The organism is Cupriavidus oxalaticus, assembly GCF_038900635.1.
Taxonomy (GTDB): Bacteria; Pseudomonadota; Gammaproteobacteria; order Burkholderiales; family Burkholderiaceae; genus Cupriavidus; species Cupriavidus oxalaticus_B.
This window is the reverse complement of sequence record NZ_JAYMRX010000006.1, coordinates 230,687-283,342: the sequence shown is the minus strand read 5'-3', so window position 1 is coordinate 283,342 and position 52,656 is coordinate 230,687. Positions and strand designations below refer to the sequence as shown.

Below are 52,656 nucleotides of genomic sequence, written 5' to 3'. Positions count from 1 at the left end.
AGATTCCGGGCGTGCCCGGCAAGTCGTCGCTTGGGCTGGCAGTCATGGAAGGCGATACGTGGCTGGACAGCTACACGGGCGAGCCGCTGAAGGGCCAGCCCACCCACTTCTGCCGTATCCCTCCCCTCCCCCTGTAAGAGCGCCTGGCCGCGCTACTGCGGCCACGCCTCGACTGTCTTCCGGTGCCGCGCCGCGCAGTCTCCCAGCGCGCCGAGCACCGACACCATCCAGTCCTGCCACACGTCATAGTCAGCCACGGCCGGCGCATCCGGGACCGTGCACGCTGCCGCCAGCGCGCTATCGAGCGGAGGCGGCTTGCTTGGCTGCGTCGACGGCTTCGGACAGGTTGCGCACGCGCTGAGCGTCAGGGCGGCAGTCAGCAGGCAAAGGCTTCGCATTCTTCAGGTCCTTGCGCAGAGCATCCATCTTGACGCCCAGCATCGACTGGATGGCGAGGTAATCGTCCGCGCTCTGGCGGATCTTGGCGCCGGCTTCCTTCATGTCGGTGAGCGCCAGGTTGGCGCTGGTCAGATCGGCCTGCGCGCGCGCCGCAGTGAGCTCGGCAATCTCGGCATCCTTGCGCCAGCCGTTGGCAGACCAGCCGGCGGCAAAGAGACAGCCGCCGAGGGCCGCGGCGCCGATGGCACGCCACGGGATTGCAGCAAGTGCCATACGGTAGTCGATCATTTCTGGCGGAATTTGCGCTTGAACCACACCTCGATGTACTGCGCACCGACGATGCCGAGGCCGCAGCCAATGCCATAGAGCGCCAGCGGGTTCAGGGTCGGGAACTGGATCAGTCCCACACCGGCGATCATCGAGGTAGCGGCTCCGAGGATCGCTCGGCCGAGGATCAGGCGAAAGGTCAATTGTTCGTCGCTCACGAGTAGTTTCCCTAGTGCGATCATGACCCCCATGATGGCCAACATGGCCAGGCTCTTTTCGTGGTCTTGCATCATTCCCCCGTCATGGATAAGCCTTGCGGTCCAGCTCAAAGTGCGGGCCGTCCTTGAACGTCCGCCAGTCGCCACCCCAAACGATGGCGACACCCGTTTCCGTCGCTGCCTGCTTCATGGCGGCAGCGATCTTGTAATAGAGGGGCCAGTCCCACCGGACTTCCCCGTCGACCACGGCGGCGAGGTCTACCGCGTGCCCGGTGATGTGCCGGCTGTTCAGCGTCTGGCTGGCGCCCTTGGCGAGCAGCTGTGCCTGGCGCTCGCGGGTGCGCCGACCCTCGGTGACGATGAAAACCACCGCGCTGATCTCGGCCGCGCGGCGCACGACCTTCACGAGATCGGCATGCACACCGACGAGGCGGTCCAACGATCGTTGGTTCAGTTCCATGTGGGGTCACTCGTAGAAGCGGACTGTGGAGAAGCCAAGCTCCGTGAGCGTCGTCGGGCAGTCGAGCACCGGGCCGTAGTAGAGCTTGTTGTAGGCGCCGGCCTGGCCGGAGATATAGGGGCCGTTGGCGCCCATGTTCGCCCCGGACGGGCCGCCCATCGGGAACAAGGTGAACATCACAGTCAGGTTCAGCGGCAGTAGCGGTGCAGTGCGGTTGATCTGCGTGACCTTGTTGTGCCGGCCGAGGATGTTCTTGCCCTCGGCAATGCTCATCGCGCGCGGCAGCGTGACGTTGTCGAAGTCCTCGTTCGTCGCCGACATCGCGGTGTAGGCGGTGCTCACATAGGCGCTGCCCTTCATCGAGCAATCGAAGGCCTGCACACCGTCCTCGAAGTAGGTGTAGACGCTGTCCACGTCCATGCTGTCGGCGCCGGTCGTCATGGTGGTCGTCTGCTGCAGCCGCATGTGCTGCCCGGTCACGAAAGTGTCGGTAGCCGCCGGGATCGTGGTGACGTCACCGTCCACCATCAGGTAGGGAGCCGCGCGCTCGGTCTCGCCGCCATGCACGGACCCGAACCATTTGCCTTGATTGACCGAGAAGAAGGCGTAGTCGGACGCGCCGTTGCCCTCCACGTAGTCGCGGTCGTAGTCGCCGTAGGCGATGCTGTCGATGGTGCGCTTGCCAGCGTAGTTCTCGAGCGTGGCGAACTCGGCGCCGATTGCGTTCAGGGTGCCCCCGCTCACCTTCTTCAGCTTGACCTCATTGGAGCCGGCGCGGGTGGCCTCATAGCGGACCGGCAGCAGGTACTGAGTGCCCACCAGCACAGCGCTAAAAGTCTTCTGGAGGGTGCCGTTCACGTACAGCTCCACGCTGGCCGCGCTGCCTCCGGTGCAGTAGACGCCCACATATCCAACCTGCCCCACTGCGGTCGCATCGACGTTCCATGCGATCTCGGCGTTCAGCGTTGAGGTGGAGCGGTACTTTACCTGGCGCGCGGTCACGGTACCCGTCGGAAAGGACTGGCTCACCAGCACGTTTGCCGATGCCCCCCAGGCGGCAGCAGTCTCGAAGTCGGCGGCGTGCTTGTAGACGTAGACCTCGGACAGGAAGCGCGTCACGCACGCGCGGTAGTTCTGGCTGGCACCGCCGGTATCGGTCGGGTTGCTGGTGAACGAGTTGTACCAGTGCTCGCACTTGACGTAGCCCTTCCCCCGGCGCTTGATCAGGACGGCCAGCACGGTGCTGCTCTCGCGCAGCATGATCTTCTGGTGCACGCCGCCCGTAGCGTGTCCGTGGATGAAGTCGACGTCGGTCGGGTACCCGCGCACGGTGCAGCCCCGCAGCGGGCCGACGTTGCGCAGGTTCGTCGTGTTCTGCAGCTCAGTCTGGTTGCCGATGATCCCCAAGCCCTTCATGTCGACCGGGTTCGGGAAGCCGATGGTTGCGGACCGGACGTGCAGATAGCCCAGCCCGAGCGACACCGCAGCGTCCACGGCGGCCTGCCAAGACGTGTATTCCTCGCGGTAGATCTCCGACCGCAGCCGGGTATGCAGGTTCGGCCCGACCGACCCGGGCGACGGCAGGTTCAGGCCGATACGCGCGGCGCCGTTGGTGGGGCTGGTGGTGTCAGCCAGAAGCTGCATCACGGCCTGGCCGGTGCCGTCTGTCGAGAACTCGGCGATCTTCTGCAGCAGGGTCTGCAGGTTCACTGCGTCCTGGCCGGCGATCGGGTTAGCCAGATCCTGAATCCGGTTCTGCATGGAGCGGTATGCGCCAGCGCCATTCACGTCGCCCGGCCCGAGCATCAGCACGCGCGAGAACTGGCCGGGGTTCAGCCCCATGAAGTAGGCGACCCGCTGCAGCACCATCCAGAGGCGATCATAGTCGTTATTGACGTCGGGCGAACGGAAGTCGCCGAGGATCTGGTACTGCGTGTCGCGCTTGATGGCAACGTCGCGCTCGATGCGCACGACAGTCAGCGCGATAGGGTTCGTGCTGAAGACGACGTCGCCGCCCGAGACGTTGCCGACGCCGGTGACGGTATAGCCGCCAGCCTGCTTGACATCATCGAGGTAGACGGCCAAATCGCCGGCTTCGATGACGTAGCATTCGTAGGCGAAATTGCTAGTCGAGCCGTTGGCGACGTAGCTAAAAACGGTATTCTGGATTGGGACGGACACGGCGGCCTCTCTGTGGCGCGCCGCATCGGCGGCGCTAGTTCTCGAACGTCACTTCGTGGACGCCCGCGGATTGCCGCCAATCTTTGTCGTTTCCGGCTGTCGGTTTCCCGACAAGGTAGTTAATGCGCACAGGCGCGGCCAGGATGGCGCCCGAGCCGGAATCGAGGTAGCCGTCCGGCTGTTCTTTGACCGCCGGGTTCCAGTCCTTCATTTCGTCCCACATCGGGCCGTTCAGGACGTCGACGTGCGCCCACAGCACGCCCGACTTCATGGGTGGCTCCAGGCCGGCAAGGATCCGCTCGTTCTTGTTGGTCCGGGCAATGTGTTCCTTGACGCCGCAGCGCAGCCCTTCCTGCTTGAGGGCGCGCAGCAGCAACTGAGGCATGAAGTTGCCCAGGCCGTTCGTCTCAACCTCGATGTGCACGATGTTGAAGCGCCGCACGAGCTCAGCAATCTGCATCACCTGGCCGCCGGTGATTCGGGTGTTCTTGCTGTCGTCGAACTCGGCCATCTCTCCGACCAGCCCCTGCGCCACATGCCAGTAGTGGTTGCCGTACCCGTCATCGAGGATCAGCGAGAATGCCGAAGTGTCGCCGCCGACCTTGCCCTTTGCCGGATCCCAGTAGGCCCGGCCGCTGAAGATCTGCACGCTGCCGAGCATCATGCGCACGGCGCGGTTCGCAGTCTCCAGCCGCGGGTGCATGTCGTATGCCTTGATGTGCTCGGGGTCCAAACGGCTCTCTGTGATGGGCTTGGCTTCCAGCATGTACTGGCTGTCCCAATAGTTCAGCGTCCGCGTCTTCTTGCGGCGCTTCTCGATGTCGGCGCGCGTGAAGCGCTCGGGCCAGGCGCATCGGGCGTAGATGTCGAGCACCGCGCCGGGAGGCTGCTGGAATACGATCGAGCCGTAGCCTTCTGGCAGGATGGCGCTCTTCTCGATCGTGTAGTCGTCTCCTTCCTTCAGCAGCCGGGCCGCCTTGTGGATGCCGACGATCACGTAGATGCCGTCCTCGCCCGGCTCGAAGGGGAAGGCGTACCGCGTGCGCTTCGAGGTGTCCTCGTAGCGGATGCTGCTCTCGAAGAGCGGGATCTTCAGCAGCGCGGCCCCGGCGGCCACCTGTTCGGGGTAGATCGAGTCGTGAGTGTGCGGCGTACCGATGTAGGTCTCGCGCCCGCCCGGCACCAGAATGAAGGTGGATTCCTGGATCTTCGCCCGCAGGTTCTCGCGCGCCTCTGCGGTGCGGATGTTCTTCGGCACCTCCACGTCGTCGTAGTCGATGTCGCGCGCGCGGGCGGAGGTCACGTTTTGATTCACGCCCACGGCGGTCATGCTGGCGTTACGCGCGTCGTTCGCGCCGGTCACCCAGAACATCTGCGCGCCGGGCTTCGTGGGCAGCATGCCGCCGCACAGAGGGTGCCGGCGTAGCACGTTGATGGTGTCCCGGGTCAGTTTCTTCGACAGCGGACCGTCAGCGGCCCAGATCAGCGACACCCACGTCGGATCGTTATAGAGCTGCCACGCCTTGTAGACGGCGTAAATGGTCGACTTGGCCGCGCCCCGGAAGACCATCAGCACGCGCACCGGGTCGTCACAGAACTCCAGCCACTGGCAGATGCGCACGTGCAACGTTGGCACCTTCCAGTTCATGACCTTCGCCCACAGCAGGAAGAAGGCCAGAAAGCTGATGCGCTTACTTGCCATGGACACGCTTGTCAAAGGCGACCTTGCCGGACTCGCGCTGCGCCTTATCAATTAGCCGCGCAGCCTCCTTCTCGGCGGCACGAATCTCACCGTCAAGCCCGTCCGAGTCCTTGCCGTCGGACTCGACCTCCGCTCCACCGCTGCCGCCCGCGCTGTTGCTCTGAATCACCCCGATCAGGCTGGTGGTCTTCATGATGACGGTCAGCGTGGCCGCGGCGTTCTTCTTGCACCAGTAGCGGTCGCCGCGCGTCTTCGCCTCCATGGTGTTGGCAGCGATGCCATGGCCAGGCCACTTCGCCGGGTCCGCCTCGTCGAGGAACACGTCCGTCAGCTTCTCGGTCAGCGCCTGGAGGCGCTCGTATTGGTCCTGCCGCATGTCAGCCTCCCACAGCTGCGCCGAGGTCCGGCGCTCGTTCTGGCGCGCCGGTGCCCGGCTTCCACCAGTAGTCCTGATTCCAATCGCGCTGCGCTCGCGTTCGCATGCGCGAAAGATAGCCGGGAGACAGCAGCTCCTGCAAGGCATGCATGCCGGCGTGATCGAGGGCTGCCTTGCCGTACCAGATGTTGATGTATGGCAGGTGCCCACGCCCGAAGCGTAGCGCCTCGGCACCGACGTGCGTGTCCTTCCCTGCGGCGGCTTCGTAGACGTTCTCCACGCCTAGCTTACCGACCAGGTCGAATGCGCTGCCGATGCTCGGCCCGGCCACGTTCTTGATGGCGTTGGCCGTCGAGTCGCCCGGGTTCTCGGTCGGGTCGGTCAGCAGAAAGTCACCGAGGATGCCGAGGCCACCGCCTTGCGCCAGAGCGCGCAGCCAGAACTTGCCCTGTGTCATGTCGATGGGGTCTTTGCCCTGGACGATCTGCTTATTCTGGTAGGCGATCGCGCCCAGCCCTGTCAGCGCCACCAGCATCGCCCCGCCATACATCACGCGGTTGGCCATGGCCGGCGCCCCCTGCAGGTTGCCCGGCGCCTCCAGCATCCGGCTCCAGTGCCGCGAGATCATGGCGATGGGGAACGACTTGAACTGCATGACCGAGCGCGCGAACTCTCCCAGCGGCGTGCCACGCTGCTGGCCGCCCCACGACTGCGCCGCCTTGGTGGTCAGATCGGGATTCAGCACCGCATATTCCGACTCGTCGGTAATCAGGCCCAGCACCTTGGCCACCACCTCGTCGGCGCGTGGATCGCCGCCGGCGCGGATGGATTCCGGCGTCAGGAAGTCCATGCCGTTGTAGGGCGTGAGCTGCGCCTGGCGGATGACATCCCAGTCCGCTTCGGTGATGCCCTTGCTGGTCATGCGCCAGCGATCGTACTCGGCCAGCGCCTTCCAATCGGTCTTCGCCAGCTTGGCCATGCCGTTCATCATGGTCATGCTGTAGGCGCGTCGCAGGCTGTCCGTCCAGAAGTTCATGAGCGACAGCTTCATGGTGCTGTTGGCCAGTCGGCCCGACCACGTCTGCCGGATGTTGTCGCCACTCCAGCGGTTCAGGTCCGAGATCATCGATTCGGCGATGATGCCGTGCATGCTCAGGAAGTCGCGGGTGTCGCCGTCTAACTGCTTGCCGATGTTCTTCAGCGCGTCCCAGTAGCTGAGCCGGTTATAGCCGGTGGTCACGAAGTAGGTGCCGAGGTCTGTCAGGCTCGACAGCACCGCGCCGCCCAGCTTGCCGAAGGTCTGGATGTTGCGCATGTGGGTGCCGATCTCGGCAATGCGCCCGCTCACCGGCGCGCCCGTGGTGCCGTTCAACACGTCCCAGTAGCTCGGCGGCAGCATGCCGAAGGTGCGGTCCATGCCGTTGTCGGCGCGGGTGGCAAGGTCGAACTGCAGCCGCATCTGCTGGTTGGGGTTCGGCCCGTAGCGCTCCACCAGGCTGATATCGCGCGCGAGGCGGCCGACGTGCCCGAGCATGGCGTCGTACATGCTGCCGGCGCCGTATTTCCCCATGTATTCGAGGTAGGCATTACCGTCGCGGTAGTGGATCTGGCGTGTCTGGCTGCCGGCATTGGCGCGCGCGGCGCTGCCCGGCGCTGGCCGGCTACCCGGGGTGGTCTTGTTCAGGCCGTCCGTGGCGATGGTTTCCCAGGCCTCGCGGAGGAAGTCCAGCACCTCGGCGTCGTTCATGCGGGTGCCGTCCTCGCGCACGTACTGGCTGCGGTCCAGCATCGGCAGCGTGTCCTGCGCCCAGGCGTCGCGGGCCTGCGCAGATCCATCGCCGCGCACGCGCACGGTGTCGTGCGGCTGCGGCAGGTAGCCGTAGTCGAGCTGGCCCACGTCGCCGCCGGCGGCATTGAAGCGCTGACGCATGCGCGCGATGGTGTCCAGCCATGCCCGGGCCCCTTTCGCGGCGAGGCTGTTGCCGGTGGCGCCATTGGCGTTGGCGATGATCTCGACGGCAAGGTCGCGGGTCATACCCGGGTTATCGGCGTCGAACAGGAACATCAGGCCGCGCCGCAGGCCGCTGGTGCCCTCCCGGCTCTCGGCGGCATCGAGCAGGTCCATCAGCTGGGCCATGTTCTCGCGCTTGACGCCCTCGACATAGGCGGCGGTCTGGTCCATCTCGCGCACCAGCGCCTTGCTGCGGCTGTCCGAGAACTGCGTCATCAGGTCAGTGACACGGGTGTCCATAGCCGCTGTCTTGACGACCTGCAGGTTCGCGCGCGCCACCTTCAGCGCGGCCTCCTGCTGGATGTCGGCCATGGCCTGTCGAGAGGCATCCAGCACGCGCTGGTCGCGCGGCATGGCCTGCCAGGCAGCGGGGTCGCGGCGCGCCATATTGCGCATGGTGGCGGCCAGCCGGTCGTCGATCTTGCGGACCTCGGCGTCGGTCAACGCGCGCCCAGCGGCGGCCTGAACGGCTTGTCGGCACTGCGGTGTCATATACTCGCTCCCATGTCATTCGTTCGATTCATCGTCCATTCCGCCGGCATCTGGTGGATCCTGCTCGGCGTGCCCGCGCTGGGGTGGATGGCGCGCGTCCTGCCGCCGCAGCATCCAGCGGCGTATGTCGCCGCCTTCGTGTGGGTCTGCGGCGTCGTGCCGGCGTGCGTGCTGTCAGGGACCAGCTCCAAGAACCTGCCGGCGGACTTCCGCGCGGCATGGCGCGCCTTCCGCACCTGGTTCTCGATCGTCGGCAGCATCGCGCTGGTCGGCGTCATTCTCTCCCTGATCATCCGCTAAGCGCTGCGCAGGAAGCACTGCGCGGCGACCTCCAGCAGGGGCGCATCAGCGGCGTCTCGCGCGGCCTCCGCCTTCACCGCCTCAAGCGCGTCAGCCAGCCGAACCGGGGCGTCCATCCCTTCCAGTTGCACCATCATGTCGGGCGACAGCTTGGCGATCGCGGCTGCCTGGGCGTCGACCGATGCCATAGCAGCATCCGATGCAGAATTCGGTGCTGTTGTTGCATCGGCAGCCGGTTTTGTACCGCTCGCGGGCGATTCTGATGCAGGTTTCGCGGCAGATGGTTCAGCGGCGGCGGCCGATGGACCACCCTGCTTACCAGTGCGCGCAGCCTCCCCGGCGGCCAGCGCCGTCGCCTTGACCGGGCTCGGCGGTGCGTCCAGCGCGGCACGCTGCGACCGGATGCCGGCAATCTGCTGGTCGACCTGCTGCAGCGCCTGGCGCGCCTGCTCGGCGCCGCGGTTCGCCTCCATCTGCTGTTCCAGCCGGTCGATCCGGACAGCGTGCTCATGGGCCAGCGCGGTGATTTCCTTGCGTGCGGCCGACTGCGCCTGCTTGTAGCTGACGCGCCCTTCCCCCTCGGCCTGCAGTTCCTTGGCTCGCGCGCGGATCGCCTCGTCGCTGGTATCCGGCAGGGAGCGGCGCAGCTGGTCGACCTCGGTGCGTAGGTTGCGGATGGCGCCCGGCTCGGCGGCCTGGCCAACCTCGGGCAGCAGGTCAGCGCGGGCGGATTCCAGCCGGCTGACCATGTCGTCGAGCATGCGAGTCTGCTGCAGGGTGCCCCAATGGATGGTGTCACTCACGTCCACCCGGTTGCCGGCGCCGAGCTGGTCGGACGCCTTGACGATGGCTGCCAGGTGATCCTGCGCGGCGGTAATGTCGGTGGGGTCCTTCAGGTTCCAGCTGTCGACGGTGTCGCGGATCAGTTGGGTGCGGGCAGCGGCCTGGGCGTCGGGATCGTTGGCAGAGGCGCGGCCGGCAGTCTCGCCGGCGTGCTGGGCCATGTAGGCATCGGTGCGCTGCAGGTATTTGATGGTCTCGTCTGAGATCGGGCGCCCGGTCTTCAGGACTGCCTCGGCGTTCTTGCCGCCGCCGTTGTAGTGCGCGATCGCCGCGCGCACGTCGCCGCCATACTGCTGAATCAGCGCCTTCATGTACCGGGCTGCGCCGTCGATGTTGGCCACCGGGTCGCGGACATCGCCCTTGCCGTACGCCGCCCAGGTCTTGTCCATGAACTGCATGATGCCCTTGGCACCGACCGGCGACGTGGCCGCGCTGCTCTTGGAGCGCTCGCCGGCGTTCTTGATGGCAAGCAGCGCCTCGGGCGGGATGCCCTCGCGCTGGGCCGCCGTCACGGCATAGGCGTCCAGCCGGGGATCGTTGTAGGCCAGCGCCTTGCGCTCGTTACCGCCCATGTCTACCAGCGCACGCGCCGCGGCGGCATCACCGGCAGGCGCAGGCTTGGCACCGCGCATGCCCCGCGCAGCCCATGCGCCGAAGCCGGCGGGCACCAGCGTCGAGACAGCCAGGCCGACAGGGTCGAACGGGTCGTATTGCTCGGCCACCTTGCTGTAGTCGGCGTTTTCGAGGATCGCCTTGCTGGCCGCCTGCTGGGCAATGTAGGCACCCGGGCCGCCGGCCACCACCAGCGCGGCAGTGCGCGCAATGGTCGTGCCGGCCACCGGCAGCGCCACGCCCAGGCCTGCGGCTGCGCCAGCGATGGCGCCGACCTGCGTCCTGGTACCGATGTCGACGCCCTGTGCCTTCAGCCTGTCAGCCTCGGCCATGCCCTCGTCGCCAGCCAGGATTGCAGCGCCAGCGAACGGCCCGGCCGCCGCGGCATACCCGACAGCCTTGCCGCCGAAGCGGCCCAGTTGGAACAGCGTCTGCTCGACAACATTGGACGTGGCCGGGTCCGGCATCATCTCGCGCGCGGTGGTGCGCAGGCCGGTGCCGAGTTCAGTGCTGAATGCCTCGCCGCTGGCGACCTGCTGGCGCGCTTGCTCGCCGGCGTCGCGGCGCTTCTGCATCTCGTCGGGAGACAGCAGCAGCGAGGGATCGGCCATGGCGCCGTACCCGGCCTGCACCTGACCGAAGGCGCCGAGCACGTCAGCACCGAAGCCGCCCGCCTCCACCCCGCCCGCGGCAGCACCGACGACCGGCGCCTTGATGGTGTTCCAGACCGAGAATCCGGACTGCTGGCGGGGTTCGGCCACCGGCCGCTGCTGGCGGTCGTCTAGCGTCTGGTCGATGCTGTCCTGCATCAGGCTGTCGAGCATCAGCGGCCTCCCTTGGGCATGCCCTGCTGGCCGTTGGGCGGCGATGCCACCGGACGGCGCGGGTTCAGATCGATGGTGATGCGCTGGCCGGCGCTGTTGGTCACGAAGCCTTGGCCGGCGCGCACGGCGTAGCGTCCCTGCCCGGCATGCACCAGCGAAGCCTGCGGCAACTGCTGGATGAACTGATCGAGCGGAATGGCCGTCTTGCCGCTGAACACCTGGCCGCCGGGCGCCTGCTGCGACAGGTCAGCCGGCGCCAGCGTGCCCAGGCGCTGCGTGAAGGTGTCGTCGGACATGCCATAGGGGCGCGGCACCTTGCTGCCGTCGCGCTGCTCGCGCAGGCCGCCGGTGGCGAGATCCACAGCGCGCCGGATGTCCGTGCCGCCGCCGTCCGCTGCAATGGATGCCTGGATCAGGTAAGCAGCGTCGATCCACTGCTGGCGCACGTCCTGGTTGAGCGTGGCGTCACCGATGCGGCCGGCAATCTCCGCGCGCCAGCCCGTTTCCTTGGCGCTGTCGACCTTGACCGAGCCGTCTTTCAGCGCGCGCTCCCCACGCAATACCAGTTCGGAGGTGTAGCGGCCGGCAGAGGTGCGGGAATTGGCGTAGGCCATGGCCATACCGATGGTCTTGTCCTTCTCGCTCATCTGGCGCGCTAGGTCGGATACCCGGTCGGCGTCGCCCAGCAGCCCACCGAAGGCGGCAAGCGCGCTGGCCTGCTGCTCGGGCGGCAGCGCGCGCACGAGGCGGCCGATGGTCTGCGCTTCCTCGGGCTGCAGCGGGCTGACTTTGCGGCCGGCGGCCACCTCCACCTGGCCGATCTGCTGCATGCGCTGGCCGATCACGTTCTGCGCGTCCTGCACATTGTTTAATGTGATCGTCGGCGCGTCCCGGATCACGCCGCGCTCCTGCGCCGCCTGCCACGGGTTGTCCTTGTAGGCGCGCACCCCGGCCGTGTAGATGCTGTCCATCTGCTTGTAGACCTGCTGCTCGACCGGGCTGACACCGATTTTCGGGTCGGAGCCCGCGGCGCGCTGGCGCTCCAGCACCGCCTGCTGCTGCGGCAGCGACATGCTGGCGAAGCCGGCCACCTTCGACTGGGACTTCACCAGTTCCTGCGCCGGCCCGGCCATGGCGGTGCCCGCGGTGGCGATCGCCAGGTCGTTGATGGCCTCCTGCGACAGGTAGCGGCCCTGCGCCGACAGGTCGAAGACCTTGTTGTAGGCGTCGACCGCTTGATTCTCGCGCGCCAGCTGCTCGCGCTCGGCCTTCTCGGTCGCGCGCACGTTTGCCGCCTCGATGCCGTTCAGGTAGCCGTAGCCCTTGGTCATCAGCGCGGTGCGCTTGGCCGGGTCGATGGCCTCACCTTCCGGGCCGCTGATCTTGCCCATGGCCCCACGGATCAGTTCGGCATTGCCGCTTGCCGCGGTGCCTTCCAACGTGGCGTTGGCGAAATTGAAGGTCGCACCCTCGGTGAAGGCGTTCTTCGCCTTGGTGATCTGTTCAGGCGTCCAGCCGGCCTGCGGGCCCATGGTGTCGACAGCGCCGTGATATTGCGCAATCGCGCCCGGCAGGTCGCGCATGGCATTGCGCTGGAACTGCTCGCCCAGGGTGTTGAGGCTGCCTCCAATTTCCGACTGCTGGCGCTTGACCACCACACCCTGCAGGTTGCGTTCCATGGCGCCGGTGGTGCGGATGACGTTGGCCTCGATCAGTTGGCGGGTGTCTGCATCCATCTGCCCGAGGCGCTGGCCCTGCAGGTCTTGGACGCGCTGGCGATAGGTCGGAATGGCATCGGACGCCTTGATCGTGCCGGCCTCGACCTCCCGCCCGATGTTGTCGTGCAGGTCGCGCACGTCGTTGTCCAGCTGCGCCAGCGACACCGCGGCGTTCGCGCGGCGCTGGGCGTCGTCGTTCGCCTGGATCGCGCGGCCGAGATCGCCGACACCATCCGCCAGCCGGCCCGCTGCCTGCGAGATGCCGACGCCGAAGGCGCTGGCCGGAGCTTCCACCGCAGGACCGGGCCGCGCGATGGTGTTGCCAAAGTTGCCGAGGCTGATCTTCATTGGACGCTCCCCGTGCTGGTGGTCGGCGTCTTCTTGGCCCAGCCGGCCTTATAGGCCGATGCCGCGCCACCGAGCAGCGAGCTACCCGCGTTGAGGTACCCGGCCGTCGCCGCGTTCTGGCCGGTGGTGTCGAGCATGCCGGCCTGAATATCCCCCGCCCGCTGGGCCCGCGTGCCGCTCAGGATCGTCTGGTAAGCGTCCTGCTCAGATGTGCGGTAGATCTCGTTGCTGATGCGCAGCGGCGTGCCGGCGCCGATGGAGACGCCCGACGCGGCCAGATTGGCCGTGGCTTCTGCCTGCTGCTGGCGGGCCGCCTTGCGGATCTTCTCGGCCTGCGCGACCGCGGCGTCCTTGTCCTGATCGGCCTGCCGGCGCGCGAGCTCGGCATTCGTCTCGGCCGTGTCCTTCGCCTGCTGGCCCGACATGATGGCGGCGCCCGCCCCGACGACCGCCGACGCGACAGCCGCATAGGCGGCGATTACCCCTGCCTCAATTCCCATAGTGATACTCCAGTCCGATTGCACAGCGATCGAAGCCCAGCCGCTCGTACAGCTTTGCCGTCATCTCGGCATCCAGCCCCGTGGACGTCCCGGCATGCAGCCAGGCGGCGCCCTTGATCCTTCCCCACGCCACAAGCGAGCAGATCAGCCGGCACGCTGCCATGCCGCCGCGGTACTCCGGATCGATCACGAAGCTCATTTCGTGGGCGATGCTCGCGTCGCAGGCCCAGTGCGGCTGCAGCAGGCCGGCGATCCCGCCCACCACTATCCCGTCGACCTCGTAGAGGAACACCACCCCGCTGGGGTTCAGGATCAGGCTTGTCATGGTCTCGGCGGCGCGCGACCGGTTGAATGGGATGCGCGACCAGCGCGGCGACTCGGCGTGCAGCGCGGCACCCAGATCGACGATGCGCGGCACGTCAGCAGTGGTAGCAGTTCGGATGCTCATGAGTTGAAGGTGATCTCGCGGACCACTGCCAGAAGGTGGAAGGGATACGGCCTGTCCTGAATCAGCGTCAGCGGCGAATCACTTTGGTGCCAGCCCAGCGTGCCGACCGACTCATAGCCCGAGTGGATCTCTGGCGGCCGGTCGAGCAGCTCGTCGCCGAAGGTGCGGAAGGCGATGTCCTGCGGGAAGCCGTCGCCGGTGTCCACGCGACAGCCGGTGGTGTCCCGGATCAGCGGGAGCACGCGGCTGGTGCTGATCATCGAGGACTGTGCGGTGCCGTCGCCCATCTGCACCTCCGGACGCAGCAGCTTCACCTGGCTGACCAGCGGCAGGCCGATCTCGACGGCAAAGGCATTGCGCGGGATGGTGATCGAGCCGCCGGATACAACGAAGTCCCCCACGAAGATGCCGTCAGCTAGGCACCAGACCGTATTGCCGTTCAGGTGCGACAGGCCGCCCCAAGTGGCCGATCCCCCGCCGCTGGTGCCACGGATGGCGCTGTCCATCATGTAGCCGTCCTCGAACCGCTCCACGTAGCGTTGCAGCGTGCCGTTGGCGCTGCGCTGGACGATCACCCATGTCTCGTCGCCGCCGTCCGGGCGCGGCACGCATGCCACCGATTCAAACATCCCGGGCGTGCTCTGCGGCGCCCAGGCAATCACGCCCTCGTCGCGGTCCAGCGTCAGGGTCGCTATCTTGCCGTCGGCACGCACACACCACAGCAGCGAAGCCGGCTCCTGCAGTTCGTTCTGCTGGGACGCCGGCTCCTGCTGGTAGGCCATTGAGACGATGCCGGACTTCGTGATGTGGTCGGCCAGCACCGTCAGGTCGGGAGCGTTGTACTGCAGCGTGTCGGCGTCATACGACAGCGCGCGGATCTTCCGGTTGGCGCGCTGCACGAACAGGATCTCGCCGCCCACGCGGACCGGCTTAACTGTGTTGCAGCCGAACACCGACCGGCCCTTCATCTGCACATTGGTCGGGGTCAGCGGCTTCTCGACGCCGCCGTGCATCGTGAATTCGCCCCCGAAAGTCAGCGGCAGCAGCACGGTGGCGCCCACGAGGCGCTGGATGGGGTTGATCTGGCCCGTGGACGGCAGTTCGAAGGTGAAGCCCTCGTCGTCGTCCGTGCCCTGCGTGAAGTCGTAGTAAAGGCCGTTCCGGCTGCCCCACGTGGCCTGCGGGAAGCGGCGCGAGCCAGCCGTCACCAGCCGCTGCTCGTAGAAAGCGCCGGTGCGCGGGTAGCCGTCGAAGGATGACCAGACCGACGCCTGCAGAATCCAGCCGTTCGCCGGCGCGGCGACGTCGGAGGTCAGTTCCTTCTTGATGACGCCGTTGGCGATCGTGTCGCTGGTGATGCCGGTGACCAGCACCAAGCCGCCATTGATCTCGACGAACTTGCCGACGTCCTGCGCGCGCCAGCCCGCAGCGGTCAGGGTCATTGTGATAGCTGCGCCGACCGGGTCCTTTGCCGATGGGTCGTTATCGGCCTGCGGCGAGTCCTGCAGGATCCAGTCGTTCGCGGCCAGCAAGGTGCTGCCGAACGTTTCAGTGATGTCGGCGGTCACCACCGTGCCGCTGGTGTAGCCGGTGATCGTGGCCTGGCCGGAGCCGGGCCCGGTGATGCGCCGGCCCACGTCCGCCGGCATGAAGGCCGACGCGCCCACGGTGAAGGTGCGGCCGGCACCCACGGTGGCAGCCGAGAGCGTCAGTGTGGTGTTGAATCGGTCGCCTACCTCGTCGAAGGGCTGCACCGTCCACGGCGCTGGCTGCAGCACCCAGTTGTCCGACGCCAGCCGCTTGAGGGTCTGCGTGGGCACGTCCGGATGGAAGAGGAACATCGTGTCGGCGCCCTGCGTGTAGTCCAGGCTCGGCAGCATCGCCTCAGTCCATGGCGTCGCGATCTCGAACGGCACGCCCGCGACCAGCACCTGGCCCCCGCTGGCGACATAGACGCGCAGGTAGTTGTGGCCCAACTCCAGCATGTAGGCCTGCGTGGTGCTGAAAACGAATGGCACCAGAATGCTGCGCCGCGTGCTGTCCTTCGTCGCGGCGATGAACTTCGTGCCGCTGCGGCGGTTGGCGCCGCCTTGGATATCCACGATGCAGTTCTCGAGCGACTCGGCGCCGTTCTGGTACCGATTCACGTCGACACGACCGTAGCACTTCGGGGAGATCTCGCCCGCGGTGAAGTTGGTCTGGATGGTCTTGATCTTTGGCATGGCCTACCTCAGAAGCGAGATTCGAGCAGCGAGCCGGCGTCGAACTCTTCCGGCGGGTTGTCCTGCCCGTCGACTGCTCTGGCCATCTTCAGGTGCATCAGCGCCTCCTGCAGCTTGCTGTCGCGCACGGTGGTGGACTTCGTGACGGCGTAGGCCAGGCGCGCGGCCATCTCGATCTCCATCTGGCGGATCAGGTTGCGCGTCCACGAGGCTTCATCCTCATTGCGGAAGACGTACTTGATCTTGCAGGTCTGCACGCCCATCAGCAGATTCAGCCCTTCCTGCTCGAACTCGTCGGGGCAGCCGTTCTCACCGATTTGGATAGTCCGGATCCAGTCGCCGGGCAGCTTGAACTGATAGGACCAGCCCCACGCCGGCGCGGCCTGTAGCGGCGAGAGGACCAGCCGCTTGGTGGCGCACTTCCAGTAATGGGCGCGCAGCACGTCGTCGCGCGTGCTGGGGTACAGGTTGGCGCACAGGCGCGCCATCTTCGTGCCCTCGGTCAGGCTGTTGATGGGATCGCCGCCGAGTTCCAGCAGCGCATTCGAACAGATGGTGACGGCGGTGGTCATCGGGCCTCACAAGAAAAAACCGGGGCGCGCGGCCCCGGGTTGGAAACCCCGCTCGCGCGGGTGGAGGAGACAAGCGTTGCTCGGCTCAGTCGGCGGTCACGACCTCGACTTCGATGCGGAACTGCGCGTTGTCGGTCGGGTTGGCGCCGCCGAAAGTCGCGTAGACGTAGCACGGCACCGTGGTCACGTACTCGGCGCCAGCGGCCACCAGTGCACCGTTGTTCAGGGCGCTGCGTCCAGCGGCTGCCACGTCGACGGCTGCGGCAATGCCGTCCGCATCGATCGCCACACCATTGGCGTCGCGGATGCCAACGTCGAGGGTGACACCCGCGCCCATCGCCGCACAGGACACGAACGAGTTGCAGGTGAAGCGCGTGCCCACCGGCAGCAGCACCGGGCTGGCGACGGTGTCGTTCTGCGCCAGCGCGTGGGCGGCAGGCGAGGTGATGACGACCACGCGCTTGCGGCCGTACGCCTCGTTCGGGCTCATCTTGGTGCCAGCCGCTACCTTGGCGGCCTGGCGGGAAACGATTTCTGCCATGGTTGGCTCCTATCTCGAATGGGTTGGGGTCGCGGCTTAGACGAAGTCGATCTGGACGACCTTCTCTTCCTCGACGCGCACGGCGCCGTAGGAGCCGGCCATGGACACCTGCATCGTGTCCTGCTTGTCGCCGCGGCGCTGCGACTTGCCTTCCACGAAACCGGTGCCGCGTTGCAGTGCCGACTTCGCGAACATCACGGTGCTGTAGGTGCCGCCCGACAGCTGGATGCCCTCGTACGGCACCCAGATGCAGCCCATCCACTTACGGGCCACGTCGCCGTCCTGCAGCATCTGGCCGGCCAGGTAGTCGGCGGAGGTCAGCGTGGTATCGGCGAGGATGTCTTCCAGCATCTCGCTGTTGTAGGGGATGTACAGCTCTTCGCCGTTGTGGCTGTCCGCTTCGTTCTTGCGGAACAGCTTGCGGGCCGCCAGCACCTTTGCCTTCGTGAAAGCCGTGCCGCCGGCTACGATCTTCTGGCCCGCCGGCAGCGCGACCTGTGCGCCTTCCTTGGTCTGCGAGTTGCCGAGCAGAGCGGCGAAGATGATGCGGTCCTTGCGGCGATTCCAGGCGGCGATCAGCGATTCCATGTAGCTGCCGGTCGGGTTGGCCAGTACCTTCGGCTCATCGTTCCGATCCACCGGCAGCGCCTGGTAGAAGTCCTTCATCAGCGCCACGCGGGTGCTGTGGTTGGGGTCCGACCAGACGGTGTCACCGTGGCGGACAGTCTTCTCGGGGGTGTCGTCGAGCGGCGCCAGGCGGTTGGCCGTGAACGACTCGCCGGTGATGTTGCCCTTGTCGGAGACGCACGCTTCGAGGCGCGATTCCTTCTGCTGGGCTTGCAGCCGGATCGTGTTATCCCACTGGATAACGAATGCTTGGGTGATGGTGTTGGACATGGTCCAGTTCTCCAAAAGGTGAGGATGTCGATGTCGCCTTTCGGGTTGCCCGTTTCCGGACCCGTCCTACATTCGCCCCGCTCGACCGGCTCACGTCGCAGCAGGGAGGGCCATTTCTGGTTGTCCGCACGCCACGCGGGCCAGTTGATGGACGTGATGCTCGCGCTGCGGGGGTGTCGGTTTCCCGACAGAAATGAAAAAGCCCGCTTTCGCGGGCCCCTCGGGTGGTTGGAAAACTGGTGTCAGAGTGCGTCGCCGGGGTACTTCTTCTGGAAGTAGGCCTGCACCTGCTTGCTGACCTTGGCGTGCTCCGGGTGCTTGGCGTTGGTGTACGCCTCGGACGTCATGAGCTTGTCGACCTCTTCCTGGCTGGTCGGCATGTCGATGCCACCACCGCCCGGGCTCGTGTCCTCGGCGAATTCGGGCGCAATGGCCGCCATCAGTCGCAGGAAGTCGGTGTTATTGCCCAGGCGATCGGGGCGCATCAGGTCGTCGATGTTCAACCCGGCCTTGCTGGCGATGGCCGCTGCGCCCTTGTACGACAGCTTGACCTGGTCATCGAACGCCTTGCCGGTGCCCCAGGTCTTTTCGAGGTCCGCGCGCGCCGACTGCTCATCGAGGGCTGCAGCGCCACCGACCAGCTTGGGCGCCATCTCGAAGTAGGACTCCATCACAGCGTCCATCTGCTTCTGGCTCAGGCCCAGGCCGTGCATCTTGCCGGCGAAGGACTTGAAGCCCTCGTCGGTCTTCGGGTCGAACGCATCCTTCAGCGTGTCCGGCACCGTCACGGCGTATTCCTCGGCCGACTTGGGCGGCGCGTCGGCGGTACCGAGCCGGCGCTCCAGCTGCCCATAGGTCTCGGCCATCTTGCGGCTGGACGATTCGAGATCCAGCGTGCCGTCGTCCTTGGTGACGCGGAACTTCTCGGGGATGAACTCGGTGGGCTGGCCGCCCGCTGCACCACCAGCCAGCAGGCTGCCGGCAGGTTGGCCGCCGCTGGGCTGGCCACCTTCACCACCGGCCGGGGCGCCGCCCGCGGGGGCACCACCACCGCCTGCGCCACCATCGCCGCCGGCGGCATCCATCAGCACGTAATGCAGGAACTTGCGCTTCATCAGTTTTCCTCCGTTTTGACTTCGAATTGCTCGCCCTCGACGCCGTTGGCGCGATTGATCTGACTGACGATGAACTCCAGCACGCGGCGCTGGCCGTCGCGGTGGTAGGTCTGCAGGACAGCGTCGATGCCACCGGCCGTGACAGCCGGCCTGGCAAAGAGGCGGGTAAGGTGGTCGAGGATGGCCGCGCCGCGGCGGTCGTCCTCGAAGAGTTGCTTGTACAGATCGGGGGTCGGATCGGTCATGCTGCCGCCATGTTCTTGCCCATCTGTTGAGCCGCGGGTTGCATCATTTCCTGCTGCTGCGCCTGCTGGGCCGCCTGCTGCTGTGCCTGCGCGCGCTGCTCGCGCATGGCGATCACCTCGTCGCGCGGCCGGATGATGCTGGCCGGCGCGGCGCGACCTTCGCTGACCACACGCACGGCCTCGTCGGTGTCGATGTTGTCCCACACGCTGGGGTCCTGCTTGGCGTCGGCCATCTGCCCGACCGCGGCGACCGTCAGTTCCACGGCCGATACCTCTTCCAGCTTCTGAGCCTTGGCCTGCGGGCTGATGAACACCACGCGGAATTCGCGGTTGTCCAGGCTCTGCGGCGGCGGGGTCAGGATGCCGCCGCGATAGGCCAAGCCAAAGCAGCGCTGAATCATGCCCTGCAGCCATTCCGCCTGCAGCCGGCCATAGATCGGCCCGAGTTGCTGGCGGATCAGCTGCACGCGCACGTGCACCTCGGTCGCGGTCATGGCCGGACCGTCCTGCGGCTGCAGCTGGTCGGCCATCAGGGTGCGGCGGATTTGGGCGCGCAGCTGGTCCCGCTTCGTGAAGGACAGTTCGAAGTTCCCGCCCGATTGCAGCGGCTTCATGCTGTCGACCGAGTTGGCGACGATGATCTTGCGCGGGCCGATCTTGACCGTGCGCGGGTTCAGCACGCCATCGTCTTCGGCGATCCACATGCCGACGATGTTCATCTCGGCGTTGCTGTCCTCGAGGTACACCAGGCGGTTCAGCTGCTTGATGTCCGGCAGCGCATCGAAGATCGGGCCCATGGCATAGGGCGTGTCCGGCACGACCACCCAGCGCGGCGCGACGAACGGGCATTCGTGATACCCCGACTCGCGCACCACCACCTTGCCCTCGACCTCGATGTCGCACGATGCGAACGGCATGTTCTGCGCGCGCACGGCGCCGACGGCGTGGATCTTGCGGGGGTAGATGGCGCGTAGCAGCTTGACCTTCTCGTCGTACTTCTGCTCGCGGTACATGTCGCGCGTCTTCGCGCTGACGTTGTCGATGCCGAACTTGTTGACCGTCTGCTCGACCGTCATCTCGTAGCAGCGCATCAGCGTGTCGGGCGCACCGCCAGCCTTGGAGCACGTGATGTAGCAGGACTGGACCGGCCACTGCTCGAAGGTGTAGCCGCCCTCTTCCCGGTCCACGTCGATGTACAGGACAAACCATCCCACCGCGACCAGGTCAAGGCAGCACTCGAAGCCGACGGCGTCGTAGTTGCTGGCGTGGATGTTCTCCCAGATGGTGTCGGCGCAGGCCTCGAACCAACGCTTCTCGGCGTCCGTGTCACGCCCGGCTGACAGGCCGAACCACCGGGAATTGCTCGGCGTGCCACCGTCCTTCAGGGCAGCTGCCAGCGTGCGGCCGGCGTCCGTCGAGGTGGCGTCCAAAAGGCGCGCGCGCTTGCTCTGCGCCGTGGTGATGTCGTCCTTGGCTCCGGAGAAGCCGGTACCGCGCATCGGGAAGCTGTAGTCGTAGCAGTCCTGCCAGACCGTTTCGAGGGTCTGCCGGGTGCCTCGCATTGCCCCGAGGCGCCGCAGCAGTTCGTCCGCGCGCGCTGTTTCGCTCATGATCCGAGTTTGTCCTTGCCGTAGGCCATCACGCTGGTGGTTGCCGGCGCGCCGCCGGTTGCCCCGCCGGAGCCTGCCGCCAGCAGCGACTGGCGCTGGCGCTGGCGGCGAAGCTCTGCGGTCTTGGCGTTGGCAGCCGATGCGGCGTCCGCGTCAGCCTGCTCGCGCTCGACCTTCGGGTCGGTTGCCGGTGGGAGGTCTGGTTTGCCGCCGCACATGGTGCTCTCCTGTTCCTGGGGGATCAGCGGCGGGCCGGGCGGTCCGACATGTCGGGCGCGAGCCAGCCATCCTTGCATTGCACCGGCGCCAGCAGCTTCTTGGCGTCGACCTCGGACGAATGCATGGTCAGGTACTTCGCGCGGTCGGCGCGCGTGATCATGCGATCGGCTTCGGCCATGGCCTTCTCGTCGGCCTTCAGGCGCTCGGCGGCCTCGTCTTCCTTCGACTTGACCTGGCCTTCCAGCTGGGCGATGCGGGCGCGCAGAGCGGCAAGCTCGTCGGCTTGACCGGCCGGCGCGTCGCCGGTGGCGGCACCTTCCCCAACGGTCTGCGCTGCGATGGCGGCCTTGATTTCCTCGTCGGTGCTGCGCGAGGCGTAGCCCTGCGGCGGGTAGTTCTCGGCGCGATAGCCTGCGGTCACGTATTCGGCCACGGTCGGACCGTCGGTGCGCAATTCGGGGGCTTCGCCCTGGTCGGTGGTGGCCGGCGCGTCGCCGGGGGTCTGCACGTTGAGCTTGCGGGTGGACATGGGTGGGATCTCCTGTGGAGGTTGGTGGCGAGTATCGGCGGCGCCGCTTGTCGGTTTCCCGACAGGTGGTCACCGCCCGATCTTGGCGGCCGAGAACTCGGCCTGCTTCATGGGGAGCGCATCGCGCGCGAGGCTGGTGGCCTGGGCCCAGAAGGCGATCATGCGTTCGCCCTCGGGGTGGCGCGGCTGGGCGCCGGAGTTCTTCCAGCCCATGAACGTGCCGCGCGGGATGCCGGTGAAGTGCTCGATGTCGGGCGTGCTGTACCCCTCCCGCTGCAGTTGCAGGAACAGGGCATTCCAGTCGACGACGAGGTCAGCAGCCGGCGCAAGCACCATAGGCGGTCAGTCCTGGTACTGGCGCACGCGCTCGGGCTGGATCTCGGGCAGCGGGTCTTCGCCGATCCGGCCAGCGGCCACCAGGCACGTGGCGAACATGCCGACGGCTCCGCCGATGATCGCCCCGATGGCGAGGCAGAGGATGTGCGAGGTGGTCATAGGCCCCTCCAAGTTTTCAGCCCACACATGGCCATCGCGATATCCAAGGCGATGTATGGCGCGAGCAGCGGTAGCAGCAGAAGCACGATCAGGTCTCCGAAAGTCCAACGAGCCAGTCGAGGGTGCAGCCCAGCGTCTGGGCCATTGCGATGGCGATGTCGAGCCGTGGCAGGACGCCGCGGTTCTCGTAGCCGGTGAGTTGGGATACGGCGATGCCCACGCGCTGCGCGAAAGTCTCCAGCCCCATCCCGCGCGCCTTCCGCGTCTGCTTGACGCGCTCGCCGAATGGAGTGCTGCCGTGGGCGTGCATGGCGTCAGACCTGGTGCGTGCCTTCGACACCGCGGCGCATGCGCGCAATCGTGCGCTGCTGCAGCCAGTGCTGGGCTTCCTCGATCTTCGTCAGGGCAAGCGCGTTCTCGCGGCAGGCGAACGGCCCAGCCTGGAACGAGCGCAGGCGGTCGGCCACGATGGCCAGCAGCACTTCCTGCGTAATGCCGTTGACGCCCACCTCGTTGATCGGGCCGTTCTGGAACAGAACCGTCAGGCCGTTCTCGGTGCCGTCGGCCGACACGTTGGTCGACGCGTCGAAACCCTGCACGGCATAGCGATGGTTCGCGCCGCCGGCGCCGGGCGTGTCGGTGACGGTGATGGTCAGCTTGTCGTTGGCCGGGTTGATGACGTGGTCGTTGATGGTTCGCATGGTTTCTCCTGTGGTTACTTCGATTGCGCGTCAGCCTTGTCGCGCTTGATGATGTCCGTGCAGCTTTGATGGCCGTGCGCGCACTCGGCCGGCATCCCTTCCGGGAATGACATGCAGCAGTCAGCGCAGATCCACGAGCACTCGCCCCGGGCCGCCCGCATCGTCCATTCCTGCGTGAGCTTGTCCATCGAGGCGACGGCCTCCGAGAAGTCCCCGCCGCGGCCCTTGAACACGAATACGCCGCTCATCACGCCTCCTGCTTCACGCCGTACGCCAGGACCGCCAGAGCATCCGCGTGGTTGTCGTCGATGACCTTCACGCCGCGGCGCTCGGCCTCGGCGATCATGTCCGGCTTCTTCGCCCGGCCGTTGCCCGTCCAGGCCTTCTTTGCGGTCGCCACAGCCACGCCGTGCATCGGGATGTTGTTGGCCGCGCACCAGGCTTCGAGCATCGCCAGATAGCCGCCGTAGACGTGCGCCGCCGTCGTGCCGGTGTGGCTGCAGACGCGCTCGTAGTAGACCGCCTGCACACCGCCAGCCTCACGCGCCGTGGCCGTCAGGAACTCGCGGAAGGCGATCCAGCGCCGGCCATTACCGCCCAGCTTCTTCGGGTCAAGGCGCAGGCTGCCGGACTTCTGGCGCCCGTCTCGCGTGGCCACAGCCCATCCGGTGGTGGTGCCAAGGTCGAGGGCGAGGACGTTGAGGTTGGCCGTGGGAAATGCGCGCGCGCGCGATGGCGTACCCGTTGCTGCGTGTCCATCCCCTTGCAAATCAAGCCCTTGCTGCGGGGCGTCGTCGCGTGTCACGGTGGCGAAAAAGTCGGTCATGCGAACTCCGGCAGCAGCGACGCGGCAGTCTGCGGGCCGGCGGCCTGTGCCTGCGTCGTGGGTTGTTGGGCCTGGGGAATGCCGATCGAGCATTCGCGGAACAGCGTGCTGCGCATGCGCGTGGCCCACAGCGACAGGTGCTTCGACTCGTCGCGCTCGACGCTGCGCTCGACCATCTCGCCGGTGTGGCGGTCCTTGAACGGATGGGCGAGCGTGACCTTCATCGGCACCAGGTCGGGCCGGCCGATCTTGGGCATGTACATCGCCGCGGCGTGCGACCAGCCCTTGAACGGGTCGGTGTTCATCGCGCGGTGGGTGGCGCGCACGAGCTTCAGGCGCTGGTTCAGCCTGGCGGTCACCTCCTGCCACTGCGTGATGTCGGCGAAGGCGTGGCAGTCGCACACCCAGTCGTTGCCGACCTTGATGCCGGCCCACATCGGGCAGCCCCACGCGGAGCACTGGCCGGGCTTTGTGGCGTGCACCGGGGTATCGGGTGCGTTCGGTGGCGTGCGGTCGTGCGTCATGCGGCTACCCTCCCTTGGGCGATGGCCTGTGCGGTCTGGATGCGGCCGATGAAGGCGTGCCGTTCCTCACCGGGGCGCGCTTCGAGACCGTGCTTGCGGCCCTCGGCGTTGAGGGCGTTGTCGTCCATGGAGTGCAGCGGCGCGGCCTTTGGCGGCTTGGTGGCGCGGGCTTGGGCGTTGATGAGGACCTGGTTCACGTACGCCGGCAGGTACATGATCGGCTCGTCGGTGTCGGCCTTCGCCTTGGCGACCGCGGCGCGCATCTTGCCGATGGACAGGCCCGCGTCGATCCAGCCTTGGGCCAACGGCCAGAACTTTTCCCGGCCCTTGACCGTGTAGGTGTCGGTCTGGACCCCGTGCTCGGCATCGAAGAACTTTGCCCATTCGACCGCCGTCGTCGGGACATGGGCGTCATCGAGAGCACCCTCGCGGGATGTACCACTAACCTTTGACGAAGAGAGGGTTTTAACTTCTCCCTTACCTGTCCCTTCCCTTACCTGTCCCTTAAGAGCTTTTTCTGGCGGATTTCCACCGGAATCATCTTCGAATCCAGCGGAAGGCTTCGGCGTTCCACCGGAAACCTGTTTCTTTTCCACCGGAACGAGCTTCGATTCCAGCGGACGCCCCATGGTTTTCCACTCATCGAAGGTCGGCCAGACGATGGAAGGCAGGCCGGTTTCCTCGCGCTTCTTGTTCAGTTTCCGGAGGCGATCCACCAGCTTGTCGTAGGCGTGCTGGAGCTTGGAGTCCCACGACTCGCGGGCCTTCTCACACACCACGGCGTGGTAGAGACGGCCGTCGGAGCATTCAGCCCAGCCGCGCAGTGCGCCGTCCTTGACCTTAAGCCATTCGCCCACGGCGCGGCCATAGCCAGCCAGCGAGGCCAGTGATCGGTCGTCGTTCGGGAGGGAGCCGGCGGGCACCTGGTGCCAGGCAGCGCACCACAGCATCACAGCGCTGCGGAATTCCTCGCCGGTGACCATCACAGCAATGTCGCTGTCGCGCAGGCGCACCACGTCCAGCGGCATGAACTGGAAATCGCGCAGGTCGCAGTCGGCCGGCGTAAGCGGCTCTGGTAGGTCGACCATTCTGTTACTCCCCCGTCCCAATCTGTCCCAGCTTGGCCCGCGCACCAAACGCGATGACCTCGGGGTGCAGTTCTCCATACGCGCTCTTGAGGATCAGATACCCCAGCATCTCGGGCGTGGAGACGCCCAGCTTTGCCGCGCGCGTGACCAAATCCCTGGCTTCGTCTGCTGGAAGCAAGGCCATCACTTCAATCCTGCTGCAACTCATGCGGCAACTCGCGTCCCGGTTTGTCCCAAGTCGTCACTGACGCCAGCGATGACCGCGGGCAAAGTACCCACAGCGCCAAACAACGCGACTTCGGCGATGCGAGCCAAGGCAGCGGAATCGGACTCGATGCCGTGCACTTGCTTGTAGAGCTGGAGCGCCTCGTAGGCGCGATCGCGGAGACGCGTCTTGACCTCGTTGCGAAATTCAGCGCGGCGGGACATGGTGGTTCTCCGGTCAGGCGGCAATGGGTTCAGCGGCGACTTCGGGCACGAGGCCTTGCGGCAACTGCTTACCGAGCCGGATGGCAGCGCCGACAACCATGTCGGTCTGCTTCTGGTCCAGGGTGGTCGGCCATTGCGAGATACGGCCACGAGTCAGGCCGAGAGCTCGTCCAAGCGCGGCGCCGCTACCGAATACGTCGATGGCCTGTTGTTTGGTGAGATTCATCGTCTGATCCCGTTTGTTGAGCACACTAGACAAATGATATGTCAAGCAAGCTAATCTCACAAGCGTCTATTCTGCTAACCATGAATACGCTCGCAGAAAGGCTCCGCACTGCACTTGAAGAGGCGGGGATAAAACAGATCGAACTCGCGCGACGCGTCGGTGTGACGCGTGGCGCGGTATCCTTCTGGCTCAAAGGCACGATCACGAGCCTGGAGGGTGAAAACCTTGTGAAGACCGCCCAGGCGCTGGGCGTTTCGCCAAACTGGCTGGCGACGGGACGCGGCAAGATGCGCCCGACCGCGGCCAAAGAAATTTCGTTAGAGGACAACCCGGACTATCCGGCGATCAGAAGAGTGAGAATTAAGCTTTCGGCCGGCATCACGGGATTTGGTGTCGAGCCTTTTGATGACGATCTTGCGCCGATCGTCTTTTCCCGCAGCTGGTATGAGCGTAATGGGTACAAGCCGGAGTGCCTGCTGGCTATAAAAGTCGGCGGGGCCAGCATGGAGCCTGGTCTGTTCGACGGCGACTGGGTCGTCATCAATACCGCAGATGTCGAGCCGAAGGACGGCGTAGCCTTCGCCCTGAACTACGATGGCGAGGCAGTCGTGAAGCGGCTGTTCCGGAGCGACGGCCACTGGATCGCAGCCTCCGACAACTCCGACAAGCGCATCTACCGGGACCGCCCGCTGAACGGCGACACCTTCATCCTGGGCAGAGTAGTTCACAAGCAAAGCGAGCGGATCTGACCCACAAGGACGCGCCCCCGGCCTAACTGGTCCAACCACCTAAGCACCAAAAAACAACAGAACGAAGCCCGCCACGAGCGGGCTTTTTTGCGTCCGCTACCGCACACATGGCGGCCCGCCAGCGCAAATTATGTTGAGTGTGCTTGACAGCGATCCGCGCAGGTTGTTTAATGCTCTCAACACAACGCACTGGAGCAAGCGATGCCAGCCACCCTGACCCACAACGAGATGTTGAGCCAGCCGAAGGTCGCGAGCCTGATGCGCTGGATCGACAGCCACGACCGTCCCGCGCTGACGCGCTTCGTGGTCGAGACCGGGATGCTGATCGTCTCGAGCATCGAGATCGTCAACGGCGTCGCTACCGAAGTTGCAGAGACCATCCCCGCCACGCTGGCCGCTGCGCGCGACCTGCTCGGCTACTGATCGGAGCGAGCCATGCAAGCGATGCCCTGCGCCAACACGCAATACCTGAACGCCTATCTGCGCGACGAAGACCGCGCCTATCGCCGCGAGACGTGGATCCAGAACGAGGCCGAGGCGAAGTTGAAGGCGATGCAGCCCTACACCTACGGCGACCTGGACGAAGCCGTGTCGGAAGTGATGGCCGACAAGAAGCGCAACGGCGATGTCCTCAAGGCCTTTGCTGGCACCGATGACTGTGCGCTTGGCAAGGCTCTGCGCGATGCGGTCGACGCCTACTGGCTCGACTACTGCACGAACAAGGCCGCCGACGACTACGACGACGGCGCGGCAAAGGCCGACTACGGAAGGTATTGAGCCGTGATCGACATCGACGAATTCAACACGCTGCGCGCGCGCCAGGCGAAGAACCTGAAGCGCCTGCGCACCGGCACCTGGATCGCTATCGGCGTGCTGCTGCTGGCGAACGTACTGCAGATGTTTGGACTGTGAGGCTGACCATGATCCCGAAGATGACCGACCTGCGCCACATCGAGAGCGGCCTGAGCGCCGACGAGAAGGCATCCGCCCGCCGCGCTGGCCTGGCGCAGAAAGCAATCGCCGCGCTGGGCGCCCGCTGGACCTGCGCACCGCAGCACGCACCGCGCCGCGGCACTTTCAACCCTCTGACCGGCGTACGCCTGTCCTGACCCATCCACCCCGGAGAACAACAAGATGAGCAAGTCGACCGAACTGACCCTGCCGCAACGCGCCGCCGTCGCGCTGGGTTCCGCTGATCACGAGGCCAAGCTGAAGGAACTGGCCGCGAAGCACGCGGACATCGTCGAGATCAAGAACCCGGCCGGCCGCGAGCAGTGCCACGGCGCGATGATGGTCCTGGCCAATGCCAGGATCGCGATCACCAAGGCCGGCAAGGAAGCGCGCGACGACGCGACGAAGTTCTCCAAGGCGGTGATCGAGGAAGAGAAGCGCCTGATCGCCATCATCGAGCCGGAGGAATCCCGCCTGCGCACCATGCGCGACGACTGGGACGCCGAACGCGAGCGCGAGAAGCAGGCCAAGGCCGAGGCGGAGCGCCAGCGGATTGCCGATCTCCACTATCAAATTGCTCGCATCCGGGAGTGGGTGACGGTCGCTACCGGCCGCAAGCCTGACGAGGTTGCCGAGATCATCCAAGACGTCACCAACACGCCAATCGACGCCAGCTTCGAAGAGTTCCAAGGCCAAGCCCAACTTGCTAAGGACGAAACCCTCGACAAGCTGCGCGAGATTCACGCCGCGGCTGTGGCCCGCGAAGAGGAAGCCGCCCGCCTGAAGGCCGAGCGCGAGGAACTGGCCCGGCTGCGCGCTGCAGAGGAAGAGCGCCAGAGGGTAGCAGCCGCCGAGCGGGCCGAGGAAGAGCGCAAGGCACGCGAGGCTTATGAAGCGGAACAGGCCAGGCTCGCAGAAGAGCGTGCCGCACAGGAAGCCGAACTGCGCGCCCAGCGTGAAGCCCACGAGCGCCAGCTTGCGGCCGAGCGCGCCGAGGCTGACCGCATCGCCCGCGAAGAGGAAGCCAAGGCCCGCGCCGAGCGTGAAGAGGCCGACCGGGTAGCGCGCGAGAAGTGGAAGGCCGAGCAGGCTGAACTGCAAGCCGAGCGCGAGCGCCAAGCCGCCGAGGCACAGCGCCTGGCAGACGAGCGTGCCGAAATGGAGCGCCAGCAGCGCGAGGCCGAAGAGCAGCGCCGCCGCGACGAAGAGGCCAAGCGCGCGGCCGCCGACGCCGCCGATGCGCAGATTCGTGCCGCTGCGTGCCAGATGCTGGATGCCCTGCGCCAGTGGAGCTACGCCGAGCAGACCGGTGATTCCGAAGAACTCGCGAATGCCCGCAAGGCGCGCGACGCAGCCATCGACGCGGCCACCCTGGTCGACGCCGAGTTCAAAGAAACAGCCTAACCACCCCGTAACGCCCGGCTGAGTCTCGGGCATTGGAGATCACCATGACAGCACTGACCACCACCCAGCATTTCGACCTCTCGCCCCGCTCGCTCGAGGAGGCGATGAAGTTCGCCGACGTGCTGGCCGATTCCTCCATCGTGCCCAAGGACTTCATGGGCAAGCCGGGCAACGTCCTGGTTGCCATCCAGTGGGGCATGGAACTGGGCCTGAAGCCGCTGCAGGCCATGCAGAACATCGCGGTGATCAATGGCCGCCCTGCCCTGTGGGGTGACGCAGTGATCGCGCTGGTGCGTTCGTCGCCGCTGTGCGAGTACGTGCACGAGTCGCTGTCCGAAGACGGAAGCACGGCAATCTGCCAGGTGAAGCGCCGCGGCGAGGGCGAGCAGGTGCGCACGTTCTCGATGGCCGATGCCAAGACGGCCGGGCTGACCGGCAAGCAAGGCCCGTGGTCGCAGTATCCGAAGCGCATGCTGCAGATGCGCGCCCGCGCCTTCGCTCTGCGTGACGTGTTCCCGGACGTGCTGAAGGGCATGCCCATCGCCGAAGAGATCGGCGACTACCCGACCGAGAAGGACATCACGCCGGCGCGCCAGACGCCCGCGCAGATCGCCACGGCGGCATTGCCGCAGCCGGCAGAGCGTGATGACCGCCTGAACACCATCATCGCCGATCTGGAGTTCATCGCTCAGGAAGGCGGCGCCGGCTCTCTGGCTGATGCGTGGGGCGGCAAGACGAAGCTGCCGTGCGGCGTGCAGATGACTGTCGTGGAGCGCAAGGCGCTGGGCTCTGGTGAACTGGACCGCCTGAAGCTGATGACGGGCGAGGAAGAGCCGCAGGCCGGCGAGCAGCAGCAACAGCCCGAGGAGCAAAGCCATGGCTGAGCAACGCTCCGACGAATGGCGCGAGGCCCGCGCCGGTCGCATCACTGGTTCGCGCTTCGTCGACGTGATCGCTCTCACAAAGGCCGGCAAGCCAACATCCGAGCGCGCGAAGCTGATGCGACAGCTCGCATTCGAGCGTATGGCCCAGGCCCCCGTGCATGAGATCGGCGGCAAAGCGCTGAACTGGGGCACTGAGGTAGAGGGCCCGTGCGTGATGCTCTATGAACTGGTGACCGGCAATATCGTCAAGGAAAGCTCGTTTGTCGTGCACCCGCGCTACGACTTCATCGGGTCATCGCCCGACGGACTGGTGGGCGCTGACGGCGGCATCGAGATCAAGTCGCCGCACGACGAGGCGGTGCACATCAACACCTGGCTGACCGGCATGCCCGAAGAGCACATGCCCCAGGTGCAGGGAAACATGTTCGTGACCGGCCGCGCCTGGTGGGACTTCATCTCCTACGACCCGCGCCAGTGCGAACGCCTGCGCCTCTACGTGCAGCGGGTACCGCGCGATGACGACTACATCGCCAAGCTCGCCGCCGGCCTGCTCCAGTTCGAAGCAGAGCTGCAGCAGATGATCGCCGAGCTCGAGCGCCGCTCCGCCTAATCCACCACCAGAGGACCCCACATGTTTGAACTGACCCAGCAACAAGTGAAGCTCTCCAGCGTCAACCCGCGCGCGGAGATCCACGGCACCGAGAAGAAGCCGGCCTGCGACCTGAAATTCGAATACGCGGCAGACAACGCCGAACTGGTGCGATTTGCACCTGACCTGCGCGACGCGCTGTACAAACGCCCGGACGACCAGGGCGACCTGATCGACCCGGAGCGCTTGTCGGTGCTGCGCTTCCCGAAGATGGGCGCGTTCAAGTTCGAACTGGCCGGCAAGGGCTACAAGCTGGTGATGGACTACGGCCTCGGCGACAAAAGCAACATCGAACTGGCTGCTGACATTGACGGGTTCAAGCTGCTCCCGCAGAACGGCGGCACCGTGATCATCATGTTCCGCGCCGTGGTGCACCCCGATGAAGTGGCATTCGGCAAGCTGTGCAGCTTCGTGCAGCGGGATGTCGAGATCACGCTGACGCCGCCGGCGCCCAACACGATCGGCGAGTTGTTCGGTGAATCGCCGGAGCCGCAGCAAGAGCCGGAAACGGCGGACGAAGAGTAACCGCGCCACATCACCAGGACACGACACCATGACCAAGAACACCACCATCAACATCGACACCATCATCCTGAATCATGGCGGCCACAGCAGCCCGGAGGATGGCCACTGCTTGCTTGAAGTCGTCAGCATGTTCGCTGGCGAGGACTTCGGCGATTCCCCGGTCTGTGTCGATCCGATCTTGGCGCAGTTCGGCCGCAGTTGGAACGACGGCATGCGCTCGAATGATGAGCGTGCGCAGCTCAAGCAGTACATCACCCGACTGCCGGGCACCGCCAAGGGCCCGGAGCTGTCGCAGAAGCGCGGCTGGATGGCGGCCGACTGGCTGATCCGCGTCCACACCGTCGCATGGCTTGCGCTGACGCCGGCGCTCGCGCACCACGCCGAAGCGATCAAGGCCCAGCCGCCGATCACATGCAAGGCCGATCTGGAGCGCGTGCAGCCGCTGCTCAATGCCGCCAAGAAGGATGCGGCCGCTGCCTGGGCCGCTGCCTGGGCCGCTGCCAGGGACGCTGCCAGGGCCGCTGCCTGGGCCGCTGCCTGGGCCGCTGCCAGGGACGCTGCCTGGGACGCTGCCTGGGACGCTGCCAGGGACGCTGCCTGGGCCGCTGCCAGGGACGCTGCCAGGGACGCTGCCTGGGACGCTGCCAGGGCCGCTGCCTACAAGGCTGGCAAGGAAGGTGCCGCCGCGGCGCTGGAGCCGACTGTGCAGCAATTGCAGGCGTCGGCGCATGAACTCTATTCGGCCATGATCGACGCCGAGGCCTGATTTTCCCAGGGCGGCTCCGGCCGCCCACCCAACACAGCGAGCAGCATCATGAACGACATCATCGACCGCCTCGAATCGGCCAACGAATACTGCGAGAGCGCTGAAGCGCGCCAGCTCCGCAAGGATGCTGCCGCCGAGATCCGGGAACTGCGCCACAAGAACCAGCAGCTCGAAGCGCTGATCCAGCGCCGGGCTTCGCAGAAGATGGCGCGCGGAGCGATGGCATGAAGTGGTCCAACGAAGAACTCGCGATCCTGCGCCGCGAGTGGAAGAACGGCAAGCACATCCGGCTGTGGCGCGACCTGCTGCCGAACCGCAGCGAGCGCGCAATCCACCAGCAGGGACTAGAACTTCACGGTGCGCGCGGCCGCACCTATGACGCTGGCAACTCGATGACCTGGCGCGCAATCCAGCGCGTGCTCGCAGACGGCAGCATGCGATCGGCGCTCGAGATCTCGCAGATCACCGGCCTCGACCGCAACTGGGTATCGCGCGAATTGATGAACCACTATCCGGCGGCAGTGCACATCGCCGGCTATGGACCGCGCAAGGAACATGGATACGGCGGCCGGCTGTGGAAGCTGGGCGCCGGCAAGGATGCGCAGCGACCGCGCGCAAAGACCGCGGCCGAGATCGAGCGCAAGCGCTGGCGCAAGTTGAAGAAGGAGCGGCCCGACATGATCGCCGCCCGGACTGCGCGACAGAAGCTGCAGCGCGCCGAGAAGGCCGGAAAACTGATCCGCCGCGACGTGGCGGCAAGCTGGATCTGAGGAGAGGACATGGAACAGAACGAAGCGCTGCGCTTGGTGCTGGCCTACTGCCAGACGCAATACATCGAGCCCAAGTCAGATCTGGACGAAGCGCTGAGCGTGCTCCGCGCCTCCCCTATCGCCCAGCCCCCACTGCTTGGGCACCTGGTCACCGAGGACGGCAACCAGTTCGTGGACTTCGTGATGCCGGGTGATGCTGAAGGACTGGCGGCCTACCGGAATGCGGCCGGCGTGTCGATAACCGAAGTCGCTGAGAGGCAGTTCGCTACCGGGGCAGACGCGCGGGATGCGGCGCGGTGGCGGATGCTGCCCGCCTTCTTCGAGGAATATCAGATCAACGCGCTAAAGCTGCTTCGGGACATCGACGCCGCCATCCAGCAGGACTCACCCACCTGATACAGCCCACCGCCTGTATCCGCGAATTACAAGCCATACCCTGTAATGCAGCAGCACGCTGAACGAATCATCGAATTGACCCGCCGGGCCTGGCGGATTGGAGAGAGCAAATGAAACTGCGCCTTGACGAATGGCTCGCACGCAATTTCGCGCCGGCCCCCGCCATTCGCACCGCCCGCCTCTGGATCAAGGACGGCAAGATCTACCCCGCCCCGGTCAAGGTCGGCCGGGCCTACTATGTCGAGGAAAATGCCGTCTTCCAGAACGGCATCGCCCGCCCTTCCCTCGCCAGTCGTATCCCTCAATAAGCCATGGCCGCCAGACCACGCATCCGCAAGCGCGCGCACTTCCCGCCAAACCTCCACGAGCCGCGGCCGGGCTATTACGTCTGGCGCGATCCCCGCGACGGCAAGACCCATGTAATCGGCCGCGTGCCGACGGCGCAGGCAATCCACGAGGCGCTGGAAGCGAACCTTGTCGCCGAGCGAGGTATGGCCACGCGTTCCCTCGCAGATCGCGTGCAGCAAGGCGTAGAGACGGTGGCAGACCTGATCAAGAAGATGCCGACCGAAGGGCTGAAGCACACCACCCTCGTGGCCAGGGCTGGCTACGACCGGCTCATCATCAAGGCCATCGGGCACATCGAATGCGCGGCGCTAACGACGAAGGATGTCGCTGACATGCTGGAGGCCGTCAAGGCTGAGGGAAAAATGCGCTGGGCCCAGGCAATTCGCAGCCGCATCACTGCCATCTGCAGCAAGGGCGTGGCGCTCGGCTGGATGCAAACCAATCCGGCGACGGTGACGGAGCGCGTGAAGGTGAAGGTCAAGCGCCGCCGCATGACACTGGACGAGTTCAACGCAATCCTAGCCAAGGCGCCGCACGTTGCGCCGTGGCTGCAGAATGCCATGCTGCTGGCGCTGGTGTCAGGTCAGGACCGCTCCACCGTCGCGCGCTGGGAGCGCTCGTTCGTGAAGGGTGACGTTGCAGTGCTGCAGCGGTCGAAGACTGAGGTGCGGATCGCGATCCCATTGAGATTGCGCATGGATGCCATCGGCATGTCGCTGGGCGACGTTGTCACCAGGTGCAAGACGACAGGCGTGGTCAGCAAGTATCTGATTCACCACGTCCGGTCTAACGGCGCCGCCAAGCGCGGCGACCCGATAAGCCTGGGCGGCATGTCCATGGCGTTCGCCGAGGCTCGAGATCTTGCGGGTATCACGGGCAACGATGCCCCGACCTTCCACGAGATCCGTAGCCTCTGCAAGCGGCTGTACATGGAGCAGGGGCACGTCGATACCAAGGCGCTGCTCGGCCACATGACCGATGCAATGTCCGATCTCTACGCCAATTCGCGCGGCCTGGAAGCCATCAAAGTGCGCGTTGATGCCGCCTGACTTTTGAACGAATTTTGATCAAGTTTTGAACACACCGCGACAGAATGCGGGTTTCCGGGCAGTCCGCCGTGCAGGCGTGGCATATCAATGCCGACGAGCCGGCGGCGTTCTCGTATGCGCCCGCCCCGGGCGCGCCTGCGGTGCCGGCCTACTACGCCCCCGATGCCTACCGCTCCTCCGACCACGACCCGTTGCTGATCGACCTTGCCCTGACCGCCGGATCGCCCTAGCCGGCCGACACGCGCCGCATCAGCAATCCCCGCGCAAGGTACAGCACCACCAGCAGGTTGGCCGCCGCCAGCCCGCCATGCAGCCAGCTCGGATGGACAAAGGCTTCGTACAGCTCCAGCGGGATATAGATGCCGCCGGACCAGACGCCGATCCAGTTGCCCCATGCGAGCCCACGCCAAAGCCCGTAAGCCTCGGCGAAGCGCATCAGCGCGTAGACCGCCGCCGAGCCGCCGATCGCCCACAAACGCGCGTTGTCGGGATGCGCGAGCAGCGACAGGAAGATGGTGGGATAGCGGCTGGCGGGGTTGACGTGCAGGCGCTGGATGATGGCTTCAGCGAGCGCCTGCGCATCGCGGTGCAGCAGCGCGGCCAGCCCGAGGCCGGCGACGATCACCAGCAGGCCCTTGGCCGCCTCGAACATTGCGATGCCCTTCAGGCCCAGTCCGCCCTCTCCCTGCTTTGCCATGCGTGTTCCCCATCCCGGATTGCAGTGACTGCAAAGCCGGTATTGTGCAACAGGGAAACGCAGCGCAGCGGGGCTGGCGCAGCACGCCATACCGTGGCGATAGTGTCAGCGGCCGTAATCGCGCTCGCGCATCGGCCCGTCGGCGTCGATGCCGCCGCTGGCGGCAAGCGGGCCATCGACGGTCAGCGGTCCGGCAACGGTCAGGTCGCCATTGACCACCATGTCGCCATGCACGGTCAACGGGCCCTTGAACACCTTCAGGTAGCCGCCGCGATATGGCACCACGCGGGCGCTGACGGGGCCGGTGAAAAACGCCGCGGTCAGCGGGCCGCTGGCATAGACGTGGCCGGCGACGGTCAGGCTGCCATGGACCCGCACCGGGCCCTGCACTTGCGCCGATCCGCCGATCGTGATCGAACCCGATTCATGCGGCTGGGCACGCAGCGGCCCCGCGCCGAACTGCAACGCGAGCGCCAGCGTGGCGCCCAATGCCAGCCGCCAGGCCCACGCTGCGGTATCGAGGCCAAGGGTACGGGACGTCATGGTGATGGCAAACCTCCTGCAGCGGCGTAAACCGCTGTTTCCAACTTAGTGCCGATCGCGCCGCCGTGCAAGGCTATGGCACTTGCGGTGCTTCCAGCCTCGCCTTCAGGCGCCTGACGGCCTCGGCGGACTCGGACTGCAGGCGCGAGCGCAGCATCAGGCGATTGATCAGCGCAAAGAGCAGCGTGGGCGACTGGTAGCTGAATTCCCGTTCGAAACGCGTGCTTTCCGCCGATGGAGTCAGCGACGGCGTCATGGCCGGCGTGAGCTTGTAGGTGATGGTGCCGGCCCGGCGCCCGCCCGGCACCTCGCCCGCGATCGCCCAGAGGCGCGGGCGCTGGCTGATGGTGACGGTCCAGATGACGACGGCGCTGCGCTCGCCTGCCACGAAACTTTCGGCCACGCGCTCGCCGGGCACCAGCGGATGGTCCGTCGCTCCGGCAACCGCGCCCGAGGCGGGGTACCACGCCGGCCAGTGCCGCGGCGTGGCAATGTAGTCGAACACCTCGCCCGGAGTCCGGGCGATCACCACTTCGTCATGGATGCTGGTGCGGTCCGCCCATGGCAATGGCACCAGCAGCAGCACCACCGTGAGCGCGGCAAAGATCAAACCCCAGACCGGTTTCCTGAAGCGAAGCATGACGACGCAACCCAGGCGCCCCGACTCTGTCCCGGGGCGTCCGGGACGCGTGGCGCGATGCTTCCAGTGTAGTGATTCCGGGGCATCGCGCCAGCATCGCCGCGCTCGTGGCGCGCGCTAGCAGCGCGTCAGGGCGCGCCGTTGCAGCGCGTCATTGCAGCGCGTCATTGCGCGGGAACCGTGGCCGTCGCGGGCCGCGTTGCCGCCACCGTCTCCGGCACCGGCCCCCAGCCGCCGCCCAGCCTGCGGATCAGCGATACCGTTGCGGCAGCGCGCAAGCCCGCCACCGCATTGGCCTCGCGCTGGGACTGCAGCACGGTGCGGTCGGCATCGATCACGGCCAGGTAGTCGACCGCGCCGGCATCGTAGCGGCTGCGCGAGATCCGCGCCGCGCGGCGCGCGCCGCCCAGGGCGCTGTCCAGCGCGCCCGCCTGCTGGCTCAGCCAGCGCACGTCGGCCAGGCTGTCCTCGACTTCGCGGAAGGCCACCAGCACGGTCTGCCGGTATGCGGCCACGCTTTCCTCGTGCGCGGCACGCGCGCCGGCCAGGTTGGAACTGTTGCGGCCGCCGTCGAACACGGTTTGCGCGATGGTCGATCCGATCAGCGGTCCCAGCATCCACGTGCGCGACGACCACTTGAACAGGTTGGACAGGTCGGCCGATTCAAAGCCGAACAGCCCGGTCAGCGTGATGCGCGGGAAGAACGCCGCCTTGGCCACGCCGATGCGGGCATTGGCAGCGGCCATCTGCCGCTCCGCCGCGGCGATGTCCGGGCGGCGCTCCAGCAACTCGGACGGCAGCCCCGCCGGGATCGCGATCGGCGCGGCGTCGAACGGCCGCGCCGGCAGCGAGAACGCCGCGGGCGGCACGCCGGTCAGCACCGCCAGCGCATGCTCCTGGTTGGCGCGGCGGCGCTCGATGCCGGCCAGGTCGGCGCGCGCGGTGCCAAGCTCGGCCTCGGCGCGGGCCGGGTCAAGGTCGGTGGTCTCGCCGGCGTCGTAGCGCTTCTTCAGCAGCTTCAGCGCATCCTCGCGCAGCCGGATGGTTGCGTTGAGCAGGTCGCGTTCGCTGTCGAGCGTGCGCAGCGCGAAATACGCCTGCGCCACGTCGGCCTGCAGCGCGAGCTGCACCGAACGGTACAGGTCCTCCGCTGCCTCGCCGTCGGCGCGCGCGGCATTGACGCTGGACGCGACGCGGCCGAACAGGTCCAGCTCATAGCTGGCGAAGGCGCGTGCCTTCAGCACGGTCTGCGGCGATACCCGCGTGCCGTCGGGCAGTCCTTGCGACGCGGCCGACGGCTGCGAGCGGGTCGGATCGAGCCCCACGCTGAGTTGCGGGTAGAGATCCGCCTCGGTCGCGCCGGTAAAGGCGCGTGCCTGCTTCAGCCGAGCCGCGGCGATGGCGAGGTCCTGGTTGGATTCGCCGGCGGCGGTCATCAGGCGATCCAGTTCGGGGTCGCCGAAGATCGTCCACCATTCGCCGCGATGCTGGCCTTCGGCCGGCGTCGCGGTCTTCCATTGCGCGCCTTCGGCCTGCGCGGCCTCGGCTTCCTTGTACGCCGGCACCGTGGCGGTCTCCGGCACCTTGTAGGTCGGTGCCAGCGAGCAGCCGGCCAGGATCAGCGCGGCGGCCAGCGTAGCGATTCGGGGCAACTGCCTTGTGATGTGGGCAATCATTTTGGAATTTCCTTGACTGTTCTGTGCTCTGGCGGGTTCAACGCCGCCGAGGTAGCTCCCCTCTCCCGCTTGCGGGAGAGGGGTTGGGGGAGAGGGCCGGCGCATGCGCAAAGTGAAGCGCCACAGTACTGCCAGCGCTGCCCTCTCCCCCGCCCCTCTCCCAGAGGGAGAGGGGAGCAAACACGCGCTCGCTATTCAGCGGACGCCATCGCCTGGTTTTCCACCGACGCCGACGACTTACGCCGCTCCCCCCGCGTAGCCAGCAAACGCAGCGCCACGTAGAACACCGGCGTCAGGAACAGTCCGAAGAAAGTCACGCCGAGCATGCCCGCGAACACCGCCACGCCCATCGCATGGCGCATCTCCGAGCCGGCACCGCTGGAAATCACCAGCGGCACCACGCCCATGATGAAGGCGAACGACGTCATCAGGATCGGGCGCAGGCGCAGGCGGCTGGCTTCGATCGCCGCCTGCACCACGGTGCGGCCGTGATGCTCGAGCTCGCGCGCGAACTCGACGATCAGGATCGCGTTCTTGGCGGATAGCCCCACCAGCACGATGAAGCCGATCTGCGTGAAGATGTTGTTGTCGCCCTGCGTCAGCCACACACCGGTCATCGCCGCCAGCAGGCTCAGCGGCACGATCAGGATCACGGCCAGCGGCAGCGTCAGGCTTTCATACTGGGCAGCCAGCACCAGGAACACCAGCAGCACGCACAGCGGGAAGATCCAGACACCCGCATTGCCGGCCAGGATGTCCTGATAGGTCAGCTCGGTCCATTCGAACTTGATGCCCTTCGGCAGCGTTTCGGCGGCGATGCGCTCGGCCGCGGCCTGCGCCTGCCCCGACGAGAAGCCGGGCGCGGGCCCGCCGTTCATGTCGGCAGCCGTGAAGCCGTTGTAGCGCACCACGCTGTCCGGACCGAAGCCCTGCTTCACCTGCACCAGCGACGACAGCGGCACCATGTCGCCGGCGGCGTTGCGCGTCTTCAGCTGCAGGATGTCCTCGGCATGGGCGCGGAACGGCGCGTCCGCCTGCACCTTGACCTGGTAGGTCCGGCCGAACTTGTTGAAGTCGTTGACGTAGGCCGAGCCCAGGTAGGTCTGCAGCGTGTCGAACACCTCCGTCACCGGCACACCCAGCTGCTTGGCCTTGACGCGGTCCAGCTTGACATCGAGCTGCGGCACGTTGACCTGGTAGTTGCTGAAGATGCCGGTCAGCTCGGGCGTGGCGCGCGCCTTGGTGGCGAACGCATTGGTCGCCTCGAACAGCGCGTCATAGCCCAGCGCGGCACGGTCCTCGATCATCAGCTTGAAGCCGCCGATGGTGCCGAGGCCCTGCACGGGCGGCGGCGGAAACACCGCGATAAACGCATCCTGGATCGCCCCATACTTCTTGTTGAGGTCGGCAGCGATGGCCGCGCCCGACAGCTCTGCGCTCTTGCGCTCGTCAAACGGCTTGAGCGTGGCGAACACGATGCCGGCGCTCGGGCTGTTGGTAAAGCCGTTGATCGACAGGCCCGGGAAGGCCACCGCCGATTCCACGCCCGGATGCTTCAGCGCGATCTCGCTCATCTTGCGGATCACATCCTCGGTACGGTCCAGCGTGGCGCCGTCGGGCAGCTTGGCGAAGCTGACCAGGTACTGCTTGTCCTGCGCCGGCACGAAGCCCTTGGGCACCAGCTGGAACACGCCCCAGGTCAGCGCCAGCATCACTGCATAGACGCCGAACACCGAACCCTTGCGGCGGATCACGCCCTTCACGCCGCGGCCATAGCTTTCCGCGCTGCGGCCGAAGAAGTTGTTGAAGCGCTTGAAGAAGCCGCCGAACACGCGGTCCATGCCGCGCGACAGCCAGTCCTTGGGCGCGTCATGGCTCTTCAGCAGCAGGGCCGACAGCGCCGGCGACAGCGTCAGCGAGTTGAACGCGGAGATGATGGTCGAGATCGAGATCGTCAGCGCGAACTGCTTGTAGAACTGCCCGGTCAGACCGCTCATGAAGGCCAGCGGCACGAACACGGCGATCAGCGTCAGCGCAATGGCGATGATGGGGCCGCTGACTTCGCGCATGGCCTTGTAGGTGGCCTCCTTCGGCGTCAGCCCTTCCTCGATATTGCGTTCGACGTTCTCCACCACCACGATGGCGTCATCGACCACGATACCGATGGCCAGCACCAGCCCGAACAGGCTCAGCGCGTTGATCGAGAAGCCGAACGCATGCATCAGGCCGAAGGTACCGACGATCGACACCGGCACGGCCAGCAGCGGGATGATCGACGCGCGCCAGGTCTGCAGGAACAGGATCACCACCAGCACCACCAGCGCGATGGCCTCGAACAGCGTGTGCGTCACCGCCTCGATCGAGTGGCGCACGAACTGCGTGGGGTCATAGACGATGCTGTAGTCGATGCCGTCCGGGAAGTTCTGCTTCAGCTCTTCCATGGTCTTGCGCACGTCATCCGAGATCTGGATGGCGTTGGAGCCCGGCGCCTGGAAGATGGGGATCGCCACCGCCGGCTTGTTGTCCAGCAGCGAGCGCAGCGCGTACTCGGACGCGCCCAGCTCGATGCGGGCCACGTCCTTCAGGTAGGTCACGGCGCCGTCGGCGGAGGTGCGCACGACGATATCGCCGAACTCCTCCACCGTGGCCAGGCGGCCCTGCGCATTGACCGACAGCTGCAGGTCGGCGCCCGGCAGCGACGGCGACTGGCCGATCACGCCGGCCGCCACCTGCACGTTCTGCTCGCGAATGGCCTTGATGACGTCGCTGGTGGCGAGCTGGCGCTCGGCCATCTTCTCGGGGTTGAGCCATACGCGCATGGCGTAGTCGCCCGAGCCGAACAGCTGCACCTGGCCCACGCCCTGGATCCGCGCCAGGCGGTCCTTGACGTTGATCACCGCGTAGTTGCGCAGGTACGTCATGTCGTAGCGGTCGTTGGGCGAGACCAGGTGGACCACCATGGTCAGGTCAGGAGAACTCTTGACCGTGGTGATGCCCAGCCGGCGCACGTCTTCCGGCAGGCGCGGCTCGGCCTGCGAGACGCGGTTCTGCACCAGCTGCTGTGCCTTGTCGGGGTCGGTGCCCAGCTTGAAGGTCACGGTCAGCGTGAGCAGGCCGTCGCTGTTGGACTGCGACGACATGTACAGCATGTCCTCGACGCCGTTGATCTGCTCTTCCAGCGGCGAAGCCACGGTTTCGGCGATCACCTTGGGGTTGGCGCCCGGGTACTGCGCGCGCACCACCACCGAAGGCGGCACCACTTCCGGGTACTCGGAGATCGGCAACTTGAACATCGAGATGGCGCCAATCAGGAAGATCAGCACCGACAGCACCCCCGCGAAGATGGGGCGGTCGATAAAGAATTTAGAGAGATTCATCTTTGGTCTCTGCCTGCGTTGGCGTAGCGCGCCCCCTGGCGGCCCGCCATGGCGGGCGCCATCCACATCCAGGGGGAAGTGCTAGAGGTTTTTCTGCTGTCGGTAGGCGGATCAGCTCACCGGCTTGGCGTTGTCCGCATCGCCTTTTCCGGCAGCGGCCTGCTTGCGGTCAGGCGCTGCCTGACGCGGCTCCAGCTCGCTGCGGTAAGCCATGGCCACGGCCTTGGGCTGCACCGTGTCGCCCGGCCGCACCCGCTGCAGCCCGTTGACGACGATGCTCTCGCCCGGCTTCAGCCCCTTGCGGATCACGCGCAGGCCTTCGTAGTTGGGCCCGAGCTCGACTTCGCGATAGACCAGCTTGTTGGCCTTGTCGACCACCAGCACGAACTTCTTGCCCTGGTCGGTACCGACGGCACGATCGTTGACCAGCACCGCCGCATGCGGCGCGCCGCCGCCCATCTTGACCTTGGCGTACAGGCCCGGCAGCAGGCGGCCGTCATCGTTGTCGAACACCGCGCGCACGCGGATGGTGCCGCTGCGCGTATCGAGCCGGTTGTCGACCGACTGGATCTTGCCCTGGTGCGGATGGCCGTCTTCGTTGGCCAGGCCGAGGTAGACCGGAAGGTTGGCCTGCCCGCCGCCGGCGCCGGGAGCGGTGTAGCGCAGGTAGCTCTGCTCGTCGATCTCGAAGCTCGCGTAGATCGGCGACACAGAAACCACCGTGGTCAGCGGCGGCGTCGCAGCGCCCGGCGCCACGAGGTTGCCCACCGTGATCTCGGCGCGCGATACGCGGCCAGATACCGGCGCGGTGATGCGGGTATAGGCCAGGTTCAGGCGCGAGGCTTCCAGCTGCGCCTGCGCGGCGCGCACGTTGGCGCTGGTTTCGCGCGCGGCGTGGATGCGCTCGTCAAACTCGCGGCGCGAAATGGCGTTGTCGTCCAGCAGCCGCTGCGCGCGTTCGCCCTCGGTCTTGGCATGCGCCGCGCGAACTTGCGCGGCGGCCAGCGCGGCCTCGGCGCGCGCGACTTCCGCGGCGTAGGGACGCGGGTCGATGGTGAAGAGCGGATCGCCCTTCTTCACCAGCGCGCCCTCGCGGAAATGGACCGCATCGATGGTGCCGCCCACGCGCGGGCGGATCTCCACGCGGTCTACCGCCTCCAGGCGGCCGGAAAACTCGTCCCACTCCGTGATGGTCTGGCCCACCGCGGCGGCCACTTCGATCGACGGGGCCGGCGGCGGGGTGTTGGCATGGGCCTCCCCGCTGTGCCACGGGCGCAGGACCGAACCGGCCACGCCGGCACCGAGCACCACGACGATAGCAAGGGCAATCAGGGTACGTCGCTTCTGCTGCTGCATTTCTCAAACTCCTGTTCGGGTTTTCTTCAACCGGAAAAGCAAATGGCCGAACGCCGCCTGCCGGTCCGCGAAAGGCGGATCGGAACCAATTCAGATTGGATGGTCGGACTTAGGGCCGCCCATGCAAACCGGCGGACCTGGCTCTGGCCGATACAGAGCCGGCTGGCGAGTGGCTGGAGCGGCTCAGCCGGCGGGCTTGGCTCCAGGCCGGCTGGCGCCTGCATTTGCAAATGCGCCAGCCTGGCGTTCGGTCAGGGGTGAGGTATCGTCGGCCGCAGCCAGACATCGCTGCAGGAACCGCGCACCTTCGTCGACCCATGCCTGACACGCGTCATGGGCCTCTTCCACGCCGTCGCCACAGGCGCCGGGCATGATCATGGTCTGGGCCGGCACACCGGCCTTGCCCAGGCGCTGCGCGAAGGCTTCGCCTTCCGCGCGCAGCGTATCCTGTTCCGCGACCTGGACCAGCGTGGGCGGCAGCCCGGCCAGGCGCGAGGCCATCGCCGGCGCGGCATAGGGATGCACGCTGTCCGCCGGCGTCGGCAAGTAATCGCGATAGTTGCAGGCCATGCGCCGCAACGTTTCCATCAGCACCTGCCCGCTGCCGAAGCCCGCGCCGGATGCGTGCTGCAGGCACGGGTCGGTCACCGGCCGGATCAGCCACTGGCCGCGCGGCTGCGCGGTGCCGCGGTCGCGCAGCATCTGCGCCAGCGCGATCGCCAGATTGCCGCCGGCTTCCTCGCCCACCAATGCGAAGCGGGTCTTGTCCAGCTTCAGCCGCCGCGCATTGCGCAGCACCCACTGCACCGTGCTGTGCGCGTCCTCGGGCGCTGCCGGGAACGGGTTTTCGGGCGCCAGCGAATAGGCCGGCGTCACCACCACGGCCGGCACCGCCCTGGCCAGGTCCTGCACCAGCTTGCGCGCATGCTCCAGGCCGCCATCGACAAAGCCGCCGGCATGCAGGTACACCAGCCAGGGTAGCCACGTGGCCGCCTCGGCGCCCGGCGCGGGATAGCCCGGCGGGTAGCACACGCACACCGCGATCTCGCGGCCGTCGCTCGTTACCGTATGCTCGGCCACGCGCGGCTCGCCCTGGCCGGTGGCGGCGGGAGCGGCATTCTGGCGTTGGCCTGGCTTGTTTGGCATGGCGTCCGGCGCACGGGAAAAACAATGCGCTTGAGTGTTGCGATGCAACGGATTATGGTGATTGACGAGGATGGGATAAAGCGAGAGATCGCCAATGCACTGTTCCGGGATTGGAATAATCGAACTTCCCGCGATGACCGAAACCCCACGCGTGACAAGGTCATCGGAAATGTGATTCACTCCAGCTCCTGGCACGCACGGCGCGATTCGCAACTCTGCCCTCGTTGCGGGCGCCGCACGCCCTGACCAACCCACGCCGGCCAGCGCCCCCGCGCATCCGGCGCCAGCCAGCCGGCAGCACTCCCCCAATTACAACAACCAGCCACGCCGTGCGCGTCACGAGCGCGCGCGGCACGCCGTTCGGATCTCTCGTCGGAACCTCATCATGGACCGTCTCGTATCAATGCAGGCATTCACACGGGTCGTGGACGTCGGCAGCTTTGCGCGCGCCGCCGAATCCCTCGACCTGCCCAAGGCCACGCTGACCCGCCTGATCCAGAACCTGGAGACGCACCTCGGCGTCAAGCTGCTGCACCGGACCACGCGCCGCATCAGCGTGACCAACGATGGCGCTGCCTACTACGAACGCTGCGTGCGTATCCTCGCGGACGTGGAAGAAGCCGAGCAGTCGCTGACGCGGCAGAACAATTCACCGCGCGGCACATTGTCGGTCGACACCACCGCGCCGCTGGCCAACCTGGTCCTCGTGCCCGCATTGAATGACTTCCTGCAGGCCTACCCCGACCTGAAGCTGGAACTGACCATCAACGGCAAGCCCATCGACCTGCTGCAGGAAGGCGTCGACGTGGTGTTGCGCGTGGGGATCCCGCTGGATGAATCGATGGTGGCCCGCCGCATCGGCCACGTAAAGCTGGCGTTCTACGCCTCGCCGATCTACCTCAATCGCGCCGGCACGCCGCGCGACCTGGCCGAGCTGGCGCAGCACAAGGCGGTGAACTACCTGTCCAACCGGAACGGGCGCGAGATGCCATGGCCAATGGCACGCGGCCCGGAGCGCGGCGAGGTGCTGCTGCCCTCTGCAATCTCGACCAACGATCCGGAGGTCTACGTGGGCTGCACGCTGGAAGGCCATGGCATCGCCCGCATCTCGCGCGCCATGGCCGAGCCTTACGTTGCCAGCGGCAGGCTGGTCGAGATCATGGCCGACTGGCAGACCGACGAACTGCCGATCTCGGCGATGTATCCGCAGAACCGGCACCTTTCGGCCAAGGTGCGGGTGTTCGTCAACTGGGCGGCGGACCTGTTCTCGCGCCACCCGCATTTTGGTGCGGTACAGCAGCCCCTCGCGGTGGCGGCCTGACCTTCGCGCTGGCGCAAGCTGCAAGCGCCGGACCTCCCGAAACGTGCCGCATAGGACAAAACCGGAAGCCGCGAGCGCGTTGCCCGACCTATACTGTTTCATCCGAAATCACGACGAGAAGAGGATTCCGATGAAACAAGTGCTTATCCCCCTGGCCGCCTGCGTTGCCGCCACCGTGGTGCTGGCCGGCTGCTCCGGTTCCGGCAAGAGCGCCTCGGCCTCATCCAGCGCCACCGGCGCCAGTGCCAGCGCTTCGGCCGCATCGTCGTCGGCCACGAGCGGTGCCCGCGCCGCGGCCACGCTGCAGCCCAAGAGCGGCACCAACACCGCCGGCACCGTGACATTCCAGCAGCAGCCGGGCGGCGTGCTGATGACCGCCGCCATCACCGGACTGCCGCCGAATACTGTCCACGGCTTCCACGTGCATGAAAAAGGCGACTGTTCCGCGCCCGACGCGATGAGCGCCGGCGGCCATTTCAATCCGGGCGGCAAGCCGCATGGCCAGATGACCATGCCTGACCACCACGCCGGCGACATGAACAACCTCACCGCCGACTCCAGCGGCAATGCCAGGGTCAGCATGCTGCTGCCGTCCCTGTCGGTGGGTACCGGCGCCAACAGCGTGATCGGGCGGGCGGTGGTTGTGCACAAGGATCCGGACGACTACAAGACGCAGCCGACCGGCAATGCGGGCGGGCGCATTGCTTGCGGAGTGGTGGCGGCTTCGTAAGCGGCAAGCGTTTCGCACCCTGCTGGTGGCTTCCTCTCCCGTTCGCGGGAGAGGGTCTGGGTGGCGGACGGGGTGTGGGACGGGTGTCATTGAAGTCCGCGCGCCGGCATCGCAACGGACCGGATCAGCCAGACGCCGCCCCGGCATGGCAACATGGCGGACATTGCCGCCACGCGCGGCCCCCGCCCGCGGGACGCACCGACCACCGCCATGCCATTGCCCACAGACGCTGCGTTCGTGCCTCACCATCGCCTGCACGCCAGTTCGCTGGCGCTGTGCTGCGCCGCCCTGCTGGGCGGCTGCGCGCTGCCGCCGCTGGACCACCGCACCGAATCCACCGCCATCACTCCCACCGAGGCCGCAGCCACGCCACTGGGCCGCGCGGTCGCGGGCGCGCTGGCCGGCCACCCCGGACTCAGCGGCATCCATCCGCTGAACAACGCCCACGCCGCCTTCGCCGCGCGCATACACCTGGCGCGCACGGCGCAGCGCACGCTCGACGTGCAGTACTACATCTGGCGCAACGACCTGACCGGCACGCTGCTGCTGGAAGCGCTGCACGGGGCCGCCGACCGCGGCGTGCGCGTGCGCCTGCTGCTCGATGACAACGGCCTGTCCGGCATGGACGAGCTGCTCGCGGCCATGGACGCGCATCCGCAGGTCGAAGTGCGGATCTTCAACCCGTTCGTGCTGCGCCAGCCCAAGGCGCTCAATTTCCTGACCGATTTCCGGCGCCTGAACCGGCGCATGCACAACAAGTCGTTCACCGCCGACGGCGTCGCCACGATCATCGGCGGGCGCAATGTCGGCGACGAATATTTCGGGGCCACGGACGGCGTGCTGTTCGCCGACCTGGACGTGATTGCGATCGGTCCCGCCGCCGCCGACGTGGCGCACGACTTCGACCGCTACTGGGCCAGCGCTTCGGCATATCCGGTGGACCGGCTGGTGCCGCCGGTCAGCGTGGAGCGCCTGCACGAGCTGGCCGGCAGCGCCCGCGCCGTCGAGCAGAACCCGGCCGCCACCGCCTACGTGGCGGCGCTGCGCGAGGTGCCCGACGTGCAGCACATGCTGGACGGCACGCTGGAATTCGAGTGGGCCAAAACGCGCATCGTCAGCGACGATCCCGCCAAGGCCCTGGGCGAGGCGGGGCGCGACACGCTGGTCGCGCACCAGCTGCGCGAGATCCTGGGCGAGCCCCAGCGCGAGCTGGACCTGGTCTCGCCCTACTTCGTCCCGTCCACCGCCGGCACCGCCTACTTCTCGCAGCTGGCAGAAAAAGGCGTTGCCGTGCGCGTGCTGACCAACGCGCTGGAGGCAACTGACGTCGGCGCCGTCCATTCAGGCTATGCCAAGCGCCGCAAGGCGCTGCTGGAGGCGGGCGTGGACCTGTATGAGCTGCGGCGGTCGGCGACACCGGGCAAGAAAGAGGACCGAGCCGGCCCCTTCGGCAGTTCCGGCTCGAGCCTCCACGCCAAGACCTTTGGCGTCGATGCCAGCCGCGTGTTCGTCGGCTCGTTCAATTTCGATCCGCGCTCGGCCCACCTCAATACCGAGCTGGGCTTCGTGATCGACAGCCCGACGCTGGCCGGCCGCATCGAATCGACCTTCGCCACGGTGGTGCCGGAAGCGGCCTACCAGGTCAAGCTCGACGAGCAAGGCAAGCTGTACTGGCTGGAGCGGCGCGGCGACGAGGTGGTGCGCTACGACACCGAACCCAACACCAGCTGGTGGCGCCGCCTCGGCATCTGGTTCCTGTCGATCCTGCCGATCGAGTCGATGCTGTAGCCCGAGCCGTTCAGATCTGGTCGATCAGGCTGCGCACGATGTCGGCCAGGCGGCCGGCGCGCTGGCGGCCATTGGCGTCCAGGTCCATGGCACAGCCGCTGGCGAGCGCCTTGAGGCCGAACAGGGCATCGCCGACATCGCGCCAGCCCGGGTAATCGGTGTGGATCTTCTCCAGCGCGGCGGCGCCTGCCGCGACTTGCGCGGCGGCCGGCACATTGCCGGCCGCCAGGGCTTCCAATGCCGAGGCGGCATCGAGCAGGCCTTTGCGGTTCATGCTGCGGTCTCCCCACTATGTCTTGTCATGGCCGCCACTTGCGGGCGGCGTTGACACTGTAGCAGGATGCCGGGGCCTGTGGCCGCCGGCCGCACATGACCAAAGTGTCCGGAACACGGTCGAAACGCCACATCGGCGCCCGCGGGTGTCATGCTCCGCACACACTGGCCCGGGCCTCGGTCGCGCCCGCTCAGTTGCGGCCGATATCCTCCAGGATCCGCGTCATCAGGTACAGCCGCGGCACGATCGAATCCAGCTCGATGTACTCGTCGCGGGCGTGGTAGCCGAAACCCGCCAGGCCGAAGCTCTCCACCACCGCCGGCTTGCCCGAGCGCGCGGCATAGCTGGCGTCGGTGGCGCCACCGGTGCCTTCGGCCAGCGCCAGCGTGCGGCCGTCCAGCTCGGCGTAGATCTCCTGCGCGCGCTTGGCCAGCGCGCGGCCGCGGGCGTCGGCCACGAACGGCGGGCGGCCTTCTTCCATGGTCACCGTGGTCTGGGTGTCGGGCACCAGCTGGCCCGACCTGGCCTTGTCCTGCAGCGCGACCTTGAGCTTCTCGGCGGCACCGCTGGCAGTGGTACGCACGTCGCCGTAGGCCACCGCGCTTTCGGGGATCTGGTTGCGCACGGTACCGGCCTGCGCCTGCGTCCAGTTCAGCTGCGAGCCCGGCACCTGCGTGGCGACGTCGCGGGTCTGCTGCAGTTGGTAGGCCAGCTCGACCAGCGCATTGCGGCCGCGCTCGGGCGCGGCGCCGGCATGCGAAGCGCGGCCCTTGACCTGCATGGTGGCGGTGGCGGTGCCGGACGCGCCCAGCAGCAGCGATTCGGCCTTGACCACGTCCTTGGCGGCGGTGGGCTCGCACGACAGCACCACGTCATGCTGCGCGGCCAGCGCGGCAATGGTTTCGCCGGAGCCGACCGAACCGACCTCCTCGTCCGGGTTGAACAGCACGGTGATCTGCGCGTAGTCGCGCCAGCCCTTGTTTTTCAGGATCTCCAGCGAATGCAGGATGACCGCGATGCCGCCCTTGTCGTCGGCAATGCCGGGGCCGTAGAGGCGGTTGCCCTCCTCGCGGATCGGCTGCGTCGCCAGCGTGTTTTCCGGATAGACCGTGTCCATGTGGGCGATCAGCATGATGCGGCGCTTGCCGTTGCCCACAAACGTGCCCTTGACCATGGTGCCCGGGCCCTTGGCGACCGGCACGCGCTCCACCCTGGCGCCCAGCGCCTGCAGCCGCTTCTCGGTGTAGCTGGCCATCCGGGCCAGGCCCTGCGCATTGGCGCTGCCGGATTCGATCGACACCATCTCCTTGAGCGACTGCACCACCGCCGGATGGGCGGTGCGGGCAGCGGCCAGCAGCGCGGCATCGGGCTGGGCGGCAGCGGCCAGTTGGCCGGCGCCGGCAAGTGCCAGGGCGGCGGCGGCTGCAACGTGTCGAACGGAAAACGGCATGGAATCTCCTCGGGTTGGTTTTGTTCGGGTCTTTTCTTGCTGGTGGCCATGCCGTGTCGCAACGCCGGCGTCCACGGCACAACGGCAAGATGCTAGCCCTTGCCAGCAGGCATGGGGAGGATCAATATCGCCAATCACAATGCCGATCCCGCCACGCTGGCCCGCGATCGGACCCTGCACCAACCGCCCCCGATATGCGCGTCCCCGCTGATCCACTGGTCCCCGACACCCCCACCGCGTTCGTAACACCATTGCATGTCCGCCTGCTATGGCTGCCCCATGCGATGCCCGGCACCCTCTTCACTACGCTCGACGTGCTGCGCACCGTCGCCGGCGTGGCCAGCCTGCAGCGGCCCGATGCCGCGCCAACGCTGAGCTGGCAGCTGTGCGGCGCCAACGGTCGCACGCTGTCGGCCGACCTGCCCGGCCTGGAAGCCTCAACGCGCCGCATCCGCGCGACCGGCAGCCGCTCGCTGCTGGTGATCCCGGCGCTGCTGGCCAGCAATGCGCACCAGCTCGGCGACATCGTCCGCGGCGATACCGCCGCGCTGCGCATGGTCGAGCGCCATGTGGCAGCGGGCGGGTGGCTTGCCGCGTGCTCGTCGGGGATGCTGTTGCCACTGCAGCTCGGCCTGCTGGACGGCGCCCGCACCGGCGCGCCGTGGATGTACCAGAGCTGGATGACGCACCAGTTCCCGCGCACGGATCTCGGCGGGGACCAGGCCATGAGCGTGCACGGGCAAGTGTTCTCTTGCGTGGCCCCCGCGCTGCAGGTGGAATTCATGCTGCGCGTGCTGGGCCACCTGCACGACCCCGATCTGGCGCAGGCCGCCGCGCAGCTGATGCTGTACCAGCCCGAACGCCAGCGCAGCGTGCCGGCGCTGGTCTCGCAGCGCTGGCTAAGCCGCACGGCGGACAGCCCGGTCTACCGGGCCGTCCAGTGGCTGCAGGAACATGTGGCCGAGCCCTACCAGCTGGCCGCGGTGGCGCAGGCCGCGGCGGTCAGCGAGCGGACCCTGCTGCGGCATTTCCGGCAGGTCACCGGCATGACGCCGCTGGACTACCTGCACACGCTGCGCGTGGAGCGCGCGCGCATGCTGCTGGAGGTAACGCTGCACGGCACGCAGGCGATTGCCGAAGCCTGCGGCTACAGCGACGCGGCCGCGTTCCGGCGGCTGTTCCAGCGCATCACGGCGATGTCGATGTCGGACTATCGCGCCCGCTTCGCGCTGCGGGCGCGGCGGCGCTACTGGCGCATGGAGGATGCAGCGGCCCGGCGCGGCATGCCGGGCTAGGCCGCCGCAAGGTCAGGCGCGCAGCGAGATGTGGTTGACCACGTCCTCCACGCCTTGCACGTACCACGCGTCGCGCTCGACCTGCCGGCGCGTGTTCTCGCTGGCGACGCAGCCTTCCAGCGTGACGACGCGATTTTCGGTATGCACGCTGACCTGGGCCGCGTCGACGAAGGGATCGGTCTCCAGCACCAGCATCAGCGCCTCGGTGATCTCATCGTCGCGATCGGCTTCGGCGGGCGCCACCACCAGTTCGTTGACCACGCAGCGGCAGCCGCGCGACCACCATGCCAGCACGCCGGCCAGGCGCATGTGCGACAGGCTGATCACCTGGCCCCACAGCGTCACCGCGCCGTCGTGCGCCTCGACCTCGATCCAGCCGCTGCGCTCGCCCACGGGCTCGCGCACGGTCTCGTGCTGGCCCTTGACGCGCGCGCAGATCCTGCAGCTACGGAACTCGATGGCATTGAGCAGGCGCTCGCATACCGCATCGCGCAGTTCGCCGTCGCCGACGGCAACGCCGCCGTCTGTCACGCGCAGGTGGTCGATCACGCTGGTCACGCCGTCCACGCGCCGCAGCGCGGTGGCCGCGCGGGTCTTGTCGACGATATCGGCTACCTCGCCTTCCAGGATCAGCGCGCCGTCCGACAGCCGCAACTGGATGGTGGGATGGAGAACATGCCCCTGATAAGGCACATGCGCCAAGGCTGCGCGCGCCTGCGTCAGCACCGCTTCGCTAGTCTGCATTTTGATCGCCTCGCCCGAATGGTCTGGAGATGAAAAGACGTGCGCCCGGCCTGCGGGCGCGCCTGGCGCGGCGCCGCGGCCTCCATCACCGCCGGGGACCTGGCAACCGCTTCCTCATTATAGGGAAGCGGGCCAGGGGCGTCCGGGCTCAGGCCGGGCCCGCCTCGCGGGTGCGCGCCACTTCCTGGTTGCGCAGGATGAAGCGCTGGACCTTGCCGCTGGGGGTCTTGGGCAGCTCGGCCACGAACTCGATCTCGCGGGGATAGGAGTGGGCGGCCAGGCGCTTGCGCACATGCTGGCGCAGCGCCTCGGCCAGTTCGGGCGTGGCCGCGTGCTGCCGGTCGAGCACGACGAAGGCCTTGATCAGCTCGGTGCGCTCCGGGTCAGGCTTGCCGATCACCGCGGCCTCGACCACGGCCTGATGCTCGATCAGCGCGCTTTCCACGTCGAACGGGCCGACGCGGTAGCCCGAGGTGGTAATGACATCGTCGGCGCGGCCGATAAAGCTGATGCTGCCGTCGTCGTTGAGTTCGGCGGAGTCGCCGGTCAGGTAGTAGTGGCCGGCAAACGCGCTGGTGGGCGTGCCGTGGTAGCCGCCGAACCAGCACATCGGCGAGCGCTCCAGGTCCAGCGCCAGTGTGCCGGGCTGCCCGGCGGGCAGTTCGCGCTGTTCGTCATCGACCACGACCACGCGGTGGCCCGGACTGGCAAAGCCCGCGGCGCCCATGCGCACCGGGTGCGACAGCGCATGATGGTTGCACAGCACCATGCCGAGCTCGGTCTGGCCATAGTGGTCGTGGATCGGCGCATCCAGCTCGCTGGCAAACCAGCGGATCACTTCCGGGTTTAGCGGCTCGCCGGCACTGCTGACCGCGCGCAGCTGCCCGCGCAACTGCTCCGACACGACCTGCCCGGCGGCGATCAGCAGCCGGTACGCGGTGGGCGAGCCCGCCAGGTTGGTGATGCCGTACTTGCGGATCACGCGGCAGGTGCTTTCCACGGTGAACGGGCCGTCGTAGAAGGTGGTGGCATGCCCCAGCGACAGCGGCCCCGTCACCGCGTAGTAGAGGCCGTAGGCCCAGCCCGGATCGGCCAGGTTCCAGAACGCGTCGTCGTCGCGCAGGTCGACGGCGTCGCGCATGTAGCCGGCAAACGCGGCAATGGCCTTCAGCGGCACCAGCAGCGGCTTG

At 66.9% G+C, this 52,656-nt stretch carries 64 protein-coding genes (2 of these 64 only partly in view); 22 read left to right on the top strand and 42 right to left on the bottom strand.

Annotation, left to right across the window (positions count from 1 at the left end; genetic code table 11):
• Positions 1-137 carry the 3' portion of a hypothetical protein gene (locus VSR71_RS13300; RefSeq protein WP_342914325.1) on the top strand. The gene continues 76 nt to the left of window position 1, outside the view, so 137 of the gene's 213 nt are visible here — the last part of the coding sequence; its start codon lies off the left edge, out of view; the stop codon is at positions 135-137.
• A 160-nt stretch (positions 138-297) separates the two neighbouring features.
• Here VSR71_RS13300 and VSR71_RS13295 read toward each other — a convergent pair whose 3' ends face one another.
• From VSR71_RS13295 to VSR71_RS13265, 7 genes are read right to left on the bottom strand one after another with little or no spacing between them, the layout of a single operon-like run.
• Complete coding sequence (locus VSR71_RS13295) at positions 298-672, bottom strand: hypothetical protein (protein WP_342914324.1); 375 nt, start codon at positions 670-672, stop codon at positions 298-300.
• A gap of 11 nt (positions 673-683) precedes the next feature.
• A complete protein-coding gene (locus tag VSR71_RS13290; protein WP_342914323.1) occupies positions 684-959 on the bottom strand; it encodes a holin in 276 nt (91 codons plus the stop codon).
• 7 nt (positions 960-966) lie between these two features.
• Positions 967-1,344: a M15 family metallopeptidase gene (locus VSR71_RS13285; RefSeq protein WP_342914322.1), complete on the bottom strand. Its 378-nt coding sequence runs from the start codon at positions 1,342-1,344 to the stop codon at positions 967-969.
• A gap of 6 nt (positions 1,345-1,350) precedes the next feature.
• Positions 1,351-3,525 (bottom strand): hypothetical protein, encoded by a 2,175-nt coding sequence (locus VSR71_RS13280; protein ID WP_342914321.1) that lies wholly within the window; start codon positions 3,523-3,525, stop codon positions 1,351-1,353.
• A gap of 34 nt (positions 3,526-3,559) precedes the next feature.
• A complete protein-coding gene (gene terL / locus VSR71_RS13275) occupies positions 3,560-5,227 on the bottom strand; it encodes a phage terminase large subunit (protein WP_342914320.1) in 1,668 nt (555 codons plus the stop codon).
• Complete coding sequence (locus tag VSR71_RS13270) at positions 5,217-5,603, bottom strand: hypothetical protein (RefSeq protein ID WP_342914319.1); 387 nt, start codon at positions 5,601-5,603, stop codon at positions 5,217-5,219. The genes terL and VSR71_RS13270 overlap by 11 nt, the downstream gene beginning before the upstream one ends.
• Position 5,604: 1 nt before the next feature.
• A complete protein-coding gene (locus VSR71_RS13265; protein WP_342914318.1) occupies positions 5,605-8,106 on the bottom strand; it encodes a hypothetical protein in 2,502 nt (833 codons plus the stop codon).
• 12 nt (positions 8,107-8,118) lie between these two features.
• Between VSR71_RS13265 and VSR71_RS13260 the strand changes: the two genes are divergently transcribed.
• The gene (locus VSR71_RS13260; protein WP_342914317.1) at positions 8,119-8,406 is read left to right on the top strand and encodes a hypothetical protein; all 288 of its coding nucleotides are present in this window, start codon (positions 8,119-8,121) and stop codon (positions 8,404-8,406) included.
• Here the strand turns inward: VSR71_RS13260 and VSR71_RS13255 are convergent.
• The 24 genes from VSR71_RS13255 to VSR71_RS13140 all read right to left on the bottom strand — a co-directional run bounded on the left by VSR71_RS13255 (position 8,403) and on the right by VSR71_RS13140 (position 25,938).
• Positions 8,403-10,685, bottom strand: coding sequence for a transglycosylase SLT domain-containing protein (locus VSR71_RS13255; RefSeq protein ID WP_342914316.1), 2,283 nt, complete (start codon positions 10,683-10,685; stop codon positions 8,403-8,405). The two genes, VSR71_RS13260 and VSR71_RS13255, sit on opposite strands and share 4 nt — an antisense overlap.
• The gene (locus VSR71_RS13250) at positions 10,685-12,751 is read right to left on the bottom strand and encodes a hypothetical protein (protein WP_342914315.1); all 2,067 of its coding nucleotides are present in this window, start codon (positions 12,749-12,751) and stop codon (positions 10,685-10,687) included. The genes VSR71_RS13255 and VSR71_RS13250 overlap by 1 nt, the downstream gene beginning before the upstream one ends.
• Positions 12,748-13,251: a hypothetical protein gene (locus VSR71_RS13245; RefSeq protein ID WP_342914314.1), complete on the bottom strand. Its 504-nt coding sequence runs from the start codon at positions 13,249-13,251 to the stop codon at positions 12,748-12,750. Before VSR71_RS13245 ends, VSR71_RS13250 begins: the two co-directional genes overlap by 4 nt.
• The gene (locus VSR71_RS13240; protein WP_342914313.1) at positions 13,241-13,699 is read right to left on the bottom strand and encodes a GNAT family N-acetyltransferase; all 459 of its coding nucleotides are present in this window, start codon (positions 13,697-13,699) and stop codon (positions 13,241-13,243) included. The genes VSR71_RS13245 and VSR71_RS13240 overlap by 11 nt, the downstream gene beginning before the upstream one ends.
• Positions 13,696-15,921 carry a hypothetical protein gene (locus VSR71_RS13235; protein WP_342914312.1) on the bottom strand — a complete coding sequence of 742 codons (2,226 nt, stop codon included), beginning with the start codon at positions 15,919-15,921 and terminating at the stop codon, positions 13,696-13,698. The genes VSR71_RS13240 and VSR71_RS13235 overlap by 4 nt, the downstream gene beginning before the upstream one ends.
• 8 nt (positions 15,922-15,929) lie before the next feature.
• Positions 15,930-16,493: a hypothetical protein gene (locus VSR71_RS13230; protein WP_342914311.1), complete on the bottom strand. Its 564-nt coding sequence runs from the start codon at positions 16,491-16,493 to the stop codon at positions 15,930-15,932.
• Positions 16,494-16,578: 85 nt separating this feature from the next.
• The gene (locus VSR71_RS13225; protein WP_342914310.1) at positions 16,579-17,034 is read right to left on the bottom strand and encodes a hypothetical protein; all 456 of its coding nucleotides are present in this window, start codon (positions 17,032-17,034) and stop codon (positions 16,579-16,581) included.
• 36 nt (positions 17,035-17,070) lie between these two features.
• Complete coding sequence (locus VSR71_RS13220; protein ID WP_342914309.1) at positions 17,071-17,931, bottom strand: phage capsid protein; 861 nt, start codon at positions 17,929-17,931, stop codon at positions 17,071-17,073.
• Positions 17,932-18,173: 242 nt separating this feature from the next.
• Positions 18,174-19,046, bottom strand: a complete 873-nt coding sequence (locus VSR71_RS13215) for a hypothetical protein (RefSeq protein WP_342914308.1) — start codon at positions 19,044-19,046, stop codon at positions 18,174-18,176.
• Entirely contained in the window at positions 19,046-19,291 is a 246-nt protein-coding gene (locus VSR71_RS13210) for a hypothetical protein (protein ID WP_342914307.1), read from the bottom strand. Before VSR71_RS13210 ends, VSR71_RS13215 begins: the two co-directional genes overlap by 1 nt.
• Positions 19,288-20,901, bottom strand: a complete 1,614-nt coding sequence (locus tag VSR71_RS13205) for a portal protein (RefSeq protein WP_342914306.1) — start codon at positions 20,899-20,901, stop codon at positions 19,288-19,290. The genes VSR71_RS13210 and VSR71_RS13205 overlap by 4 nt, the downstream gene beginning before the upstream one ends.
• Complete coding sequence (locus VSR71_RS13200) at positions 20,898-21,119, bottom strand: hypothetical protein (protein ID WP_342914305.1); 222 nt, start codon at positions 21,117-21,119, stop codon at positions 20,898-20,900. The genes VSR71_RS13205 and VSR71_RS13200 overlap by 4 nt, the downstream gene beginning before the upstream one ends.
• Positions 21,120-21,142: 23 nt before the next feature.
• Entirely contained in the window at positions 21,143-21,649 is a 507-nt protein-coding gene (locus tag VSR71_RS13195) for a hypothetical protein (RefSeq protein ID WP_342914304.1), read from the bottom strand.
• A 69-nt stretch (positions 21,650-21,718) separates the two neighbouring features.
• Positions 21,719-21,985, bottom strand: coding sequence for a hypothetical protein (locus VSR71_RS13190; RefSeq protein ID WP_342914303.1), 267 nt, complete (start codon positions 21,983-21,985; stop codon positions 21,719-21,721).
• 6 nt (positions 21,986-21,991) lie between these two features.
• Entirely contained in the window at positions 21,992-22,144 is a 153-nt protein-coding gene (locus VSR71_RS13185; protein WP_342914302.1) for a hypothetical protein, read from the bottom strand.
• 88 nt (positions 22,145-22,232) lie between these two features.
• Positions 22,233-22,454: a helix-turn-helix transcriptional regulator gene (locus VSR71_RS13180; protein WP_342914301.1), complete on the bottom strand. Its 222-nt coding sequence runs from the start codon at positions 22,452-22,454 to the stop codon at positions 22,233-22,235.
• A gap of 4 nt (positions 22,455-22,458) precedes the next feature.
• On the bottom strand, positions 22,459-22,845 hold the full coding sequence (locus VSR71_RS13175; RefSeq protein WP_342914300.1) for a hypothetical protein: 387 nt from the start codon (positions 22,843-22,845) through the stop codon (positions 22,459-22,461).
• Between the two features lie 14 nt (positions 22,846-22,859).
• A complete protein-coding gene (locus VSR71_RS13170; protein ID WP_342914299.1) occupies positions 22,860-23,093 on the bottom strand; it encodes a hypothetical protein in 234 nt (77 codons plus the stop codon).
• Positions 23,093-23,671 carry a hypothetical protein gene (locus tag VSR71_RS13165; RefSeq protein WP_342914298.1) on the bottom strand — a complete coding sequence of 193 codons (579 nt, stop codon included), beginning with the start codon at positions 23,669-23,671 and terminating at the stop codon, positions 23,093-23,095. The genes VSR71_RS13170 and VSR71_RS13165 overlap by 1 nt, the downstream gene beginning before the upstream one ends.
• A complete protein-coding gene (locus tag VSR71_RS13160; protein ID WP_342914297.1) occupies positions 23,668-24,195 on the bottom strand; it encodes a hypothetical protein in 528 nt (175 codons plus the stop codon). Before VSR71_RS13160 ends, VSR71_RS13165 begins: the two co-directional genes overlap by 4 nt.
• Positions 24,192-25,283 carry a DUF1376 domain-containing protein gene (locus VSR71_RS13155; RefSeq protein ID WP_342914296.1) on the bottom strand — a complete coding sequence of 364 codons (1,092 nt, stop codon included), beginning with the start codon at positions 25,281-25,283 and terminating at the stop codon, positions 24,192-24,194. Before VSR71_RS13155 ends, VSR71_RS13160 begins: the two co-directional genes overlap by 4 nt.
• Before the next feature lie 4 nt (positions 25,284-25,287).
• Positions 25,288-25,467, bottom strand: coding sequence for a hypothetical protein (locus tag VSR71_RS13150; RefSeq protein ID WP_342914295.1), 180 nt, complete (start codon positions 25,465-25,467; stop codon positions 25,288-25,290).
• A gap of 20 nt (positions 25,468-25,487) precedes the next feature.
• Positions 25,488-25,712, bottom strand: coding sequence for a hypothetical protein (locus VSR71_RS13145; protein WP_342914294.1), 225 nt, complete (start codon positions 25,710-25,712; stop codon positions 25,488-25,490).
• A 13-nt stretch (positions 25,713-25,725) separates the two neighbouring features.
• On the bottom strand, positions 25,726-25,938 hold the full coding sequence (locus VSR71_RS13140) for a hypothetical protein (RefSeq protein WP_342914293.1): 213 nt from the start codon (positions 25,936-25,938) through the stop codon (positions 25,726-25,728).
• A gap of 80 nt (positions 25,939-26,018) precedes the next feature.
• On the opposite strand from VSR71_RS13140, the gene VSR71_RS13135 reads away from it, so the two are divergent.
• The 16 genes from VSR71_RS13135 (at position 26,019) to VSR71_RS13060 (ending at position 34,659) form a co-directional block, all read left to right on the top strand.
• Complete coding sequence (locus VSR71_RS13135) at positions 26,019-26,687, top strand: XRE family transcriptional regulator (RefSeq protein ID WP_342914292.1); 669 nt, start codon at positions 26,019-26,021, stop codon at positions 26,685-26,687.
• Positions 26,688-26,888: 201 nt separating this feature from the next.
• Positions 26,889-27,110: a hypothetical protein gene (locus VSR71_RS13130; RefSeq protein WP_342914291.1), complete on the top strand. Its 222-nt coding sequence runs from the start codon at positions 26,889-26,891 to the stop codon at positions 27,108-27,110.
• Between the two features lie 12 nt (positions 27,111-27,122).
• Positions 27,123-27,464, top strand: a complete 342-nt coding sequence (locus VSR71_RS13125) for a hypothetical protein (protein ID WP_342914290.1) — start codon at positions 27,123-27,125, stop codon at positions 27,462-27,464.
• Between the two features lie 3 nt (positions 27,465-27,467).
• Positions 27,468-27,599 carry a hypothetical protein gene (locus VSR71_RS13120; protein ID WP_342914289.1) on the top strand — a complete coding sequence of 44 codons (132 nt, stop codon included), beginning with the start codon at positions 27,468-27,470 and terminating at the stop codon, positions 27,597-27,599.
• Positions 27,600-27,607: 8 nt separating this feature from the next.
• A complete protein-coding gene (locus VSR71_RS13115; protein ID WP_342914288.1) occupies positions 27,608-27,796 on the top strand; it encodes a hypothetical protein in 189 nt (62 codons plus the stop codon).
• Between the two features lie 25 nt (positions 27,797-27,821).
• Positions 27,822-29,042 (top strand): hypothetical protein, encoded by a 1,221-nt coding sequence (locus VSR71_RS13110; RefSeq protein ID WP_342914287.1) that lies wholly within the window; start codon positions 27,822-27,824, stop codon positions 29,040-29,042.
• A gap of 44 nt (positions 29,043-29,086) precedes the next feature.
• Entirely contained in the window at positions 29,087-29,926 is an 840-nt protein-coding gene (locus VSR71_RS13105; protein ID WP_342914286.1) for a recombinase RecT, read from the top strand.
• Entirely contained in the window at positions 29,919-30,536 is a 618-nt protein-coding gene (locus tag VSR71_RS13100) for a lambda exonuclease family protein (protein ID WP_342914285.1), read from the top strand. The genes VSR71_RS13105 and VSR71_RS13100 overlap by 8 nt, the downstream gene beginning before the upstream one ends.
• 21 nt (positions 30,537-30,557) lie before the next feature.
• Positions 30,558-31,100, top strand: a complete 543-nt coding sequence (locus VSR71_RS13095) for a hypothetical protein (RefSeq protein WP_342914284.1) — start codon at positions 30,558-30,560, stop codon at positions 31,098-31,100.
• A gap of 28 nt (positions 31,101-31,128) precedes the next feature.
• Entirely contained in the window at positions 31,129-31,866 is a 738-nt protein-coding gene (locus VSR71_RS13090) for a hypothetical protein (RefSeq protein ID WP_342914283.1), read from the top strand.
• Between the two features lie 48 nt (positions 31,867-31,914).
• Entirely contained in the window at positions 31,915-32,094 is a 180-nt protein-coding gene (locus VSR71_RS13085; RefSeq protein WP_342914282.1) for a hypothetical protein, read from the top strand.
• Positions 32,091-32,636, top strand: coding sequence for a hypothetical protein (locus VSR71_RS13080; RefSeq protein WP_342914281.1), 546 nt, complete (start codon positions 32,091-32,093; stop codon positions 32,634-32,636). The genes VSR71_RS13085 and VSR71_RS13080 overlap by 4 nt, the downstream gene beginning before the upstream one ends.
• A 9-nt stretch (positions 32,637-32,645) precedes the next feature.
• Positions 32,646-33,032 (top strand): hypothetical protein, encoded by a 387-nt coding sequence (locus tag VSR71_RS13075; RefSeq protein ID WP_342914280.1) that lies wholly within the window; start codon positions 32,646-32,648, stop codon positions 33,030-33,032.
• A gap of 110 nt (positions 33,033-33,142) precedes the next feature.
• On the top strand, positions 33,143-33,340 hold the full coding sequence (locus VSR71_RS13070; protein ID WP_342914279.1) for an excisionase: 198 nt from the start codon (positions 33,143-33,145) through the stop codon (positions 33,338-33,340).
• Between the two features lie 3 nt (positions 33,341-33,343).
• On the top strand, positions 33,344-34,429 hold the full coding sequence (locus VSR71_RS13065) for a phage integrase Arm DNA-binding domain-containing protein (RefSeq protein WP_342914278.1): 1,086 nt from the start codon (positions 33,344-33,346) through the stop codon (positions 34,427-34,429).
• A gap of 44 nt (positions 34,430-34,473) precedes the next feature.
• Entirely contained in the window at positions 34,474-34,659 is a 186-nt protein-coding gene (locus VSR71_RS13060; RefSeq protein ID WP_342914277.1) for a hypothetical protein, read from the top strand.
• Here the strand turns inward: VSR71_RS13060 and VSR71_RS13055 are convergent.
• From VSR71_RS13055 to VSR71_RS13025, 7 genes are all read right to left on the bottom strand, one after another.
• Positions 34,656-35,126 carry a DUF2127 domain-containing protein gene (locus tag VSR71_RS13055; RefSeq protein ID WP_342914276.1) on the bottom strand — a complete coding sequence of 157 codons (471 nt, stop codon included), beginning with the start codon at positions 35,124-35,126 and terminating at the stop codon, positions 34,656-34,658. The genes VSR71_RS13060 and VSR71_RS13055 overlap by 4 nt on opposite strands.
• 105 nt (positions 35,127-35,231) lie before the next feature.
• Positions 35,232-35,669 (bottom strand): hypothetical protein, encoded by a 438-nt coding sequence (locus VSR71_RS13050; protein ID WP_342914275.1) that lies wholly within the window; start codon positions 35,667-35,669, stop codon positions 35,232-35,234.
• A gap of 73 nt (positions 35,670-35,742) precedes the next feature.
• Positions 35,743-36,309: an SRPBCC family protein gene (locus VSR71_RS13045; protein ID WP_342914274.1), complete on the bottom strand. Its 567-nt coding sequence runs from the start codon at positions 36,307-36,309 to the stop codon at positions 35,743-35,745.
• 164 nt (positions 36,310-36,473) lie between these two features.
• Complete coding sequence (locus VSR71_RS13040; protein WP_342914273.1) at positions 36,474-37,985, bottom strand: efflux transporter outer membrane subunit; 1,512 nt, start codon at positions 37,983-37,985, stop codon at positions 36,474-36,476.
• A 191-nt stretch (positions 37,986-38,176) separates the two neighbouring features.
• Positions 38,177-41,362: an efflux RND transporter permease subunit gene (locus VSR71_RS13035; RefSeq protein WP_342914272.1), complete on the bottom strand. Its 3,186-nt coding sequence runs from the start codon at positions 41,360-41,362 to the stop codon at positions 38,177-38,179.
• Between the two features lie 111 nt (positions 41,363-41,473).
• Positions 41,474-42,718, bottom strand: coding sequence for an efflux RND transporter periplasmic adaptor subunit (locus VSR71_RS13030; RefSeq protein WP_342914271.1), 1,245 nt, complete (start codon positions 42,716-42,718; stop codon positions 41,474-41,476).
• 183 nt (positions 42,719-42,901) lie between these two features.
• Positions 42,902-43,864 (bottom strand): alpha/beta hydrolase, encoded by a 963-nt coding sequence (locus VSR71_RS13025; protein ID WP_342914270.1) that lies wholly within the window; start codon positions 43,862-43,864, stop codon positions 42,902-42,904.
• 385 nt (positions 43,865-44,249) lie between these two features.
• Here VSR71_RS13025 and VSR71_RS13020 point away from each other — a divergent pair, with 385 nt between their 5' ends.
• From VSR71_RS13020 to VSR71_RS13010, 3 genes are all read left to right on the top strand, one after another.
• Complete coding sequence (locus tag VSR71_RS13020; RefSeq protein ID WP_342914269.1) at positions 44,250-45,185, top strand: LysR family transcriptional regulator; 936 nt, start codon at positions 44,250-44,252, stop codon at positions 45,183-45,185.
• 130 nt (positions 45,186-45,315) lie between these two features.
• Positions 45,316-45,915, top strand: coding sequence for a superoxide dismutase family protein (locus tag VSR71_RS13015; protein ID WP_342914268.1), 600 nt, complete (start codon positions 45,316-45,318; stop codon positions 45,913-45,915).
• Between the two features lie 210 nt (positions 45,916-46,125).
• Complete coding sequence (locus VSR71_RS13010) at positions 46,126-47,703, top strand: phospholipase D family protein (protein WP_342914267.1); 1,578 nt, start codon at positions 46,126-46,128, stop codon at positions 47,701-47,703.
• Between the two features lie 10 nt (positions 47,704-47,713).
• Here the strand turns inward: VSR71_RS13010 and VSR71_RS13005 are convergent, their stop codons facing one another.
• On the bottom strand, positions 47,714-47,977 hold the full coding sequence (locus VSR71_RS13005) for a hypothetical protein (RefSeq protein WP_342914266.1): 264 nt from the start codon (positions 47,975-47,977) through the stop codon (positions 47,714-47,716).
• A 190-nt stretch (positions 47,978-48,167) separates the two neighbouring features.
• A complete protein-coding gene (locus tag VSR71_RS13000; protein WP_342914265.1) occupies positions 48,168-49,427 on the bottom strand; it encodes a M20/M25/M40 family metallo-hydrolase in 1,260 nt (419 codons plus the stop codon).
• 284 nt (positions 49,428-49,711) lie between these two features.
• Here VSR71_RS13000 and VSR71_RS12995 point away from each other — a divergent pair, with 284 nt between their 5' ends.
• A complete protein-coding gene (locus VSR71_RS12995; protein WP_342914264.1) occupies positions 49,712-50,722 on the top strand; it encodes a helix-turn-helix domain-containing protein in 1,011 nt (336 codons plus the stop codon).
• 12 nt (positions 50,723-50,734) lie between these two features.
• Here the strand turns inward: VSR71_RS12995 and VSR71_RS12990 are convergent, their stop codons facing one another.
• Both VSR71_RS12990 and VSR71_RS12985 read right to left on the bottom strand, forming a co-directional pair.
• Positions 50,735-51,466, bottom strand: coding sequence for a BON domain-containing protein (locus tag VSR71_RS12990; RefSeq protein WP_342914263.1), 732 nt, complete (start codon positions 51,464-51,466; stop codon positions 50,735-50,737).
• A 148-nt stretch (positions 51,467-51,614) separates the two neighbouring features.
• Positions 51,615-52,656, bottom strand: partial view of an AMP-binding protein gene (locus VSR71_RS12985; RefSeq protein WP_342914262.1) — the 3' portion only. The gene runs 617 nt beyond the window's last position; 1,042 of the gene's 1,659 nt are visible here — the last part of the coding sequence; its start codon lies off the right edge, out of view; the stop codon is at positions 51,615-51,617.

What these genes read in the sequence shown, in the direction of transcription:
- VSR71_RS13065 (WP_342914278.1), top strand. Translation starts at nt 33,344, where the DNA reads ATGGCCGCCAGACCACGCATCCGCAAGCGCGCGCACTTCCCGCCAAAC.
- VSR71_RS13115 (WP_342914288.1), top strand. Translation starts at nt 27,608, where the DNA reads ATGATCCCGAAGATGACCGACCTGCGCCACATCGAGAGCGGCCTGAGC.
- VSR71_RS13235 (WP_342914312.1), bottom strand. Translation starts at nt 15,921, where the DNA reads ATGCCAAAGATCAAGACCATCCAGACCAACTTCACCGCGGGCGAGATC.
- VSR71_RS13180 (WP_342914301.1), bottom strand. Translation starts at nt 22,454, where the DNA reads ATGCACGCCCACGGCAGCACTCCATTCGGCGAGCGCGTCAAGCAGACG.
- VSR71_RS13000 (WP_342914265.1), bottom strand. Translation starts at nt 49,427, where the DNA reads ATGCCGTTTTCCGTTCGACACGTTGCAGCCGCCGCCGCCCTGGCACTT.
- VSR71_RS13270 (WP_342914319.1), bottom strand. Translation starts at nt 5,603, where the DNA reads ATGCGGCAGGACCAATACGAGCGCCTCCAGGCGCTGACCGAGAAGCTG.
- VSR71_RS13160 (WP_342914297.1), bottom strand. Translation starts at nt 24,195, where the DNA reads ATGACGCACGACCGCACGCCACCGAACGCACCCGATACCCCGGTGCAC.
- VSR71_RS13005 (WP_342914266.1), bottom strand. Translation starts at nt 47,977, where the DNA reads ATGAACCGCAAAGGCCTGCTCGATGCCGCCTCGGCATTGGAAGCCCTG.
- VSR71_RS13165 (WP_342914298.1), bottom strand. Translation starts at nt 23,671, where the DNA reads ATGACCGACTTTTTCGCCACCGTGACACGCGACGACGCCCCGCAGCAA.
- VSR71_RS13260 (WP_342914317.1), top strand. Translation starts at nt 8,119, where the DNA reads ATGTCATTCGTTCGATTCATCGTCCATTCCGCCGGCATCTGGTGGATC.
- VSR71_RS13130 (WP_342914291.1), top strand. Translation starts at nt 26,889, where the DNA reads ATGCCAGCCACCCTGACCCACAACGAGATGTTGAGCCAGCCGAAGGTC.
- VSR71_RS13155 (WP_342914296.1), bottom strand. Translation starts at nt 25,283, where the DNA reads ATGGTCGACCTACCAGAGCCGCTTACGCCGGCCGACTGCGACCTGCGC.
- VSR71_RS13200 (WP_342914305.1), bottom strand. Translation starts at nt 21,119, where the DNA reads ATGTGCGGCGGCAAACCAGACCTCCCACCGGCAACCGACCCGAAGGTC.
- VSR71_RS13140 (WP_342914293.1), bottom strand. Translation starts at nt 25,938, where the DNA reads ATGAATCTCACCAAACAACAGGCCATCGACGTATTCGGTAGCGGCGCC.
- VSR71_RS13060 (WP_342914277.1), top strand. Translation starts at nt 34,474, where the DNA reads ATGCGGGTTTCCGGGCAGTCCGCCGTGCAGGCGTGGCATATCAATGCC.
- VSR71_RS13070 (WP_342914279.1), top strand. Translation starts at nt 33,143, where the DNA reads ATGAAACTGCGCCTTGACGAATGGCTCGCACGCAATTTCGCGCCGGCC.
- VSR71_RS13250 (WP_342914315.1), bottom strand. Translation starts at nt 12,751, where the DNA reads ATGAAGATCAGCCTCGGCAACTTTGGCAACACCATCGCGCGGCCCGGT.
- VSR71_RS13225 (WP_342914310.1), bottom strand. Translation starts at nt 17,034, where the DNA reads ATGGCAGAAATCGTTTCCCGCCAGGCCGCCAAGGTAGCGGCTGGCACC.
- VSR71_RS12990 (WP_342914263.1), bottom strand. Translation starts at nt 51,466, where the DNA reads ATGCAGACTAGCGAAGCGGTGCTGACGCAGGCGCGCGCAGCCTTGGCG.
- VSR71_RS13245 (WP_342914314.1), bottom strand. Translation starts at nt 13,251, where the DNA reads ATGGGAATTGAGGCAGGGGTAATCGCCGCCTATGCGGCTGTCGCGTCG.
- VSR71_RS13295 (WP_342914324.1), bottom strand. Translation starts at nt 672, where the DNA reads ATGGCACTTGCTGCAATCCCGTGGCGTGCCATCGGCGCCGCGGCCCTC.
- VSR71_RS13010 (WP_342914267.1), top strand. Translation starts at nt 46,126, where the DNA reads ATGCCATTGCCCACAGACGCTGCGTTCGTGCCTCACCATCGCCTGCAC.
- VSR71_RS13265 (WP_342914318.1), bottom strand. Translation starts at nt 8,106, where the DNA reads ATGACACCGCAGTGCCGACAAGCCGTTCAGGCCGCCGCTGGGCGCGCG.
- VSR71_RS13135 (WP_342914292.1), top strand. Translation starts at nt 26,019, where the DNA reads ATGAATACGCTCGCAGAAAGGCTCCGCACTGCACTTGAAGAGGCGGGG.
- VSR71_RS13055 (WP_342914276.1), bottom strand. Translation starts at nt 35,126, where the DNA reads ATGGCAAAGCAGGGAGAGGGCGGACTGGGCCTGAAGGGCATCGCAATG.
- VSR71_RS13045 (WP_342914274.1), bottom strand. Translation starts at nt 36,309, where the DNA reads ATGCTTCGCTTCAGGAAACCGGTCTGGGGTTTGATCTTTGCCGCGCTC.
- VSR71_RS13170 (WP_342914299.1), bottom strand. Translation starts at nt 23,093, where the DNA reads ATGAGCGGCGTATTCGTGTTCAAGGGCCGCGGCGGGGACTTCTCGGAG.
- VSR71_RS13125 (WP_342914290.1), top strand. Translation starts at nt 27,123, where the DNA reads ATGCAAGCGATGCCCTGCGCCAACACGCAATACCTGAACGCCTATCTG.
- VSR71_RS13050 (WP_342914275.1), bottom strand. Translation starts at nt 35,669, where the DNA reads ATGACGTCCCGTACCCTTGGCCTCGATACCGCAGCGTGGGCCTGGCGG.
- VSR71_RS13175 (WP_342914300.1), bottom strand. Translation starts at nt 22,845, where the DNA reads ATGCGAACCATCAACGACCACGTCATCAACCCGGCCAACGACAAGCTG.
- VSR71_RS13290 (WP_342914323.1), bottom strand. Translation starts at nt 959, where the DNA reads ATGATGCAAGACCACGAAAAGAGCCTGGCCATGTTGGCCATCATGGGG.
- VSR71_RS13210 (WP_342914307.1), bottom strand. Translation starts at nt 19,291, where the DNA reads ATGACCGATCCGACCCCCGATCTGTACAAGCAACTCTTCGAGGACGAC.
- VSR71_RS13090 (WP_342914283.1), top strand. Translation starts at nt 31,129, where the DNA reads ATGACCAAGAACACCACCATCAACATCGACACCATCATCCTGAATCAT.
- VSR71_RS13145 (WP_342914294.1), bottom strand. Translation starts at nt 25,712, where the DNA reads ATGTCCCGCCGCGCTGAATTTCGCAACGAGGTCAAGACGCGTCTCCGC.
- VSR71_RS13100 (WP_342914285.1), top strand. Translation starts at nt 29,919, where the DNA reads ATGGCTGAGCAACGCTCCGACGAATGGCGCGAGGCCCGCGCCGGTCGC.
- VSR71_RS13190 (WP_342914303.1), bottom strand. Translation starts at nt 21,985, where the DNA reads ATGGTGCTTGCGCCGGCTGCTGACCTCGTCGTCGACTGGAATGCCCTG.
- VSR71_RS13095 (WP_342914284.1), top strand. Translation starts at nt 30,558, where the DNA reads ATGTTTGAACTGACCCAGCAACAAGTGAAGCTCTCCAGCGTCAACCCG.
- VSR71_RS13035 (WP_342914272.1), bottom strand. Translation starts at nt 41,362, where the DNA reads ATGAATCTCTCTAAATTCTTTATCGACCGCCCCATCTTCGCGGGGGTG.
- VSR71_RS13015 (WP_342914268.1), top strand. Translation starts at nt 45,316, where the DNA reads ATGAAACAAGTGCTTATCCCCCTGGCCGCCTGCGTTGCCGCCACCGTG.
- VSR71_RS13105 (WP_342914286.1), top strand. Translation starts at nt 29,087, where the DNA reads ATGACAGCACTGACCACCACCCAGCATTTCGACCTCTCGCCCCGCTCG.
- VSR71_RS13030 (WP_342914271.1), bottom strand. Translation starts at nt 42,718, where the DNA reads ATGCAGCAGCAGAAGCGACGTACCCTGATTGCCCTTGCTATCGTCGTG.
- VSR71_RS13230 (WP_342914311.1), bottom strand. Translation starts at nt 16,493, where the DNA reads ATGACCACCGCCGTCACCATCTGTTCGAATGCGCTGCTGGAACTCGGC.
- terL (WP_342914320.1), bottom strand. Translation starts at nt 5,227, where the DNA reads ATGGCAAGTAAGCGCATCAGCTTTCTGGCCTTCTTCCTGCTGTGGGCG.
- VSR71_RS13025 (WP_342914270.1), bottom strand. Translation starts at nt 43,864, where the DNA reads ATGCCAAACAAGCCAGGCCAACGCCAGAATGCCGCTCCCGCCGCCACC.
- VSR71_RS12995 (WP_342914264.1), top strand. Translation starts at nt 49,712, where the DNA reads ATGCCCGGCACCCTCTTCACTACGCTCGACGTGCTGCGCACCGTCGCC.
- VSR71_RS13205 (WP_342914306.1), bottom strand. Translation starts at nt 20,901, where the DNA reads ATGAGCGAAACAGCGCGCGCGGACGAACTGCTGCGGCGCCTCGGGGCA.
- VSR71_RS13020 (WP_342914269.1), top strand. Translation starts at nt 44,250, where the DNA reads ATGGACCGTCTCGTATCAATGCAGGCATTCACACGGGTCGTGGACGTC.
- VSR71_RS13185 (WP_342914302.1), bottom strand. Translation starts at nt 22,144, where the DNA reads ATGACCACCTCGCACATCCTCTGCCTCGCCATCGGGGCGATCATCGGC.
- VSR71_RS13195 (WP_342914304.1), bottom strand. Translation starts at nt 21,649, where the DNA reads ATGTCCACCCGCAAGCTCAACGTGCAGACCCCCGGCGACGCGCCGGCC.
- VSR71_RS13215 (WP_342914308.1), bottom strand. Translation starts at nt 19,046, where the DNA reads ATGAAGCGCAAGTTCCTGCATTACGTGCTGATGGATGCCGCCGGCGGC.
- VSR71_RS13085 (WP_342914282.1), top strand. Translation starts at nt 31,915, where the DNA reads ATGAACGACATCATCGACCGCCTCGAATCGGCCAACGAATACTGCGAG.
- VSR71_RS13220 (WP_342914309.1), bottom strand. Translation starts at nt 17,931, where the DNA reads ATGTCCAACACCATCACCCAAGCATTCGTTATCCAGTGGGATAACACG.
- VSR71_RS13150 (WP_342914295.1), bottom strand. Translation starts at nt 25,467, where the DNA reads ATGGCCTTGCTTCCAGCAGACGAAGCCAGGGATTTGGTCACGCGCGCG.
- VSR71_RS13285 (WP_342914322.1), bottom strand. Translation starts at nt 1,344, where the DNA reads ATGGAACTGAACCAACGATCGTTGGACCGCCTCGTCGGTGTGCATGCC.
- VSR71_RS13255 (WP_342914316.1), bottom strand. Translation starts at nt 10,685, where the DNA reads ATGCTCGACAGCCTGATGCAGGACAGCATCGACCAGACGCTAGACGAC.
- VSR71_RS13040 (WP_342914273.1), bottom strand. Translation starts at nt 37,985, where the DNA reads ATGATTGCCCACATCACAAGGCAGTTGCCCCGAATCGCTACGCTGGCC.
- VSR71_RS13075 (WP_342914280.1), top strand. Translation starts at nt 32,646, where the DNA reads ATGGAACAGAACGAAGCGCTGCGCTTGGTGCTGGCCTACTGCCAGACG.
- VSR71_RS13240 (WP_342914313.1), bottom strand. Translation starts at nt 13,699, where the DNA reads ATGAGCATCCGAACTGCTACCACTGCTGACGTGCCGCGCATCGTCGAT.
- VSR71_RS13080 (WP_342914281.1), top strand. Translation starts at nt 32,091, where the DNA reads ATGAAGTGGTCCAACGAAGAACTCGCGATCCTGCGCCGCGAGTGGAAG.
- VSR71_RS13110 (WP_342914287.1), top strand. Translation starts at nt 27,822, where the DNA reads ATGAGCAAGTCGACCGAACTGACCCTGCCGCAACGCGCCGCCGTCGCG.